This is a genomic window from Kocuria sp. NBRC 114282, from assembly GCF_030268385.1.
Classification (GTDB): domain Bacteria; phylum Actinomycetota; class Actinomycetes; order Actinomycetales; family Micrococcaceae; genus Kocuria; species Kocuria palustris.
In genome coordinates, this window is sequence record NZ_BSQO01000003.1 from 230687 (window position 1) to 286709 (window position 56023).

The following is a 56023-nucleotide window of genomic DNA, read 5'->3' on the forward strand; positions in this document are numbered from 1 at the left end:
CGGCTCGGCGAGCTCGCCGTAGCCGTGCAGCACGACGACCTCCGAGGCACCGGCGTCGCCGCCGGCGCGGACCTGGGCGTCCAGGCGCGTGGAGTCGTTCACGGAGTGCGCCACGTGCATGATGATGCGGCACGGGTGCTCGTGGGAGGCCTCGATCGCGGCATCCAGGGCCTTCTCGGAGTGCCCGGCTTCGGCCACGATCACGAGCGTGAGGACGCGGCCCAGGGTGACCACGCCGCTCTCCTCGCGCAGGCGCTGCAGGGTCTTGTCGACGTCTGCGGTGGTGGTGTTCTCGAGGGTGATGATCACGGTCGCCTCCAGGTCCTTCCTTCTCGCTGCATCAGCCGGTCCGCCGATGCGGGTCCCCAGGAGCCGGGGGCGTAGGTCTCGGGGCGCACGTCATGGGCGGCCCAGTACTGCTCGAACGGGTCGAGGATCTTCCAGGACAGCTCGACCTCCTCGTGATCCGGGAACAGCGGCGGCTCGCCGAGCAGCACGTCCAGGATCAGGCGCTCGTAGGCCTCGGGGGAGGACTCGGTGAACGCATGGCCATAGCCGAAGTCCATGGTGACGTCGCGGATCTCCGACTGCGTGCCGGGGACCTTCGAGCCGAAGCGGATCGTCACGCCCTCGTCGGGCTGGATGCGGATCACGACCGCGTTCTGACCGAACTCCTCGGTGTCGTGCGGGGTGAACAGGCGGTTGGGGGTGCGCTTGAAGATCACGGCGATCTCGGTGACGCGCCGGCCCAGGCGCTTTCCGGCCCGCAGGAAGAACGGCACGCCCTGCCAGCGGCGGTTGTCGACCTCGAGGCGCAGCGCCGCGAAGGTCTCCGTGCGCGAGTCCGAGGGGATGTCCTGCTCCTCGAGGAAGCCCTTGACCTCCTCGCCGCCCTGAAGGCCCTCGCCGTACTGGCCGATGGCCGAGGACTCGCCGAGGTCGTCGCCGAGCACGACGGCCGAGAGGACCTTGGCCTTCTCGTAGCGCAGCGCACGGGCGGTGAAGCTGCCGGGCTCCTCCATGGCGGTCAGCGCCAGCAGCTGCAGCAGGTGGTTCTGGATGACGTCGCGGGCCGCGCCCACGCCGTCGTAGTACCCGGCGCGGGTCCCGATCCCGATCGACTCCGCCATGGTGATCTGCACGTGATCGATGTGGTCGGCATTCCACAGGGGCTCGTACATGGCGTTGGCGAAGCGCATGGCCAGGATGTTCTGGACCGTCTCCTTGCCCAGGTAGTGGTCGATCCGGAAGATCGCGTCGTGGGAGAACACGCTCTCCACGATCGAGTTGAGCTCCTTGGCGGATTCGAGATCGTGGCCGAAGGGCTTCTCGATGACCACGCGGCGCCAACCCTCGGCCTCGGGGTTCTCCGCCAGGCCGTGCTCGGCCAGCTGCTGGCACACGAGCTCGAAGGCCTTGGGCGGGATCGAGAGGTAGAAGGCGTGGTTGCCCCGGGTGCCGCGGTCCTCATCGAGCTCGGCGAGGACCTCGGTCAGGCGGTCGTAGGCGGCGGAGTCGTCGAACTCGCCCTGCACGAAGCGCAGGCCGGCGGCGAACTGCTGCCACACGGTCTCCTGGAACTCGGTGCGGGCGTTGGCCATCACCGACTTGCGGGCGTAGGCGGCGAAGTCCTCGTGGCTCCACTCGCGGCGTCCGAAGCCGACCAGCGAGAACGACGGCGGCAGCAGGCCCCGGTTCACGAGGTCGTACATGGCGGGCAGCAGCTTCTTGCGGGCGAGATCGCCCGTCACGCCGAAGAGCACGAGGGCCGACGGTGCGGCAACGCGGGCGAGGCGGCGATCGCGGGGATCGCGCAGCGGATTGGTCGAAGGAGGTGCGGAATGCGGCACGGGGCTCCTCTGGAGAGCAGGGCTGGGGTGCGGGCACGACGTCGGGTGCGCGGAGCATCCGAGGACGTCGGGCGGGGACGAGACTACTCCTGCCCGACGACGGCCGAGCGGCGACGGCGGGGGAGCAGCGCGAGAACGCGGCGAGAGCCGGGTCCGGCGTGCGCGGCGCCGCCGCCCTGACAGCGGGCGACGGCGCGGCGCAGGCTGAGGCCGGATGGGGTCCGGTTCTGCCAGGACCGGGTCAGCGGCCCAGGATCGCGTGCAGGACGTCGAGCACCTGGCTGACGCCGGTCTCGCGATCGGTGAGGCGCAGCTGTAGCACGGGGCGGTCGTGCTCGCGCAGCACCTGGGCGTCGCCGTCGGCCTGGGCGGAGATCAGCTCGCCGAAGGTGAAGTCGCCGCCCGGGATGTCCAGGTCGGTGTCCGAGGCTGCAGTGATCTGCAGGAACGAGCCCACGGGGGTGCCGCCCTTGTGGAACTGACCGGTCGAGTGGAGGAAGCGCGGGCCCCAGCCGAACGTGGTGGGACGTCCGGTGATGCTGGCCAGCAGCGGACGGGCATCCTCGAGCTCGGTCCAGGTCAGACGGTCGAAGTACGCCTGGACAGCCAGGTAGCCGTTGTCCGGCAGCGTCTTCAGCAGAGCCTGGATGGCCCCGCGCAGGTCATCGGCTCCGTCCAGCAGCGAGGCGTCGCCGCGGATCTCCACGGAGCCGTCGACGAGGTCCGCCGGAGTCGGCTCGGGCTTGTCCGCGAGCACGGCGCGAGTGGCGATCTTGGCGGACTCGACATCCGGCTGATCGAACGGGTTGATCTTCAGCAGGGCGCCGGCCACGGAGGTGGCCACCTCCCACAGCAGCATCTGCGCGCCGAGCGAGCCGGCGACCGCCACGGCGTCGACGTCTCCAGTCAGGACGCTCTCGTCGTCCGAGGCCACCAGCAGCGCCGGCAGGACGTCGGCGGCCACGGGGGCCTGCAGCTCGGGAGCGTCCTGGCCCACGACGACGGGGAGGATGCCGGTGCCCAGCTTGCCGGTCGACTCTGCGATCAGCTGCTCGGCCCAGTCGGCGAATCCGACGATGCCGGAACCGCGGTCCTGCAGCACGATCTTGTCGCGCAGCGGCGAGGTGCCGCCAAGGGCCGCACCGAGGCGCAGAGCCAGGTTGTCCTCGGCGTCCTCGCGCAGCATCTCGGCGGCGGCCTCGGCGTCATCCAGCAGGGCGGTGATGTCTGCGCCTGCCAGCCCCGAGGGGACCAGGCCGAAGGCCGTCAGGGCGGAGAAGCGCCCGCCCACCGAGGCATCGGCGTTGAAGACGGCGCGATACCCGGCCTCGCGGGCGGTCTGGTCGAACGGGGAGCCCGGATCGGTCACGACCACCAGACGGCGCGCCGGATCGATCCCGGCATCCGTGAAGGCCTTCTCGAAGGCGCGACGGGCCGAGTCGGTCTCGACGGTCGAGCCGGACTTGGAGGAGATGATCGCCGCGGTGCGGCCGATGCGATCCGACAGCGCCGCCTGGACCATCACCGGGTCCGTGGAGTCGAGCACGAACAGCTCCACGCCTGCGGTGCGGGTGATGACCTCGGGGGCCAGCGAGGAGCCGCCCATGCCCGCGAGCACGAAGCGGTCGACGCCCTCGGCCTCGAACGCCGAGCGAAGCTCGAGGATCTCCTCGATCAGGGGGCGGGAGACGTCGTGCGCCTCGACCCAGCCCAGGCGCTTCGAGGCCTCGTCCTCGGCGTCGGCGCCCCACAGGGTGTGGTCCTTGGCGAACAGCCGCGAGGCGAAGCGGTCCTCGACGAGCTGCGGCACGTGGCGATCGATGGCTTCGCGGGCGGCGCCCGCGGCGGTGACGGAAAGGGTGCTCATGATGTCCTCTCGATGAGCGGGGCTCCGGTTCGGCCGTCGGCGGCCGATCTGCCTCGCGATCCGATGCTTGAAGTCCTGCGATGCTGCGGTCCTGCGGTGCGTCGGCCCGTCCGCTGCGGCGACGGCCGGAGCGGACGGGCCGACGGGGGCCACCGGACAGCGAGCAGACGCGAGATCCGGTGGCCTGAGGGACTCAGCGCGAGGAGTCCAGCGCCGACTGCACGGTCTCGAGCAGCTCGGCCCAGGAGGCCTCGAACTTCTCGACGCCCTCCTTCTCGAGCAGGTTCACGACCTCGTCGTAGTCGATGCCCAGCTCGGCCAGGCGGTCCAGGTGCGCGTTGGATTCGTCATAGGTGCCAGTGATCGTGTCGCCGGTGATCTCCGAGTGATCGGCCACGGCGTCCAGGGTCTTCTCCGGCATGGTGTTCACGACGTCGGCGGCCACCAGTCCGTCCACGTAGAGCGTGTCCGGCAGCGACGGGTCCTTGGTGCCGGTCGAGGCCCACAGGGGGCGCTGGGCGTTGGCGCCGGCCGAGGCCAGGCGCTTCCAGCGCTCCGTGGAGAACGCCTCCTGGTAGACCTGGTAGGCCAAGCGGGCATTGGCCAGGCCTGCCTTGGACTTCAGCGCGGTCGCCTCATCGGTGCCGATGGCATCCAGGCGCTTGTCGACCTCGGAGTCCACGCGGGAGACGAAGAACGAGGCGACCGAGTGGATCTTCGAGAGGTCCTTGCCGTTCTCCAGCGCCTGCTCCAGACCGGTCTGGAAGGCGTTGATGACGGCACGGTAGCGCTCGAGCGAGAAGATCAGGGTCACGTTGACCGAGATGCCCTCGGCCAGCGTGGCCGTGATCGAGGGGAGGCCGGCCTCGGTGGCCGGGATCTTGATCAGCACGTTGTCGCGATCGATGGTCTGCGCCAGGCGCTGGGCCATCTCCGAGGTGGCCTGGGCGTCATTCGCCATCCGGGGATCGACCTCGATCGAGACGCGGCCGTCCTTGCCCTGGGTCGCCTGGGCGATCGGGGCGAAGACGTCGCATGCGTCGCGGACGTCGTCGGTCGTGATCCGGAGGACGGCCTCGTCGACGTCGACGCCCTCGGCGGCCAGCTCCTTGACCTGAGCCGCGTAGGACTCCCCGTTGGACAGCGCGCCAGCGAAGATCGTGGGGTTCGTGGTCACGCCCACGACGTCCTTGGTGTCGATGAGCTCCTGCAGGTTGCCGGTGCTCAGACGCTCGCGGGAGAGGTCGTCGAGCCAGATGGAGACTCCGGCCTGGGAGAGCTTGGCAGTGGTGTCGGTCATGATGATGCTCCTGTGATGTCGAAGGATCGTCAGTGCGTCTGCGGTGCAGGCGACGCTGCGTGGTCGTGCTGGGGCCGGTGACTGCGGCCGACGGATCGGTCGCAGTCACCGGGTGCGTCACTTCGCGGCGGCGATGGACTCCTGGGCCTTCTCGACGACGGCCTCGGCGGTGATGCCGAACTCGCTGTAGAGGCGCTCGTAGGCGGCGGAGGCGCCGAAGTGCTCGAGCGAGACAGCGCGGCCGTTCGAGCCGAGCAGGTCGTTCCAGGACATGGCGATGCCGGCCTCGACGCTCACGCGGGCGGTGAGCTCGCGGGGGATCACGGACTCGCGGTAGTCCTGGTCCTGGGCGTCGAACCACTCGCGGCACGGCATGGACACGACGCGCGCGCCGATGCCCTTCTCCTTGAGCTGCTCGCGGGCCTCCACGGCCAGCTGCACCTCGGATCCGGTGCCGATGAGGACGACGTCCAGGGACGTGCCCTCAGGGGCGTCGGCCAGGACGTAGCCGCCCTTGGCAGTGCCCTCGGCCGAGGCGAAGGCCTCGCCCTCGCCGTCCGGGTGGATGTCCTCGCGGCGGAACGTGGGGACGTTCTGGCGGGTCAGCGCCAGGCCGGAGGGGCTCTCCGTGGTCTCCATGATGGTCCGCCAGGCCACCGAGGTCTCGTTGGCGTCGGCCGGGCGCACGACGTTCAGGCCCGGGATGCCGCGCAGCGAGCTGAGCTGCTCGACCGGCTGGTGCGTGGGGCCGTCCTCGCCCAGGCCGATCGAGTCGTGGGTCCAGATGTAGATCGACGGGACCCGCATGACCGCGCCGAGGCGCACTGCCGGGCGCTGGTAGTCCGAGAAGATCAGGAACGTGCCCGAGAAGGCGCGCGTCTGCGACGACATGGTGATGCCGTTGACGATGGCGGCAGCGGCGTGCTCGCGGATGCCGAAGTGCAGGACGCGTCCGTACGGGTCCGCCGAGAACTTCTTGGTGGTGCGGCTGGACGGGTTGAACGAGTTGGCCGACTCGATCGTGGTGTTGTTCGATCCCGCGAGGTCGGCGGAGCCGCCCCACAGCTCGGGGAAGGTGTCGGCGATCGCGTTGATGACCTTGCCGGAGGCCGCGCGGGTGGCCACGGTCTCACCGGCAGGGAACTGCGGGAAGGCCTCGGCGTAGCCCTCGGGGAGGGTGCCGTCGCGCAGGCGGTCGTAGAGCTCGGCCCGGTCCGGGTGGGCCTGGCGCCACTCGGCGAAGCCCTTCTCCCACTCCTCGCGATCGGCCTTGCCGCGCTCGACGAGCTCGCGGGTGTGCGACAGGACCTCGTCCTCGATCACGAAGCTCTGCTCGGCGTCGAAGCCGAGGACCTTCTTGGTGGCCGCGAGCTCCTCGGCACCGAGCTTGGAGCCGTGGATGCCGCCGGTGTTCTGCTTGCTGGGCGCCGGGTAGCCGATGATCGTCTTGAGGCAGATCAGCGACGGGGCGGAGGTCTCCGCCTCCGCAGCCCGAATGGCGTCGTGCAGGGCCTGGACGTCCTCGACGTACTCGTTGCCGTTGGGGCCGCCTGCGGTCCAGTCCACGGTCTGGACGTGCCAGCCGTAGGCCTTGTAGCGCTCGGCGACGTTCTCGGTGAACGCGACGTCGGTGTCGTCCTCGATCGAGATCTGGTTCTGGTCGTAGATCGCGATGAGGTTGCCGAGCTCCTGGTGCCCGGCCAGCGACGACGCTTCAGAGGTCACGCCCTCCTGGAGGTCGCCGTCGGAGACGATCGTGTAGACGCGGTGGTCGAACGGGGACTGGCCCGGAGCGGACTCGGGGTCGAAGAGCCCGCGGGTGTAGCGCTGGGCGTAGGCGAAGCCCACGGCCGAGGAGAGGCCCTGGCCCAGCGGGCCGGTGGTGATCTCCACGCCGGCCGTATGGCGGTACTCCGGGTGGCCCGGGGTCTTGGAGCCCCAGGTGCGCAGCTCCTCCAGGTCCTTCATCTCCAGGCCGAACCCGCCCAGGAAGAGCTGGATGTACAGCGTCAGCGAGGTGTGGCCCGGGGAGAGGATGAAGCGGTCGCGGCCGGTCCAGCGATCATCGCTGGGGTCATGGCGCATGACCTTCTGGAAGAGCAGGTAGGCGGCCGGGGCCAGGCTCATGGCCGTCCCGGGATGTCCCGAGCCCACCTTCTCCACGGCGTCCGCGGCGAGCACGCGGACGGTGTCCACGGCGCGGCGATCGACATCGGTCCAGGTGAGTGTCTGATCAGACTGAGACACAGGTGCACTGTCCTTTCTCGGGGCGCATGGCACCGCTCGCACGTGCGGCGATGCCGGAGTTGTGGATCCAGCCTAGATCACACGTCGGTCAGCGGAAGGGGTGATTCCGTGGTTTGCCTGAGGGCGTAGTCGATGCCTCCTCCGGTCGCATCGCCGGTGATGCGTCGCGGGCCACGGCGCGAGCGGCCATGAGGGTCTAGACTGACCAGATCATCCCCGTCGCACGCCATCCGCCAGGCGCCGCGCACACTCCTTCCGGGCCCGGGTCGGCCTGGACGACGGGGAGTCCGTTTCCGAGTCGTCGACCCCGTTACCGTTCCAGGGAGTCAGTTCACGTGAGTTCAGCGCAGGTCTCCAGGCATGCAGCACCGACCGGTCCCCAGGATCCGTCGGATGCGCGTCGGGAGAGCGGGCGGACCACACCTGGTCAGCGCGTGCGGGCGTACCTGCAGCTGATGAAGCTGCGCATCGTCGAGCTGCTGCTCGTGGCCACGGTGCCGACCATGATCTTCGCCCACCACTACCACGGCAACGGCGGCTTCCCGAGCATCTGGCTGATCCTGGTCACCCTTGTGGGCGGCACGCTCTCCGCAGGTGCCGCGGGCGCCTTCAACTCCTACATCGACCGCGAGTCCGACCGGCTGATGAAGCGCACCTCCAAGCGCCCGCTGGTCACCCGCGTGGTCAACGACTGGGAGGCCCTGGTCCTGGGCTGGGTCCTCTCGGTGGCCTCGGTGCTGCTGTTCGCCCTGGCGGTCAACGTCCTGTCGGGCGTGCTGACGGCCGCGGCGATCTTCCTCTACGCGGTGTTCTACTCGATCATCCTCAAGCGGCGGACCAGCCAGAACATCGTCTGGGGCGGGATCGCCGGCTGCATGCCGGTGCTGATCGCCTGGGCCGCGGTGACGGGGACCGTCGAGTGGCCGGCCGTCGTGCTGTTCGCGGTGATCTTCCTGTGGACCCCGCCCCACTACTGGCCGCTGTCGATGAAGTACTCGGACGACTACGCCCGCGCCGGGATCCCCATGCTCGGGGCGATCGCCTCGGATGGGCGCGTGGCCAGCCAGGTCGTGCTCTACGCCTGGGCCACCGTCATCTGCTCGCTGCTGCTCGTCCCGGTCGGCGGCGCTGGCTGGGTCTACGCCGTGGTCACGCTGGCCGCCGGAGCCTGGTTCCTGCTGCAGTGCCACCGGCTGCTGGGGCTGGCCGGCCAGGCTGAGCCCACCTCCACACAGGCCATGAAGGTCTTCCACGGCTCGATCACCTATCTGAGCCTCGTGTTCGTGGCCGTGGCGCTGGATCCGTTCCTCGGCGGACCGATCCTCTGAACGTCGCGCACCTGACGCACGGCGACCCTCGCGCCCGCCGACCAGCCGGTTCGCGCTGAGTCCCCGTTCCCCGGACCCGCACGGGTCGCGGCCCCATCACTTCCTCCAGAATCGAGAGCACGCTCAGGATGGACTTCTCCGGGCTGATCGCCTATCCGGTCACACCGTTCACGACCGCCGGCGCCGTGGACCTGCCTGAGCTCGCCCGCCAGGTCGAGGTCCTGGTCGGCTCGGGCGTGGACTCGATCTGCGTGCTCGGCACGGCCGGCTCCTTCGCCTATCTGAGCTCCGAGGAGCGCGCCACCGTGGTGCGCACGGCCGTCCAGGCTGCCGCGGGCTCCGGGATCCCCGTGGGAGCCGGAGTCTCCGCCATGACGACCCAGGACGTCCTGGAGCTGGCGTGGGACGCGGAGAGTGCCGGAGCGGACGGCCTGGTGCTGAACCCGCTGTCCTATGTGGCCCTGCGCTCGCCCGAGATCGCGGATCAGGTCGAGACCGTGGCCTCGTCGGTCGCGCTGCCGCTGTGCCTGGACAACAACCCCTCGACCACCGGCTTCGTCTACCCCGTGGACCTGGCCGCCGAGCTGAGCGATCTGGGCAACGTCGTGGCGTTCAAGGACACGGTCGACTCCGAGCGCGCCCTGCAGAACCGTCGCCACCTCTTCCTGGAGCTGGCCGAGCCCGGGACGAGCTTCGGGATCGCCGGGACCTCGCTGATCCTGAACTCGGCCGATGCCTCGATCGCCTGGCACACCGGCTTCGCCGCCGCACTGCCCCGGGAGTGGGTCGCGTTCCGCGCCGCCGCTGCGGCCAGGGACGTCGAGCTCGTGGATCGCTGGCGCCGGGCGTTCTCCCCGCTGATCGAGGTGCTGCGCTGGGAGCGGCCGCTGAGCTCGCTCTACGCCCTCAATGACATCTGCGGCATGCGCACCGCCCCGCCGAGGCGGCCCCTGCACCCGGTGGGCACGCCCAGCCGCGAGCGCATCCGCTCGGCCGTCCGCGATCTGCGCGCGGAGATGCAGCAGTGACGGCCGCGCTCGAGATCGAGGACCTGGTGATGGCGTTCCCGCAGCGCCGTGCGCCCAGCCGGCGACGCCGGGGGAGCCGCGACCCCGACACGGGCGTGGACACGCCTGGGCCGCGCCCGAGGCTCCGGGCCGTGGACGGCCTGAGCCTCACGGCCCGTAACGGCGAGGTCACCGCGCTGCTGGGGCCCAACGGGGCGGGCAAGACGACCACGCTCGAGTGCGCCCAGGGCCTTCGGCGGCCCACCTCCGGGACCGTCCGGTTGCTGGGCGAGCAGCCCTGGGGCGCCCGACCGGAGCTGCGCGCCCGCGCCGGCGTGATGCTGCAGGACGGCGGCCTGCCGCAGTCGGTCAGGGCGGGGGAGTACCTGCGCCACATCAGCGCGATGTACCAGGACCCGGTCCCGCAGCACGAGCTCCAGGCGCGCCTGGGCATCGGCTCCTTCGCCGGAACCCCCATCCGGCGGCTCTCCGGCGGCCAGCGCCAGCGCGTGTCGCTGGCCGCCGCGCTGGCCGGAAGGCCGGAGATCGTCTTCCTCGACGAGCCCTCGGCCGGCCTCGATCCCCAGTCGCGCGCGGTGGTCTTCGACCTGATCGACGAGCTGCGCGGCGACGGCACCGCCGTCATCCTCACCACGCACCTGCTCGACGATGCCCAGCGCCTGGCCGACCAGGTGGTCATCGTGGATGAGGGCCAGGTCCGCGCCTGCGGCTCCGTGCAGGAGCTGATCGACGGCGACGGCCGCTCCGGAGCCCTGCGCGTGGAGCTCACCGCCGCCCAGCAGCAGCGCTGGGCGCAGCATCCCCCTGAGCTCGTGCAGCGCCCGGACCTGCAGGTCAGCGCGGAGGGAGCCCGGATCGTGATCAGCGGTGCGACGCGCCCGCAGGAGCTGGCCGAGCTGAGCCAGTGGCTCGCGGCCACCGGCGAGCTGCCCCTGTCCCTGAGCCTCCAGCCCCGCTCGCTGGAGGACGTCTTCCTGGAGCTGTCGGGGAGGCAGATCCGATGACCGAGAGGACCATCCTGTCTCGTACTGCTTCCGAGGACCCGGCCCCGTCGCGGCCGGCCCCTGCTGGCCGGCGCGTCGCCGCCCAGGCCGCTTACGAGACGCGCACCATGCTGCGCAACGGCGAGCAGCTGCTGCTGCTGATCATCCTCCCGGTCATGGCCCTGTTCGCCCTGACCTGGATGGATCTGCTCGACGGGGCGCTGCCGGCCGGTGCCGAGAGGATCGACCTGGCCGTGCCCGGGGTCCTGGCGCTGTCGGTGATCTCGAACGCGTTCTCCGGCCAGGGCATCCAGACCGGCTTCGACCGCCGCTACGGCGTGCTCCGGCAGCTGTCCACCACGCCCCTGGGCCGGTTCGGGCTCATCGCCGGCAAGCTCGGCGCCATCCTGGCGGTGCTGGCCGTGCAGACGGTGCTGATCTGCGGGATCGGTCTGGCCCTGGGCTGGCGGCCCGAGCCGCTGTCCGTGCTGGCCATGCTGCTGATCCTCGGGGTGGGCGCCGCGGTGTTCACCGGGCTGGGCCTGCTCGTGGCCGGCACGCTGCGCGCTGAAGCCACGCTGGCCGTCGTCAATCTGCTGTGGGTCCTGCTGGCGGCAGCCGGCGGAACCCTGGGCCCGGCCGCAGCCCTTCCGGGTGTGCTCGGCTGGGCGGCTTCGCTGCTGCCATCGGCTGCGCTGGGGGAGTCGCTGCGCATCGTGCTGGTCGGCACCGGCCACGGCCCCCTGGTGCTGCATCTGGCGGTCCTGGCCGTATGGGGCCTGCTCAGCTGGGCGGCGACCGTCCGTCTGTTCCGCTGGAGCTGAGATTGCGCACGGGCCTCCGGCTCCGGTCCGCGTGCACAGGGTGCGGGACTAGACTTGTCGGGCGCCCGGCGCTCCGGTCGCGCAAGCACTGACCCCCTTTCAGATCCTGGACGTGAGCACGTGAGCACCCCTTCCTCGGCCCCGACCGCCTCGGACTTCGGCGACGACCCGCGGGAGGCTCTGGGGCCCGGACCCGAGCCGCGCAGCGATCGAGCTCCGATCGGCTTCTTCCTGCGCGGCGAGGTCGACGGATGGGTCCGCTTCACGGCCTGGGCCTCCCTGGCGGCCAACATGCTGCTGATCCTCACCGGCGGCCTGGTCCGGCTCACCGGCTCCGGCCTCGGCTGCCCCACCTGGCCCCGGTGCACGGACGAGTCCTGGACCAACACCTCGGAGATGGGCATCCACGGGTTCATCGAGTTCGGCAACCGCACTCTGACGGGCGTGCTCATGATCGTCGCCGTGCTGGCCTTCCTGGCCGTCGTGCGCATGGCCCGCCGTCACGCGTCGCTGTTCGTGCTGACCCTGCTGCTCGGTCTCGGCATCCCCGTTCAGGCTGTGGTCGGCGGCGTCACGGTGCTGACCGGTCTGAATCCGTGGATCGTGGGCATCCACTTCATGATCTCCTCCGCCATGATCGCCATGGCCGCGATGCTCGTGAATCGGACCCGTCGGCTGAGCCTGGAGCACGTGGCGCAGGCGGAGCTGGCCGGACAGTCGCCGCAGCAGCGCGGCCCGATCCGTGGGCTGCTCATCGCACTGGCCGTGTTCGCGGCGCTGAGCATCTACCTGGGCACGCTGGTCACCGGCACGGGTCCCCACGGCGGCGACGCCGGCGACGTCGTGCGGCACACCTTCGACGCCCTGGTGATCGCCCGGCTGCACGCTCTGCCCGCCTACGCCGTCGTCGCGCTGGTGCTGATCGGACTGCTCGTCGGCCGCCGAACCTGGCCCATGGCGGTGCGCCGGTCGCTGCAGCTCGTGGGACTCGTCGTGATCATGCAGGCGCTGATCGGCTTCTACCAGTTCTTCAACGGCCTGCCGATCCTGGTGGTCGCGCTGCACCTCATCGGCTCGGCCCTGTTCGTGGCCGTCGTGTCCATGGCGGTGGAGAAGGGCTTCCACGTCACCTCCGAGGCTCCCGTGCTGACGGAGGCCGAGCGCCGCGACGGGCCCGTCACCGTCTGAGGGCGCATCGAAGCCCGCACCGGTTCGGGAGGGGCCGCTGGAATCCGTCGCAGCGGAATCCAGCGGCCCCTGTGCGTTCTGCGCCTGATCGAGTCGAAGGATGAGGTTCTCATCACATCCCGGCCTTTCTGAGGGTGACCTTGCTAGGAACGCGGAATGAATTTGGACATACTCGAGTTGTGTATTGGACAGGGTCCGCATCACGGACCCCCGAGACGGCGAGAGGCGGTACGAGCATGGTCCAGACGGAAGTCAGGAGCGCGCGCAGCACCGAGGACGCCGCCGAGTCCACCACCCGATCCCGGATCCTCAACGCCGTCCTGGAATCCGGACCCGTCTCCGCCAGCGAGATCGCAGCGCGGATGGGCCTCACGGCCGCCGCAGTGCGCCGTCACCTGGACGCCCTGGAGCGGGATCGGTTCATCGAGGTCACCCTGGTGCGCCGCCCCGGAGCAGGTGCGGGTCGCCCCGCCCGTCGCTACGTGGTGGCCCCGGAGGGCCACGAGCGTCTGGGCAACGACTACCTCGAGGTCGCCCACGACGCCCTGCGCACCCTGCGCGAGCTCGGGGGAGAAGAGGCCCTGCGAGGCTTCGTGCAGCGTCACCAGCAGCGCATCGAGAGCCGGTACCGCCCGGCCGTCGAGGCTGCAGGGGAGGACGTCGCCGATCGTCTGGACGCCCTCGTGCGCCAGATGGCCGCTGACGGCTACGCCGCCAGCTCCACCGTGGTGCAGGTCGGCTCCCAGCGCCGCGGAATGGCCTCCCTGCAGCTGTGCCAGGGGCACTGCCCCCTGCTCGAGCTGGCAGAGGACCACCCCGAGTTCTGCGAGGCGGAGACGAGGATGATCGGCTCCCTGCTGGGCGTCGACGTCCGTCGGCTGTCCACGCTGGCCTCCGGGGCGCACGTGTGCAACACGCATGTGCCCCTCGAGCGCCGGGACGAGGATCCACCACGCAGCGCCGAGTGCACCTGAGACTTTCCCTCACCATCCGAACCAACGCGGTCGACCGGGAAGAGCCCGGATCGGCAGCAGACCACCAGAGGAGGCCGTCGTGACAGATGTGACACACGCCAACGACACCACCATCTCCGACATCCTGGAGAAGAACCCCGAGCTCGAGGGCATCGGGACGTACGAGTACGGCTGGGCCGACAAGGACGTCGCGGGAGCCTCCGCTCGCCGCGGCATCGACGAGGACGTCGTGCGCGACATCTCGGCGCGCAAGAACGAGCCCGAGTGGATGCTGAACCTGCGCCTGAAGGCCCTGAAGTTCTTCCAGCGCAAGCCCATGCCCACCTGGGGCGCGGACCTGTCGGGCATCGACTTCGACAACATCAAATACTTCGTGCGCGCCTCCGAGCAGCAGGCCGGCTCCTGGGAGGAGCTGCCCGAGGAGATCCGCGACACCTACGAGAAGCTGGGCATCCCCGAGGCCGAGCGCTCCCGCCTGGTGGCCGGCGTGGCCGCGCAGTACGAGTCCGAGGTCGTCTACCACCAGATCCGCGAGGACCTGGAGGCCCAGGGCGTCATCTTCATGGACACCGACACCGCGCTGCGCGAGCACCCGGAGTTCTTCGAGGAGTACTTCGGCACGGTCATCCCGGTGGGCGACAACAAGTTCGCCGCGCTGAACACGGCCGTGTGGTCCGGCGGATCGTTCGTCTACGTGCCCAAGGGCGTCCACGTGGACATCCCGCTGCAGGCCTACTTCCGCATCAACACGGAGAACATGGGCCAGTTCGAGCGGACGCTGATCATCGCGGATGAGGACTCCTACGTCCATTACATCGAGGGCTGCACCGCGCCGATCTACAAGACGGACTCGTTGCACTCGGCCAACGTCGAGATCATCGTCAAGAAGAACGCCCGCGTGCGCTACACGACCATCCAGAACTGGTCGAACAACGTGTACAACCTGGTGACCAAGCGCGCCATCGCCCACGAGGGCGCCACCATGGAGTGGGTCGACGGCAACATCGGCTCCAAGGTCACCCAGAAGTACCCGGCGGTCTACATGACCGGCGAGCACGCCCGCGGCGAGACCCTCTCGATCGCCTTCGCCGGCGAGGGCCAGCACCAGGACACCGGCTCCAAGATGGTGCACGTCGCCCCGCACACGTCGTCGTCGATCGTGTCCAAGTCGGTGGCCCGCAACGGCGGTCGCTCCGCCTACCGCGGCCTGGTCCAGGTCCGCGAGGGCGCCCACCACGCCAAGTCGAACGTGGTCTGCGACGCCCTGCTCGTGGACACCGTCTCGCGCTCGGACACGTACCCCTACGTCGACATCCGCGAGGACGACGTCTCCATGGGCCACGAGGCCACAGTCTCGCGCGTGTCCGAGGAGCAGCTGTTCTACCTCATGCAGCGCGGCCTGCCGGAGGACGAGGCCATGGCCATGATCGTGCGCGGCTTCGTGGAGCCGATCGCCCGCGAGCTGCCCATGGAGTACGCGCTCGAGCTCAACCGCCTGATCGAACTGCAGATGGAGGGATCCGTTGGCTGATAAGCCCAGCACCGCCGCAGCACCCGGCACCACCACCCCCGAGGAGGATGTGGTCGACGGCGTGCGCACCGATGAGGCGCGCATCGCCATCCCCGGGATGACCCAGGAGGGCGAGAAGCTCGCCACCGCCATGGTCGAGTCCGAGGAGGAGGCCATGGGGGTCTCCGCCTCGCAGGAGGACGGCAAGGTCAAGGGCACCAAGATCGCCGGCACCTCGCGCGCCGATCGGCAGGCGTCCTACGACCTCGCGGACTTCCCGGAGCTGACCGGGCGCGAGGAGGACTTCCGGTTCACCCCGCTCAAGCGCCTCAGGGGACTGCACACGGATGAGCTGACGGGGCCCGCCCCGGCGGTGACCGTGTCCGGCTCCGATCGCGTGCGCGTCGAGACCGTGGGCCGCGACGACGCCCGCGTGGGCTCGGCCGGCATCCCCGAGGACCGCCTCTCGGCCAGCGCCTGGGCCGCCTTCCAGGAGGCCACCGTGGTGACCGTGCCGGCCGAGGCCGAGATCGACGGCACCGTGATGATCGAGATCGAGGGCACGAGCCCGGATCCGGCCGCCTCCCACCTGGTCGTGGTCGCCGAGCAGTTCTCGAAGGCGCGCATCGTGCTGCGCCACCACGGCTCGGCCGTGGTCTCGCAGAACGTCGAGTTCTCGATCGCCGATTCGGCGAACATCACCGTGGTCTCCCTGCAGGAGTGGGAGGACGAGGGCACCGTGCACGCCTCGGCGCAGCACGTCTCGCTCGGCCGCGACTCGCGCTTCAAGCACGTGGTCGTCTCCCTGGGCGGCGACACCGTGCGCGTGACCCCGTCGGTGCGCTTCCGCGCACCGGGTGCCGACGTCGAGATGTACGGCCTGACCTTCGTGGACGACGGCCAGCACCTCGAGTCGCGGCTGTTCGTGGATCACTCGCAGCCCAACTGCCGCTCGCGCGTGACCTACAAGTCCGCGCTGCAGGGCGAAGGCGCCCACGGCGTGTGGGTCGGCGACGTCCTGATCCGCCCGGCCGCCGAGGCCACCGACACCTACGAGCTCAACCGGAACCTGATCCTCAACGACGGGCCCCGGATGGACTCGATCCCCAACCTGGAGATCGAGACCGGAGTCATCGCCGGCGCGGGCCACGCCTCCACCACGGGGCAGCTGGATGCCGAGCACCTCTACTACCTCATGTCGCGAGGCATCCCGGAGCGCGACGCCCGCGCCCTGGTGGTGCGCGGCTTCCTCTTCGAGATCCTGCAGCAGATCGAGGACGAGAGCATCGAGGAGCGCCTGCGCGAGATCGTCGAGGCCGAGCTGGCCAACGTCGAGCGCGGCGCCTGAGGTCCCGCCACCGAAGCACCTGCCGATCACGGCACCCACACCTTCACCATTTCAGGAGAGACTTTTGAGCACTCTGGAGATCAAGGACCTTCACGCATCGGTCCTGCTCGACGACGAGAACAGCAAGCAGATCCTCAAGGGCGTGAACCTCACCATCAACTCGGATGAGGTCCACGCGATCATGGGGCCCAACGGCTCCGGCAAGTCCACGCTGGCCTCGACCATCGCGGGCCACCCCAAGTTCCGCGTGGACTCGGGCGACATCCTGCTGGACGGCGAGTCCGTCCTGGAGATGTCCGTGGACGAGCGGGCGCGGGCCGGGCTCTTCCTGGCCATGCAGTACCCGGTCGAGATCCCGGGCGTGACCACCTCCAACTTCCTGCGCTCGGCCAAGACCGCCGTCGACGGCGAGGCCCCCGCTCTGCGGACCTGGACCAAGGACGTCAAGGAGGCCGTCGCTCAGCTGAAGATGGATCCGCAGATGATCCAGCGCAACGTGAACGAGGGCTTCTCCGGCGGCGAGAAGAAGCGCATGGAGATCATGCAGCTCGAGCTGCTCAAGCCCAAGATGGCGTTGCTGGACGAGACCGACTCCGGCCTGGACATCGATGCCCTCAAGGTCGTGTCCGAGGGCGTGAACCGCGCCAAGGCCGCCAACGGCATGGGCGTCATGCTCATCACCCACTACACCCGCATCCTGCGCTACATCGCTCCCGATCACGTGCACGTCTTCGCCGACGGCCGCGTGGTGGAGCAGGGAGGCCCGGAGCTGGCCGAGCAGCTCGAGGCCGAGGGCTACGACAAGTACGTCGCTGCCGCCAAGTGACCGGCTGAACCCGGACGAGGAGGACACCATGACCGAAACGACCGCCGACGCGGGCCAGGTCCCCGCGGGCGCGCCGCAGATCTCCGAGGTCGAGGACGCGCTGAAGAACGTCATCGATCCCGAGCTCGGCGTGAACATCGTCGATCTGGGCCTGCTCTACGGCGCCTCCTACATGGAGGACGGGGCCCTCAAGCTCGACATGACGCTGACCACGGCGGCCTGCCCGCTGCAGGACGTCATCGAGGAGCAGGTCGAGCAGAACCTCGGCCCGCTCGTCGACGAGTGGCACGTCAACTGGGTCTGGATGCCGCCGTGGGGCATGGAGCGCATCACCGAGGACGGCCGCGACCAGATGCGGGCCCTGGGCTTCAACATCTGACCCGCCTGCGGCGCACGACAGCGCCCGGTCGCGCAGCTGATCAGCTTCGCGACCGGGCGCTGTCGTCGTGTGTGCGGGCCCCATCGGGGCTGCGCGGGCCCGACGGCCCCGCGTCAGCGCTCGATCAGCGGATCGAGTTCGGGTGCTGGCACAGGGGAGTGGTCTCGATCGTCATGTACGGGTACATGGGGAAGCCCGAGAGGATCTCGTGCAGTCGCTGGTTGGACTCGACCTCGAAGATCGACACGTTGGCGTACTGCCCGACCACGCGGTAGATGGCCTCCAACTCACCGGCCTCCTGCAGCCCCTGGGAGTACTCCTTCTCCTGGGCCTGCTTCTGGGCCACCTCCTCGGCGGACATGGACTCGGGGAACTGGATCTGCATGCGGCAGAGGAACTTCACGATCGACTCTCCTGATCTCGGGTGCTGGTTCACGGCCACTCTAACGACCGTGGGACGGGTCACGGCCGAGGCGAGTCCAGTCCGCGGGCAGCCAGTGCCTCGCCGGTGCGCTGCCCGTGGGCCACGGCGGAGATCACCAGGGGAGCGGCGAGCCCGACGGGGCCGAGCCGGGTACCGCGCGCGGCGGCGGCATCGCGGAGGTCGTCGAGCACGCCGGTCAGGAACGGGATCGAGCGCAGCATGATCTGGATCGCCAGCCCGATCCGTTCCGGATCCGCCCCCATCAGCCACAGCGGGGACAGCAGCCGCACGAGCCCGTCGAGCAGCTCGGGCAGGGGCGTGGTCTCCAGCAGGACCCGGGTGGCCAGCAGCGCGGTCACGACCGTGAGCAGCACCTCGGCGGCCATGGCGGGATCGCGGCGCAGCAGCAGGTGATAGGCCGCCAGCAGACCCAGGATCCACGAGGCGGGACGGAGACTGTGCCACCAGGCGCGCGGACCTATGCGTGCGGCGGCTGCCGCGAGCAGGACCAGCAGCAGGCACCCGGCGGGCACCGCCCAGGAGGTCTCGGGCGCCTCGATGCCGAGCCGTCGCAGCAGCCATGGGAAGGGCAGCATCAGCAGCACCGAGATCACCGCCACGCCGGAGGCCTTGAGCGCCAGCGGGGCGCGGTGGACCGGGGTGTCGGCCGGGCGGTGGAAGCCGAAGAGCTCGCGGCGCGAACGGCTCACGGAGCGGTCCCGGGGCCCGGCGGAGCGGTGGGGAAGCCCTCGCGGCAGCAGCGCCGGTAGCGGTCGATGACCTCCTCGGCGGGGCCGTCTTCCAGCAGGAGGCCGTCGTGGATGAGCAGCGCCCGCTGGGCCGTGGCCGCCAGCTCCAAGTCGTGCGTGGAGATGATCTGCTGCTGGGGCAGGGCGTCGAGGCGCTCGAGCAGGGCATCGCGATGGCGCAGGTCCAGCAGCGTGGTGGGCTCATCGAGGGCCAGCACAGCGGGCTGCACGGCCAGCACGGCCGTCAGGGCCACGAGCTGGCGCTCACCGCCGGAGAGATCGTGGATCGACTGGTGGCGCTGCCGGGACAGTCCCGCCTCCTCGAGCAGGCGCCCCGCGATCTCGGCCCGCCGCCCGGGGGGCTCGCCCGCGACCCGCAGGGAGAGCTCGACGTCCTCCTGCGCGGTGGGCATCAGCAGCTGGGCGGAAGGGTCCGAGAACAGGAACCCGACGGCGCGACGGGCCGCGCGGACGTCGTGCACCGCGTCCGTCCCGTGGACGCGGGCCGAACCCGAGGAGACTTCGGCCAGGCCGTTGAGCACGCGCAGCAGCGTGGACTTGCCGGAGCCGTTGAGCCCGATCACCGCGATCCGGTGCTCGTGCAGCTCGACGCTCAGCGGCCCGAGCAGGCGAACGGGCTCGCTGCTGCTCGGAGGGCCGGGGACCTCGACGACGATCTCGCGCAGCTCGATTCCGCGGTGCTGCCCGCCGCTCACGACCGTGCGGCCAGCCGGGGGAAGGCGCGGTGCACCGCAGCGGCGATCAGCGCCGCCAGCACGAGCTTGAGCAGATCGCCGGGCCAGTAAATCAGATCTGCCAGGAAGGCATCGCGCAGGGTGAGTCCGCCGTTGAGCATCATCCCGGGGATGCCGAAGACGCGGGTGATCAGGAACCCGCCGAGCAGCGCAGCGCTGATCAGCCCGAGGAGCACACGGCCTCGTGAGACGCCGCGGCGCAGGACGGCGTAGGCCAAGAACCCTACGCAGGCGGCGGCGATCGGGAACGCGATGATGTAGCCGGCGGAGGGGCCGGCGAGGACCGCCGGTCCGCCGCGGAAGCCGGAGAAGATCGGCAGACCGACGAGGCCCACCACCACATAGAGCGCGACGGCCAGGAAGCCGCGGCGCCCGCCCAGGACCAGTCCGGTGAGGTACACGGCCAGCGTCTGCAGGGTGATCGGCACGGCCAGGGGTCCCACGGGAATGGCCGGCAGGACGGCGCACACGGCCACGAAGGCCGCGAAGACAGCGATCAGGCCGAGATCCGTGCCCGCGCTGCGGCCGGAGGCGGAATGCTTCCGTGCGGCGGCAGGAGCGGTCTGTGCGGAGTCGGCGGAATCCTGAGGACGGGAGGATGCTGACGGTGATGAAGGCATGGCAGAAGGATAGGGGAGAATTCGGATATCAATCGGCAGCAGGATGCCGGTCGTGGAGTGAGTTTGCGGTCTCGCCCTCGTCGGGCCCGCTGCTCGACCGGCCGACCGGGCCTGCGGTCTCGTCCCACGGCGCGGGACGACCGAGATCGCCGATCTGCTCGGAGCGCGGCTCGGCCCGGGGTGTGCCGCCGTCGGGCTGGTGCACAGGCCACTCGGCCACGGGATCCCGCAGCGGCTGGGTCGGCGGATGCGCGGCCGGCAGCAGCTGACCGGTGGCGGCATCGGTCGCGGTCGCGCCACGGGAGGCATGGCGGGCAGGCTGCAGCCGCATGGCCTGATAGCGCCAGCGCTCGGCCAGCGAGGCCCGACGCGCCGCCGACGTCGCCGGGTCCACCGGGTCCGCCCCCAGCACGGGGTCATCTCCCGACTGGTAGCGATCCGACCAGATCTGGATCACCGACCAGGCCACCGCGGTCAGGGGCGTGGCCAGGATGGTGCCCACGATCCCGCCGACCAGCCCGCCGATCGTCAGCGCCGTGAGCACGATCAGCGGGTGCAGGCTCAGGGACTTGCCCACGATCAGGGGCTGGAGGAGGTTGCCGTCGACGTTGTTGACGATGATGGTCAGCGCCGCGACCGCCAGCGCCGAGGGGAGCCCCAGCGTCACCAGCGCCACGATGGCCGCGAAGAAGCCCGAGAAGAACGGGCCCACGATTGGGATGAAGGCGGACAGGAAGCACAGCACCGCCAGCGGCAGCGCCAGCGGGACGCCGATCGCCCACAGTCCGAGACCGATCAGAGTGGCGTCGACGGTGGCCACGATGACGATGCCCCGGACGTATCCGCCCAGGACCTCGGCCGTGCGATCACCTGTCTCGGCCATGCGGGCGCGGACCCCGCCGTGGAACCAGCGCAGCAGGAAGTTCCACATCCGGGGGCCGTCCTTCAGGAAGAAGAACAGCATGACCAGCGAGAGGATCGTGCCCGTGAGGACGCTGCCGGCGGTTCCGAAGCTCGAGAACAGAGTCGAGACGACCGCCTGCGACGAGAGCATGGACCCGGCGGAGGACGTCAGGTCGGAGAGCATCTGGGAGTCGATCGGCACGGAGGGGTCCGTGAGCACGCCCTCGATGTCATCGACCCCCTGGGCGAACTGCTGGGACAGCGTGTCCCATTCGGCCGTGACCGTGGCGGCGACCGCGGCGACGATGCCCGAGACCACCACGATCAGCGCCACGAACACGATCGCGGAACCGGCCCAGCGCGGCAGGCCGCGGCGCACCAGGGCGTTGACCAGCGGCCCAACCGTGGTCGCCAGGATCAGGGCGACGAGCGCCGCGATGACCGCCAGCTGGACGACGATCATCACCCAGACGAGGGCTGCCGCCAGGACGCCGAGGATCAGGATCTGCGCGGCGCGTCCTGCGGCACGGCCCATCGCATCGCGCCAGACGCCGCCGCCGGCATCCAGCTTCTCCGGCGGCTGTGCGGGCCCCGGGGCATCCGAGTGCTGGTGCAGCACGGGCTCCGCCGCGGCGATGTGCGAGCCGCCGGACGACGCCCCTCCGCGCCGGGGCGAGCGATCGGGGTCGCCCGTGGACGCGGTGCCGGCCGGGGTCGGGTCACTGGTCATCGGGTTCGCCTTCGATCGGGATCTCATCTGTCGCCTCCATGGCGGGGGAACAGCCTCCGGTCGAGTCTAGGCCTGCGGGGAGGCGCCCCGACCGGGCGCGGGGGCGCGTCGCCGGTCCGGTCGATCCGGGCAGCGGTGTCCCAGCTGACAGCGCCGGGGAAGGCTCCCGGCTAGACTGCATCGGTTCCGCCGTCCGCCGACGGCGCCCGCCCCCGTCGAAAGGCCGTGCCTGAAGTGATCACCGTGTCGAACCTCGAACTGCGAGCCGGAGCCCGGCTGCTGATGGACGACGTGGACTTCCGGGTGCAGAAGGGCGACAAGGTCGGCCTGGTCGGGCGCAACGGCGCCGGCAAGACGACCATGACCCGCGTGCTGGCCGGCGAGGGCATCCCGGCCGGAGGCACCGTGACCCGCAGCGGCACGATCGGCTACCTCCCGCAGGATCCCAAGGTCGAGGACATGGAGCAGCTGGCCCGCGACCGGATCTTCTCTGCGCGCGGCCTTGCTGAGGTCATCGCCCGCATGCGCACGGCCGAGGAGGAGATGGCCTCCGAGGACGAGACCGTGCGGGACCGGGCCATGAAGCGCTACCCCCGCCTGGAGACCGAGTTCCAGGCCGGCGGCGGCTACGCGGCCGAGTCCGAGGCCGCCACGATCACCGCGAACCTGGACCTTCCGGACCGTGTGCTCAACCAGCCGCTGCGCACGCTCTCGGGCGGTCAGCGCCGACGCGTGGAGCTGGCCCGCATCCTGTTCTCGGATGCCGACACGATGCTGCTCGACGAGCCCACCAACCACCTCGACGCCGATTCGGTGGCCTGGCTGCGCGAGTTCCTGCGCAGCTACTCCGGCGGCGTCCTGGTGATCTCCCACGACGTCGAGCTCATGGAGATGGTGGTCAACAAGGTCCTCTACCTCGACGCCAACCGGGCGGTCGTGGATGTCTACAACATGGACTGGAAGCGCTACAAGGCCCAGCGCGAGCAGGACGAGCACCGCCGCAAGCGGGAGTACGCCAACGCGGAGAAGAAGGCCACGGCACTGAAGGCCCAGGGCGAGAAGATGCGCGCCAAGGCGACCAAGGCCGTGGCGGCGCAGCAGATGCTCAAGCGCGCCGAGCGGCTGATGGCCTCCGTGGAGGGCGAGCGCGTCCAGGACAAGGTCGCCGCGATCCGCTTCCCGGCACCGGCGCCCTGCGGCAAGACCCCTCTGCGGGCCTCCGGGCTGTCCAAGTCCTACGGCTCGCTCGAGATCTTCAACGACGTCGACCTGGCCATCGACCGCGGCTCGCGCGTGGTGATCCTGGGCCTCAACGGCGCGGGCAAGACCACGCTGCTGCGCATGCTGGCCGGCGTGGCCGAGCCGGACTTCGGGCAGGTCGAGCCCGGCCACGGCCTGAAGCTCGGCTATTTCGCCCAGGAGCACGACACCCTGGATCAGGACCGCACGGTCCTGCAGAACATGAAGACGGCGGCCCCGGAGCTCACCGACACCCAGGCCCGCACCGTGCTCGGCTCGTTCCTGTTCCAGGGCGATGACGTCGACAAGCCCGCCGGCGTGCTGTCGGGCGGTGAGAAGACCCGGCTGGCCCTGGCCACTCTGGTGGCCTCCTCGGCCAACGTGCTGCTGCTCGATGAGCCCACCAACAACCTGGATCCGGCCTCTCGCGAGGAGATCCTGGCCGCGCTGCGCCGCTACGAGGGTGCCGTGGTCCTCGTCTCCCACGACGAGGGAGCTGTGGAGGCGCTGAACCCTGAGCGTGTGGTCATGCTGCCCGACGGCATCGAGGACCACTGGTCGCAGGAGTACCAGGACCTCATTTCGCTGGCCTGAGCCTCGCGGTCCCGGCTCCAGGGCACTGCGGGAGCCGGGCAGCCGCTGCGAGCGAGCCTCAGCGAACGTCCAGGGCGGCATCCTCCTCGGCGGCGTCCTGCACCCCGAAGCGCTTGCGGCGCTTGGGCCGGGTCAGATCGCGCAGATGCGCCGGCATGTCGTCGACCATCTCGAGCTGGCGCATGAGGTCCTCCTCGGTGCGTCCGTCGCCGATGCCGATGAAGCGGCCCTCGGCGTCGTAGTACTGGGCCAGCTCGGTCTCGATCCGGGCGGCGTAGTCGCGGTCCCAGGCGTCGTTGCGCACCTTCTGGCGCGCCGAGTAGCCGTACGCCACGAAGGCCAGCACCGCGAAGGCCGACCACTGCATCGAGTACGACAGCTGCGGCCCGTAGTCCAGGTCCGGCTCGGCGAATCCGGCCGGCCGCGTCTGCGCGGCAGGGTCCTCCGCCATCATCTGCCCGTAGGCCTGGTCCACGAGATCCGCGCCGGAGACCTCCTCCACGTCCGGCAGGTGGATCGAGGCGACCTGGCCCTCGGGAGCGGTGCGCTCGGGCGTGCCCTCCGAGGGCTGCACGCGGGCGGTGACCTCGACCTGGCCGGCGGGTGCCTCTGGGACCTCGGAGGGGCTGCCGTCGCCGGTCTCGGACGTGGGGATCCAGCCGCGGCTGATCAGCACGACGGCACCCTGCTGCGTGCGCAGCGGCACCAGGACCTCGTAGCCGATCTGCCCCTCGGAGGTCCGGTTGCGAGCCAGGACGGTGTCCTCCGTGAGGTACTCCCCGCGCAGCTGCACCGGGTGCCACTGCTGGGAGCCGTCGTAGTCCTCGAAGGCGGACAGGGCCTCCTGGCCGGTGAGGGGATCGGCGTCGTAGTTGTCGATGATCAGCTGGTTGCTGTGATCGATCTGCTCGGCGCGGTCGTACTGCCAGTTGCCCAGGTACAGGCACAGGGCCGCGCCCAGGCAGCAGACGATGAACCAGCCGATCCAGCGCCCGGAGAGCAGGAACGAGTAGGTCTGCAGGAACCGCCTCATGCCTGCGCCTCTGACAGCGGTCGGATCTCGAGCAGGAAGCCGCGGGCCTCCAGGAACTCGCCGAGGTGCTGCCGGTGCTCCTGGCAGGCCACCCAGCGCTTGCGCCGCTGAGGGGCGTGGACGCGCGGATTGTTCCACTCGAGCACCCACACGGCGGCCTGACGGCAGCCGCGGCGCGAGCACTGAGGGGCCGCGCCGTCCTGATCCGCCGAAGCGGCCTCCCGGGGCTCCCGGGGGCCGTCGGACAGCGAGCCGAGCAGATCGAAGGACATGGGGGAGAGGACTCCTGAGTTCTCTGGTGATGATGTTCGGTGCAGCGCAGACGGTCTCAGCCGCCCCTGCCTCCGGGGCCATTGTCCTGCATCCCGTCACCGGAACGGCCCCGGCCGGATTCGAGCATGCGACCGGTGTCGAGGCTCCACTCGCCGTCGATCGTCTCCTCCTGGGACTCGGACACGGGCTCTGCGGTGAGCTGGACGGGCGAGGGCTCCGGCTCCGGGGCCATGTAGGAGGACGAGCGCTCGGTGCGGTCCGCGCCCACATTGGCCAGCAGCACGGCCGACCAGGGAAGCACGATGATGCCCAGCCCGCACACGATGCGCAGGATCCAGTGGTCCACGAGCACGAAGGCGATCAGGCAGACCACGCGCAGCAGCATCTGGATGCCGTAGACGACCATGCGCCGGCCCATGTCCGCCGAGTGCGCCTCCGGTGTGGAGGTGATCGAGTAGGAGTCCGCGTCCTTCCCCCGACGCTTCCCGCCCGATCCTGAGGACGAGGAGGCTCGGGGCTCGACAGCGCGGGAGCGGGCGCGCGCTCGCTCGGCCGTGGCCTGCATGGCGGCGAGGTCGGAGGGGTTGAGGTATCGGGGCGTCATGTCCTCAGCTCCTTCCGCCGCGTTCAGACGGCGCAGCAGGAACCCGGTGCGCCGCGGCCGTCGGATCAGCCGCCCGACGGCATCCCACCATTGTGCACCCGCGCGCTGACAGCCTCGGGCCGGGCGGCTGACTGCTGATCGGCACAAGCCGGAACGGGGAATCTCTGAGATGCTCCACCACGGAACGGCGGACGTCGGCCGGTAATGTGTCGCTGGACTTCTTCCGCTTCGAAAGGCTCGACACCACATGACAGCTCAGACGCAGGACGCGCAGACTCCGCGAGTGGTCCTGGTGACCGGCGGCAACCGAGGCATCGGCCGCAGCATCGCGGAGGCCTTCCGTGCCCAGGGCGATCAGGTCGTCGTGACCTACCGCTCGGGCGAGGCTCCGGAGGGCGTCGACGCCGTGCGCTGCGACGTCTCCGACACCGAGTCCGTGGACGCGGCCTTCACCGAGATCGAGAAGACCTGGGGCCCCGTGGACGTCGTGGTCGCCAACGCGGGGATCACCCAGGACACCCTGCTCATGCGCATGAGCGAGGACGACTTCACCTCCGTGGTGAACACCAATCTCACCGGGGCCTTCCGGGTCTCCAAGCGCGCGACCCGCGGCTTCCTCAAGAAGAAGGCCGGGCGCATCGTGTTCATCTCCTCGATCGTCGGCTACACGGGCGGTCCGGGGCAGGTCAACTACGCGTCCTCCAAGGCCGGGCTCCAGGGCATGGCCCGCTCCATCACCCGCGAGCTCGGCGGCCGCGGCATCACCGCCAACGTCGTGGCCCCGGGCTACATCCGCACCGACATGACGGCGGAGCTTCCCGAGGACGTCTCGGCCGGCTACGCCGAGCGCATCCCTGCCAACCGCTTCGGCGAGCCCGAGGAGGTCGCGGAGGTCGTGCGCTGGCTGGCCACCTCCTCCGGGGCCGCCTACATCAACGGAGCCGTGATCCCGGTCGACGGCGGCTTCGGCATGGGCGTCTGAGGCCTCCGCCTTCCCGGACGCACCCGACACAGCATCTGAGGCCCTCGAGCGGTCGCAGACATCCAGCAGCAGCGAGCACAGGAGAGCACCATGGACTCAGTGGCAGGCAAGACTGTCGTCATCACCGGATCCTCGCGCGGCGTCGGCGCCGACACCGCCAAGATCCTCGCCGGGCAGGGCGCGAACGTCGTCGTGAACTACCGGCAGAAGGCTCCGCGCGCCAATAAGGTCGTACAGCAGATCGAGGAGGCCGGCGGCAAGGCCGTGGCCGTGGGCGCCGATCTCACCGATGATCAGGGCATCAGCCCGCTGCTGCAGGCCGCGCAGGACAGCTTCGGGTCCGTCGACGTCGTGATCCTCAACGCCTCGGGCGGCATGGAGTCGGACCTCGGCGAGGACTACGCCATGCGCCTGAACCGCGACGCCCAGGTCCGCGCTCTGGAGACCGCGGCCGAGGCGCTGCCCCAGGGCGGCCGCGTGGTGTTCGTGACCAGCCACCAGGCGCACTTCATCCGCGAGGTCGAGACCATGCCCGAGTACGAGCAGGTGGCGCTGTCCAAGCGCGCCGGCGAGGATGCGCTCACCGAGCGGATCCCCATGCTCTCCGAGAAGGGCATCGACTTCGTCGTGGTCTCCGCGGACATGATCGAGGGCACCGTCACCGCCACGCTGCTCAACCGCGCTCGCCCCGGCGCGCTGGATCAGCGCCGCGAGTCGGCAGGCCGCCTCTACACGGTCCAGGAGTTCGCGCAGGAGATCGCCGCCATGGTCACCGCCGACGTCCCCACCGGACACGTGGAGCTCGTGGGCGGAGCCGAGGACTTCCTGGCCCAGTCGCAGGGCTGATCCAGCACCTTCGACATACGACGACGGCGGCGCCGAGCTCAGTGAGCTCGGCGCCGCCGTTGTCGTGCAGGGGGACCTCAGAGATCGGCGAAGAAGCGCACCGCATCCAGGTTGGGGATGTTGATCTGGGCGTCGGCGACCTCGCGCAGCACGGGCTTGGCGTTGAACGCGATGCCCACCGCGGCGGCCTCCAGCAGCTGGATGTCGTTCGCGCCGTCGCCCACGGCGATGGTCTGATCGGCAGCGACTCCGTCCGACTCGGCCCAGGCGCGCAGCATCGAGGCCTTCACCGAGGCGTCCACGATGGGGCCCAGGATGCGTCCGGTCAGACGACCGTCCACGACCTCCAGCTCATTGGCCAGGTAGTGGTCGATCTCGTGCTTGGCCATCAGCGGCTCGAGCACCTGGCGGAAGCCGCCGGAGACGACGCCCACGGTCCACTCGGCGCAGTGGAAGGTCTCGACCAGCACGGCAGCGCCCACCGTGGGACGCAGCTCCTGGGCGACCTCGCCGATCACGGAGTCCGGCAGGCCCTCCAGCAGAGCGACGCGCTCGCGCAGCGACGCGGCGAAGTCGAGCTCCCCGCGCATGGTGCGCTCGGTGATATCAGCGACGTGGTCCTGGACTCCGGCCTTGGCTGCCAGCAGGTCGATGACCTCCTGCTGGATGAAGGTGGAGTCCATGTCCATGACGAGCAGCTTGCGGCGCTCGGGATCCAGGATCGAGGTGGGGACGACGCTGACGTCGACGTCGTCCCACAGGGACGAGAGGGGATCAGGCCGCACGATCCGGCGAGCCTCGTCCAGGGCCAGGCCCGTGAACTTCGCGTAGGCGGCGTTGTAGCCGTTGAGGTCTCCATCCGCCGAGCCGCCGCCGGAGGCGCTGGGCGTGACGCGGACGCGGCCGTGGGACTCGATGTCGCCCCCGGCCTCCTCGATGGTCTCCATGATCTGCCCGACGGTCTCCGGATGCGGTGTCCGTGCCAGGGCGATCAGGGCGAGTTGCTCGGTCATGGCGGCGAGTCTAGCGGCAGTGGGCTTGTCATCCGGCATCGTCCGGCTCTGCAGGTCGTCACGGACGGGAGCCCGTCGGAGGATAGAGTGGCCGTCATGAGCGCAGCCCTGTCGATGACCGATGTCGATCTCGTCCGCAGCGGGAAGAACCTGCTGGATCAGGTGAGCTGGTCCGTGCAGGACAGCGAGCGCTGGGTGGTCCTGGGGCCCAACGGCGCCGGCAAGTCCACTCTGCTCTCCCTGGCCTCGGCACGTCAGCACCCCACCCGCGGCACCGTCGAGATCCTCGACGAGACCCTGGGCCGGGTGGACGTGTTCGAGCTGCGTCCGCGGATTGGCCTGACCTCTTCGCACCTGGCGGATCAGATCCCGGGCGGGGAGACCGTCGCCGACGTCGTCCTCACGGCCGCCTACGGCGTGGCCGGGCGGTGGCGCGAGCGCTACGACGAGGCCGACACGCAGCGCGCCGCGCAGCTGCTGTCGGACTGGAACCTGCAGGGGCTGGCCGATCGGAAGTTCGGCTCGCTGTCCTCCGGGGAGAAGAAGCGGGTGCTGATCGCCCGCGCCCTGATGACCGATCCCGAGATCCTGCTGCTCGACGAGCCCGCCTCCGGGCTGGACGTGGCCGGGCGCGAGGACCTGGTGACCCGCCTGGACGAGCTGGCCGCTTCCGAGCTGGCCCCTGCCGTGGTGATGGTGACCCATCACCTCGAGGAGGTGCCCCCGAACTTCACGCACGCCCTGCTGCTCAGCGAGGGCCGCGTGGTCGCCGCTGGACCGGTGGGCGAGGTCATGACGCAGTCCAACCTCTCGGAGACCTTCGGCATGCCGCTGAAGCTCGTGCGCGTGGGCGATCGCTTCGCCGCGTTCCGCCGCGACTGATCCGGTCCTCTTGATGGAGTGGATGTCCGGGCTGCTCGAGTCGTTCGAGTTCACCTGGTGGCAGGCGGGGCTGATCCTCGTGGCCGGGGTGTGGGCCGGTCTGATCAACACGATCGTGGGCTCCGGCACTCTGGTGACCTTCCCCGTGCTGGTCACCATGGGCGTGCCGCCGGTGACAGCGACCATGTCGAATGCCATGGGGCTGATCGCCGGGAACCTCACCGGTGCGTGGAACTACCGCGCCGAGCTGCGCGGCCTGCGCGGGACCCTGCTGAAGCTGCTGCCGTGCTCCATCGTCGGCGGCGCGATAGGCGCCGGGCTGCTCATGGTGCTGCCCGAGGAGGTCTTCTCCTATGTGGCGCCGGCGCTGATCGTCGTCGCTCTGTTCTTCGTGGTCTTCCAGCCCCGACTGCAGGGGATCGTGCGGCAGCGGAAGGAGGCTCAGGCTCAGGAGATCGCTGACGCCGCCCGGGCCCACGGCGACGAGCCGGCACAGCTGGATCCGAACTCCCTGCCGCAGCCGTCGATCCTCTACGTGCTGGTCTTCATCGCGGGCATCTACGGCGGCTACTTCGTGGCCGCGCAGGGCGTGCTGCTGCTGGGGATCCTGGGCGTGTTCCTGCTGGCGTCCATGCAGTCGGCCAACGCCGTGAAGATCTTCCTGGTGGCCGCGGTGAACATCGTGGCCGCCGTGTCCTACATCCTCTTCTCCTTCGAGCGCATCGACTGGTGGGTCGTGGTGCTGATCGCGATCTCGTCGTCGGTCGGCTCGTGGCTGGGCGCCAAGGTGGGCCGCCGGCTCTCTCCGGTGGCTCTGCGCACGGTGATCGTCATCCTGGGGCTGGCCGCCCTGGCCAACATGGTGAGGCAGGTGCTGTGAGCCAGCAGATCCCCCCGTCCTTCGACGAGCTCGGCGCGCGGTTCCCGCAGCTGACGGTCCTGAGAGATCCGGCCGATCCGCGGGTGGCCGACTACACCTCGCTGACGGATGTTTCGCTGCGGCGCAAGCTCGAGCCCGAGCGCGGGATGTACCTGGCGGAGTCCTCCAAGGTGCTGCGCCGGGCGCTTGCGGCGGGGCATCAGCCGCGGTCGTTCTTCATGTCCCGCAAGTGGGTGCTCGATCTGGCCGATGTGCTCGACGCCCACCCCGAGGTCCCTCTTTATGTGGGGGAGGACGAGGTGCTCGAGGGCGTCACCGGGTTCCACCTGCACCGCGGGGCGCTGGCGGCCATGCAGCGCCCGGAGCCGCTGCCGCTGGCCTCGGTGCTGGCCTCGTCGCAGCGCGTGGCGATCGTGGAGGACGTGGTCGATCACACCAACCTGGGGGCGATCTTCCGCTCGGCGGCAGCCCTGCAGGTCGATGCCGTGCTGGTGACCCCGCGCTGCGCCGATCCGCTCTACCGCCGGGCGATCCGGGTGTCCATGGGCACCGTCTTCCAGGTGCCGTGGGTGCGCTTGGAGCACTGGACGGCGGATCTGCAGCAGGTCAAGGACGCAGGCTTCCTCACCGCCGCCATGGCGCTGGAGGACGACTCCCTGGCTCTCGACGACCTCGGCACGCGCGTGCGGGAGTCAGGGGAGAAGCTGGCACTGCTGCTGGGCACGGAGGGCCACGGGCTCACCGCGCCGGCCATCCACCACGCCGATCTCACGGTGCGGATCCCCATGTCCCACGGGGTGGACTCGCTGAACGTTGCGGCGGCCTCGGCGGTGGCCTTCTGGGAGACGCGGCCGGCCTGAGCCGCCTCCGGTCGGCACTGCGGCATCCTGACCGGCCGCCGTCTCCGCGGACCGGCGACGCTTCAGCCTTGGCGCAGCTCCGTTCCCGTGTGCTCGGCGAGTGCTGCGATCAGCTCGTCCTGGAAGGCCTCGTCGTGCACTGCCGGGTGGGTCTGCTCGACGCGTCCGTGATGCCAGTACTCGCCGGAGCTCAGCGCCTCGGGGTCCCGGCTCGTGACCAGCCAGGCCTGGGTGACATGTGCCAGATCGAGGTCCTCGGCGGCGTCGGGGCCGCCCATGCGAGTGGGCACCCAGCCGGGATCGACGGCATTTGCGTGCACGTCCGGGCGCAGCCGCGCCACCGCGGCCATCAGCGCGGTGAGCAGGTAGGGCGCCACCACGTTGACCGGCAGCAGGGCGGGCCCGGCGATCACCCCGGCGTTGTGGATCACCGCGTCCAGCGGGCCGATCCGCTGGGGTGGCGCGGCCCACGCCGGTGGTCGATCCGGTGATCAGGATGCGGGTCATGACTGCTGCTGGGCGACCGGGCTCGACGCCCTTCAGCGCGAAGCCGATCGGCAGGGGACTCGAGTGCTCGCCGCTGGCCTCGAACAGGGAGGCCGTGTCGGTCTCGCCGTCGGCCAGCGGCATGCATCACGATGCTGACCTCATCGCACAGCCCGTCGCGGGCCATGGACCAGTTCAGGGTCCCGCCGCCGCCCAGGATCAGCTCGTCCACGCCGAAGACCTCTCCGATCCGGCGCACCGCGATCTCCATGTCCAGCGTCTCCTCGCCGGCGATGAGATAGGAGGCCCCGACGGAGCGCAGGTGCGCCTTGAAGGCGTCGCTGGCGCTGTTCGGGATCAGCTCCACGATGTGGGCGTCGAAGTAGCTGAACGAGCCGCGGTCCCCCGTGTAGAACCGGTCCTTGCGCCAGATCGATGGAAGGTCCTGGGAAGACCCCCTTCATCCCGTGCTGAGACTCATCCGGTCGAGTCCGCGACACTGCGCCCCAGGCGGTCGGACAGACGCCTCATGGCCTGGTGAACCTCCTCATCGCCCAGCACGGTGAAGTCCTGCCGCAGCGTGCTCAGCCACCTCGCCGCGTCGTCGGGATCCTCGGCGCCGGTGCGGAACTCGGTCTCGGACTCCCCGACGGGCTGCAGGTGCCCTGCCAGGCGGGGCATGGTCTCCGCGACCTCGTCGAGCGATGCGTGGATCAGCACGACGACCTGATGCCGCCAGGCGGTGGGCGGCGTGGGCTCGTCGAGACGCGCCAGCACTTCATTCAGGCCGGGACGCGGCGTGCAGTGCCGCAGGAGGATCTCCGGCTCGCTCAGCCGGTCGAAGCGGAAGGTGCGCCAGTCCTCCCGTGCGGGGTCGTAGGCCACCAGCATCCATCTCCCTCGCACCGGCACCAGTCGGTGCGGCTCCACGCGCCTGTCCGTGCGCCGACCATGGCGGTCCGTGTAGGCGAAGCCGAGCATGAGCCGCTGCTGGATGGCATCCATGCAGTGCAGCAGTGACTTCGGGTCGACGGCAGCGGCATCGACGGTGCGGTGGGGGATCCCTGCCTCGGAGGCTTCGCTGAGCCCCCGCAGTCGGCGCCTCACCCGAGGAGGCACGATCTCCTGGAGAAGGTGCAGCGCCTGCAGAGCTGCATCCGCATGTGCTCCTCCGGCTGCGGCGGCGTCGGTCAGGGCGAGCGCGACGGCCACGGCCTGGTCCAGGTCGAGCGCCAGCGGAGGCAGCAGGCCGCCTTGACCCAGGTGGTATCCGCCGTAGAGGCCGCCGCCGGAGTTCACGGTGTAGCCCAGCTCGCGCAGCCGGGCGATGTCGCGGCGCACCGTCCGGGGAGTCACCCCGAGCTCGGCGGCGAGCTCGTCCACCTGCCAGGAGCGGCGCACCTGCAGAAGCCTGAGCAGGGAGAGGGCTCGGGAGGTGGGATCGGTCACCTGCTCATCATCGCTCATCCCGAGGACAGGATCTGTCCTCGGTGTGAGCAACAGTGTGCTCAGCGCCCGGATCCGCCGGGCCATGAGCTCTCTTGGAGGACACCACCATGGGATTCCTGACCCCGAACGCCGTCGGCGAGCACGACGTCCTGCGCACCTACGCGCTGCAGCAGCTCGCCCAGATGCGCACCACCGTCCATGGCCTGAGCGATGAGCAGGCCCATGCCGCACCCACCGCCTCGGTCCTGAACCTCACCGGCCTGCTGCTGCACACCTCGGCCGTGGGGGTGTACTGGTCCGCGCTCGCGGCTGCGGCGCCCGGGGCGCCCGTCCTTCCGGAGGATCTGTCGGAGGACCCGTCCTTGGACTCGCTCATCGCAGACGCCCGGCCCTTGAGCGAGGTCCTGGAGCAGTTCGACCGTCACGTAGCCCTCACCGCGCAGAACCTCGACGAGGCCGCCGACCTGGATGCGCTCGTGCCCGTCCCGCCCTCGCCCTGGATCCCCGAGGACGTCACGCACTGGGAGGTGCGGTGGTGCCTGGCTCACATCGCGGCCGAGGTCGCCCGTCATGCGGGGCACGCGGACCTTCTCCGGGAGACGCTGGACGGGAGGGGCTCCTTCGAGCTCAATGATGCGGCCGACGGGGAGGCCTGAGGCGCGAGCACCCCATCCTCGCCATGGGAACTGGTGTTCCCATGAGCGTCATATTCGTCTTGTGCTGTCGTACACCTCTTCTAGTTTCGAAGCATCGATCGGACGACGATCGGGACAGGCGGGACGCGGGAGAGCGGAGGACATCATGGGGCTGCTGACGCAGGGCGTGGAGGTCGAGTGCGGGAGGTCGGGGGCCCCTGTGCGGGTGCTCTGGGAGGGGCGGGTGCACAGCGTCGCGGAGGAGCCGGTGCGCTGGCATCGGCGTCGCTCGTGGTGGGTGGATGGGCATCGCGCCCCGCGGGACACCGAGGTGGTCGATCAGGAGATGTGGCGCGTGCAGGTGCGGCTGAGCCCGCGCGCGGCACTGATCACCCTGGAGCTCGTGCACACCATGGAGACCGGGCGCTGGCGCCTGCTGCGGGCCACCACGGAGACCGGAGGCGGGGTGATCGATCTGCCTCTGCGGCGCCGCGAGGCCCTCGCCCAGTGCTCGGCGGCCGCAGAGCCCTCCGGGCTCGACCGCAGGATCGGCGAGCTGCGGGCCCTCGACTCCGCCTCGTGAGCCCGACGCCCTCGAGCCACCTGCGGTGAGTTGACTCTGATTCGAACATAGTTTCGAATACGGGGGTGACCTTCACCCATCTGCATGTGCGCACGGCCTTCAGCGCGCACTACGGCGTCGCCCGCCCGGAGGCTCTCGTGGCCGCCGCCGCGGCCGACGGAGCCGACGCCCTGGGGTGCACGGATCGCGACGGCCTCTACGGGGCGGTCAAGCATCTGGGTGCCTGCCGGGCTGCGGGCATCGACCCCATCCTGGGCGTCGATCTGCGGGTGGGCGATCCGGACGGCGAGCGCTTCCACCGCGTGGTGGTGCTCGCTGCCGGAGCCGGGGCCGGAGCAGCGCCGGGGGAGGGCTACGCCGCGCTGTGCCGGCTGATCTCGGACGCGCACCGGGTGGAGGGGGCGGAGCAGACCTGCGGGGCCGCGGCTGGTGAGCGCGGTGACGGTGCAGCCGGTGACCGTGCGGCTGGGGCGAGCGCACGGGGATGCTCCGGCGGAGGCGCCCGGACAGGCGCTGCGCGGCTGCGCTCGCGGCTCGGGTCGGGGCCGAGCGCCTCGTTCCTGCCCGGGATCACCCGGCAGCAGCTGCGTCGGCGGGCGGTCCCGGGGGCCTTGGGGGACCCCGTGACCGGCTCCTCAGGTGGCGGCCTCTCGTCCACGAAGCACAGCGCAGAGTCAGGAGCAGCAGGCACGGCCGCTGAGGCGAGGGCAGGAGCCCCCGTCCGGCTGGTCGTGCTGCTGGGCCCGGATTCGGATGTGGGCAGGCTGCTGGCGGCCCGTCGCTATCGCAGCGCTCGGCAGGCCCTGGCTCGCTGGAAGCAGCTGCTGCCCCCACAAGCGCTGGCCCTGGAGGTCGTGCACCACCTGGCGGAGCCCGGCGCCTCGGGGAGCGCGGGCCACGCCGCCCGGACCCTGCGGATGGGCGTCGAGTCCGGAGTGCGCTGCGTGCTCTCCAATGCCGTGCGCTATCTCGATCCGCAGGACGCGGCCACCGCCGACGTCCTGGACGCCGCCCGCACCCTGACCCCGCTGGCCCAGCTGGCAACGGGGGAGACCGACAGCGAATCCCTGCAGCCCAACGGCCAGGCCTGGCTCAAGCCCGCCGCGCAGATGGAGGACCTGGCCCGCGACACAGCCCGCAGCGCCGATCTGGGCGCAGCAGGGGTGAAGGCGCTGCTGGGCGGCACCGCCGAGGTCGCCGACCTCACCCGCCTGGACGCCGCCGACGACTGCGGCTGGGGCAGACCGGTCGTGCCGGAGGCCTCGGTGCTGGGCCTGAGCTCCCCGGCACCCCGGGAGCTGCGCCAGCGCTGCCAGGCGGCCGTGGCCCGCTGCTACCCGCAGGCCGCCCCCGGCTCACCAGCCTGGCAGAGGGTGCAGGAGCGCCTGGAGCACGAGCTGGCGATCATCGAGCACCTGGGCTTCGCGACCTACTTCCTCACCGTCGCCGAGGTCTCGGACATGATCGGGCAGATGGGGGTGCGTCGGGCCGCCCGCGGCTCGGGCGTCTCCTCGCTGGTCAACCACCTGCTGGGCGTCTCCCAGCCGGATCCGCTGGAGCACGGGCTGATCTTCGAGCGCTTCCTCTCCCGGGACCGCTCGACCCTTCCGGACATCGACATCGACGTCGAGTCCGCCCGGCGCCACGAGGTCTACGACCGCATCTTCGACCGCTTCGGGCCTGAGCGGGTCTCGCTGATGAGCATGCAGAACGCCTACCGCGCTCGCGGTGCGGTCCGCGACGCCGGCCTGGCCCTGGGCATGGAGCCGGGGCAGGTGGACGCGATCGCCAAGCAGCTGTGGCGCTTCTCGGCCTCGTCGTTCCGGGAGGCCCTCGAGGAGAAGCCCGAGCTCGCCGAGTTTGCCCAGCAGGTCGCCCAGGACCGGCAGCTCGATCTGCTGGTCGATGTCGCCGAGCGGCTGGACCGGCTGCCCCGGCACATCTCCATGCACCCGTGCGGGGTGATCCTCTCCGATCAGTCCCTGCTGGGTCGCACCCCCGTGCAGGCCTCCGGGCTGGGGCTGCCCATGAGCCAGTTCGACAAGCACGACATGGACCCCATGGGCATGCTCAAGCTCGACGTCCTGGGGGTGCGCATGCAGTCCACGCTGACCTACGCGCTCAACGAGATCCAGCGCCTCGAGCTGATCCGCGCCCGTCGTCGCGATGAGGAGGATGAGGCCGCCGTCGTCCCGCCGCGCATCGATCTGGAGGCGGTGCCGCGGGACGACCCGGCGACCTTCGAGCTGATCCGCTCCACGCACACCCTGGGCTGCTTCCAGATCGAGTCGCCGGGCCAGCGGGAGCTGATCGGCAAGATGGCCCCGGAGAGCTTCGACGACCTGATCGTGGACATCTCCCTGTTCCGCCCCGGGCCCATGCAGTCGAACATGGTGCGGCCGTACCTGGATCAGCGCCACGGCTTCGCCACGGTGCCCTCGATCGACCCGCGCCTGGACCCGATCCTGGCCGAGACCCACGGCGTGACCGTCTTCCATGAGCAGATCCTGCGCATCCTCGACACCGTGACTGGCTGCGGTCTGGCCCGGGCCGACGAGCTGCGCCGCAAGCTCGGCGGCCCCGAGGAGCCGGCCGTGGAGCGCTTCGTGCGCGAGTCCGCCCGCGCGCAGGGGGACTGGAAGCCCGCGGTGCTCGATCAGGTCTGGGAGATCCTCTCGGCCTTCGGCTCGTTCGGCTTCTGCAAGGCCCACGGCGCGGCCTTTGCCGTGCCCACCTACGAATCCGCGTGGCTGAAGGCCCACCACCCGGAGGCCTTCCTGGCCGGGGTGTGGGAGCACGACCCCGGCATGTACCCCAAGCGCCTGCTCGTGGGGGAGGCCCGACGCATGGGCATCCCCGTGCTGCCCGTGGACGTGAACCGCTCCGATGACCACCACCGCGTGGAGGAGCTGGCCCCGGAGGAGGGCCTGGACGCTCAGGGACGCCGCCGGCTGGGCATCCGGCTGTCCCTGCGCGAGCTCAGCGGCGTCTCGGAGGCCGAGATCGCGCGCCTGGTCGCCGGGCAGCCCTATGCCTCGCTCGGGGACCTGCGCGCCAGGGCCCGGCCGACCCGGCGCTCGCTCGAGCGCCTGGCCTCGGTGGGCGCGCTGGACGGGCTGCTCGAGAGCTCCGGCAGCACGGCCAACCGCGCGGACCTGGTCCAGGCCATGCGCCACCGAGCCGACGCCCGCCCGCCCGCCGTCCGCCGCGAGGTCTCCGGGCAGCTCGAGCTGCCCCTGGGCGATCCGGAGCTGCGGGGCCTGGTGCCGGGCCTGCCGAGCCCCAGCACCGAGCAGACCGTGCGCGCCGAGCTCGACCACATGGCTCTGGACGTCTCCGCCCACCTGGTCGACAGCTACGCCCCGCTGCTGCGCCGACTGGGCGCCACCGCCGCGGGCGATCTGCTGGAGCTGCGCTCGCAGACCGAGGTGCTCGTGGCCGGGGTGCGGGTCTCCACCATGACCCCGCCCATGCGCGGCGGGAACCGCGTGGTGTTCATCAGCCTGGACGACGGCAGCGGGACGGCCGACTGCGCGTTCTTCGATGAGGCGCAGCGATTGTCCGGGCCGGTGCTCTTCGGCACGCGGCTGCTGCTGGTGCGCGGGACCACCCGACGCACCGGCCCGCGGGGGATCAGCATCACCGCGCTGCAGGCCTGGGCCCTGACCCGACCGGACCTGGAGCAGCAGGTGGCTGCCGCTCGGGAGCGCAGCGAGAAGGGAGGCGGCTCGGAGCCGGGCCGTCCGCGTCGCCGCGTCGGCTGACGACGCTCCGAGCTCTGCACCGCACCAGCGGCCGCCGCAGACGTCGCCCGGAGGCGGATCCGCTCAGCCGCGGGGCATCTCGTCGCGGATCGACTGCAGGGCGGGAAGGGCCTCGTCGATCATCTGCTCGACGCTCTGGCCGATGTCCAGGACGTAGCCGGTCTCGTCCTCCGTGAGCGCCTCGAGGGTCTCCATCTGCGAGCTCAGCAGCGCCGGGGGCATGAAGTGCCCGCTGCGCCCCTCGATGCGGGCGGTGAGCACCTCCAGCGAGCCGTGCAGGTGCAGGAAGATCGTGCTGGGGGCTGTGGCGCGGATGCGGTCGCGGTAGACGCGGCGCAGTGCCGAGCACGCCATGACCACGCCCTCACCGGACTCCTCGGCCTCCTGCAGGCGTCGGCCGACGATGTCGAGCCAGGGCCAGCGGTCCTCGTCATCCAGGGGAGTGCCCGCGGCCATCTTCTTGACGTTGTCGATCGGATGCAGATCATCGGCGTCCACGAACGGCACGGTCTTGGCATCGGCCACCAGGGCGCCGATGGTCGTCTTGCCGGATCCGGAGACCCCCATCACGACGACCACAGAGGTGGGCCTGGCAGCTTGCTCGTTGGCGACCATCACAGAAGTTCCTCTCCTCGGTGCTCGGCGGGGGCATCGTCGCCTCCCGCGGCAGACCGCCCGCCAGGCTACGGCCCGGCGGGCGGTTCTCAGCGGACTTTCCCCCGTTTGCACGGGGGCGGCGCCGCAGGCGGCTCAGCGCGAGCCGGAGCCCTGACCGTCCGGGGCGCTCGGCGGGATCCCGTCGTGCTCCGCATGGTCGGCTCCGTCGGCGGACGACGGGGCAGCGGCGGGCGAGGCGCCTGCGACACCGCGAGCGGCCTCCATCTCCTGGCGAGCTGCCGTCGGCAGGATGCCGGTGTCCTTGCGGGTGCGCAGGTCGAGCAGGATCTCCGCGGGGCGCTGATCGGTCAGCGGGTAGGACTGCACCAGGATCGCGGCCAGCAGGAAGAACGCGGCGGGGGCCGCGCCTGCGGCCAGGTTGATGCCCGTGATCGCGGAGTGAGGATGTTGACCAGGGAGTAGAAGACCGACCCCAGCAGGAAGCAGGTGACGACGGCCCAGATCAGCGCGCCGTTCGTGCCGCGCAGGCCGGCCGGCGAGAACGCGAGGACGGCCGAGAGCACCAGCGGCACGCAGAAGACCATGATGTGGGGTCGGAACTTGCTCATGCGGGTGTTCGTGCGGTCGATGACGGACCCGATGAGGATGTCCGTGAAGGCGTCGACGAAGCAGATGGCCGGAAGATCAGCCCGACGGTGAGCTCGACGTCTCCGCCTTGTGCCCCCATGCTCTGAAATCGCGGAGGTGGTCCACCTGCACGTTGCAGGGTGCTGCCCGCAGGGCAGCGAGCGTCGCCTCATGTCAGAGGTGACACAGATCTGGCCGCAGTCGCCCGGAGGCGGCTGCGGCCAGTTCCCGTGCTGTGCTCGGCTGCCCCGAGAGGGGCTCGGCCGCGCAGAGGCTCAGTCGCGCAGGGCCTGCGCCAGATCCGTGATCTGCTCGATCACCTCGGGCTGCTCGGCCAGCTGCGCGTCCAGGAGCCCGACGAGCGAGCGGATCCGATCCTCGCTGCGAGAGGCCTCGAGGACCTGCTCGGCCCGGGAGTCGCTGAGCTCGTCGCGCCCGTCCACGTACACGGTCCAGGCGGCGATCATGCGCGCTGCGATCTCGCCGCTGCGCCCGGCCTTGAGCACGGGCACAGCGCGCATCTGCAGCTTGGTCAAGCCGTCGCCTGCGATCTGGGCCAGGTTGTGCCGGATGCGCGGGTTCTCGAAGCGCTCGAGCAGCGCCTCCCGGTAGGCCGGCACGTCCAGGCCCGGGGTAGTGAGGTGATGCGCCGCCTCGTCCCAGAACTCGAGGACCTGCTGGCGGGAGACCTCATCGGTGATGGCCTGCTCGACGGTCTCGTGCCCGCGCAGCTGCCCGGCGTAGGCCAGCAGCGAATGCGCCCCGTTGAGCAGCCACAGCTTGCGGCGCTCGAACGGCTCGAGGTCCTCGACGAACACCGCACCGGCGCGCTCCCACTCGGGGCGCCCGGCGGGGAACTCGCCCTGCGGCACCCAGCTGCTGAACGGCTCGGTGACGACCGGGGCCTGATCGGCGAACCCGGTGGCCTGGGCGACGTCGTCGAGCAGGAAGTCCTCGGTGGCAGGGGTGATGCGGTCGATCGAGGTGCCCACGAAGGACACGCTGCGCTCGATCCACTGGCCGAGCTGCGGGTCGAGCTCGGCGGCAAGGCCCTGGATCGCGTGGTGCGCCGCCCGGTCGTTGGCCGAGAGGTTGTCGCAGGACACGACGGCGATCGGCCCGGCCTCGGCGGCGCGGCGCGCGGCCAGGCCCACCACGAGCTTGGCCGCCGGCGAGGCCGGCACGCCCACGGCATCGGTGTCGAAGGAGCCGGCCGCGAAGGCCGCGCGCAGAGTCTCCAGATCGGCGGCCACGGTCTCCTCGGCGGCGTCGAAGGACAGCTCCGGGCCGAGGTTGCAGGCGGCCTCGGTGATCGTCAGCGTCACCACGGCGGTGGACGGCGCGGCCAGCAGCTCCCATAGGCGCCGCACATCATCGGCGGCGCGCGGATCGCTCAGGGCGCCGATGATCTCCGGCTCGTCGGACTCGGGTCCGCGGACCATGAGGGTGAACAGCCCGTCCTGGGCGGACAGCAGATCCGACATGCGCGGCGAGCGGCCAGTGAAGGACGCGAAGCCCCACTGCGGATCGGAAGGATCCGCCTCCGAGTGCTGCGTGTACCAGAGCTGGTGCGCCCGGTGGAATGCGCCAAGTCCCAGGTGCACGATGCGCACCGGGGCAGCCGGGGCCTGCGGGTGGGTGGTGCGGTTCAGCGGTTGCGCCCTCACAGCTTGAAGGCCCTCCTGAGTGCGGCGTCGACGATGATCTCCTGGGCGCGATCCTCCGTGATCCGGTGCTCGGCCAGCAGCTTGGCCAGGAACGAGGCCTCGGTGCGCCGGGAGGCCTCGTGGCGGACCGGGATCGAGGTGAACGCGCGGGTGTCGTCGATGAGCCCGGAGGAACGGGTGAAGCCGGCGGTGCCGGTGATCGCGCTGCGCCACCGGTGCATGGCATCGGGCTCGTCGATGAACCACCACGGGGCGCCCACGTAGACCGACGGGTAGAACCCGGCCAGCGGGGCGATCTCGCGGGAGAACACGGTCCCGTCGATCGTGAACAGGACCAGGTTGAAGCCCTTCGCGTTGCCGAAGTCCGCCAGCAGCGGCTGCAGGGAGCGCGTGCACTCCATCCGGAACGGGATGTCGTGGCCGGTGTCGGCGCCGAACTTCTCAAAGGTCTCGATGGAGCGGGTGGCCGGATCCGCCGGGAGCAGGCGGTCCGGATGAGATGCGATCGACTCTGATGACATGCTCCCCAGCCACCGCGGCCGGGTGATGGCCCGACAACGGGTGGCCGTGACTTGCTGATCCTCGGACGCATCCGGAGCGAGCCGCGGCAGCAGGATGCCAGAATGAGCAGATGGCTTATCGAACCCAGGTTCTCGGACTGCTCGCAGACCCCGGCGTGCCCCAGAAGGTCATCGACGCGCTCGCCGGCAGGATCGCCGAGCAGCTCACCCGCAGGACGGGCACGCCCTGGGAGACCGAGGTCAGCGATGTCACCTTCCCCCTGAACGACGACGGCACCGTGCCCTTCAGCGATCGCGCCCCGGACATCCTGGACCGCCACGGCTGGCGCTACCTGGTCTACGCGACTGATCTCCCGCGCGCCCTGGACCGCGTTCCGGTCGTCGCCGAGGTCGACAAGGCAGGCCGCTCGGCCATGGTCTCCCTCCCGTCGCTGGGTGCGGTGGGGCTGAAGTCCTCGGCCCTCGAGCTGATCGTGGATCTGGTGGCCACGAGCGCCCGCGACGCGCACAGCCCGGTCGAGGGCGATGAGCTCATCGAGGCGCTGCGGCTCTCCCGACTGGTCTCCCGAGCCGGGCTGGAGGAGGGCGTGCACTACCTGGTGCGCCCGGGTCCGACGGCTCGGCTGCGCCAGGTCTCGGGCATGGTGCGCGCCAACCGCCCGGGACGTCTGATCACGGCGCTGGGCGGCGGCATCGCCGCAGGTATGGCCTCGGGCGGGTTCGGCGTGTTCTTCGGCAGCATCTGGAGCCTCTCCGTGGCACTGAGCCCGGTGCGGCATGTGCTGATAGCGGCCATCATGATCGTGACCTTCACCCTGTGGCTGATCACGCGCAACAAGCTGTGGTTCCGCGACCGTGCGGCCACCGGCTCGGGTCGAGCGCTCGTGGAGAACATCGCCACGTTCGTGACGGTGCTGCTGAGCATCATCGCGTTCTTCGCCGTGCTGTTCGCCGCCCTGGGGCTGCTCTCGCTGATCGTGATCGACGCCGACTTCCTGGCCGGGCAGCTGGGGTACGCACCCGGGCCGTGGGACTACATCGCCATCACGTCCCTGTCCGTGTCCATGGGCATGCTCGCCGGCGCCCTGGGCTCCAACTTCGACGACGCCGAAGCCGTGCGCATCGCGACCTACTCCAAGCGCGGCCAAGAGCAGCGCGAGAAGCTCGACGAGTACCGCGACGAGGAGGATGAGCAGCAGGACCAGGAGGATCAGGACGAGCAGGCCGACCGGGAGGACAAGCATTCCGAGAACCGCTCGGACCCCGAGGCGCAGCGCACCAGCGAGGGCCGCAGGCGGGCGCAGGAGGACCGGGACCGGCGGCACTGATCCGCGCTGGAGCTCGATGCTCCCGCAGCATGCAGCAGGGCCCGTCGCCATCACGGCGACGGGCCCTGCTGCCTTCCGGGGGAGGGAGGCCGGGACGACGGCCTGGGTGCGGATCAGGTGGTCCCATGCCGAGAGCCCGGCGGTGGCGCCGGCGCCCTGGGCGACCACGATCTGCTTGAAGGGGATCGCGGTGCAATCCCCGGCCGCCAAGACGCCCGGGATGGACTGCAGGCGGAGTCCATGCGACACGGGGGCTATGTGGCGCACCTCACCTGCAGCTCCGGATTCCCTGGCAATCCAGTCAGCCTCCTTACTTATCAGGCTGCGGACGGATAGACAGGAGGCGGGCCGGCGGCCGACAGCCCCGGCCGGCACAGCGACGATGTCAGGAGGATCCGCCATGTCAGATCACCGCCCCGAGCTTCCTCAGGTGCCAGGGGTCCCTGGCTCCGAACCGGCATCCGCGCAGGAGCCCGTCCAGCCGCGCAGCCCGCTGCCTCCCAAGCCCGATCAGTCCGCCCCGCAGACTCGCACGGCCACCGGAGAGCAGACCGGCGCTCCCGAGGGCGCCCGAGCCCAGCAGGGCGAGTTCCTCACCACCGCGCACGGGACCCGCCTGAGCACCTCCGAGGACTCCCTGAGGGCGGGGCGCCGCGGACCCGCGCTCCTGCAGGACCATCACTTCCGCGAGAAGGTCTCGCACTTCGATCACGAGCGCATCCCCGAGCGGGTGGTCCATGCTCGCGGTGCCGGTGCCCACGGCGTCTTCGAGTCCTACGGGACGGCCTCCCGCCTGTCCAGCGCCGGGGTGTTCGCCGAGGGGAAGCAGACTCCCGTCTTCGTGCGGTTCTCCACCGTGCTCGGCTCACGCGGCTCGGGGGATCTGGCCCGCGACACCCGCGGATTCGCCACGAAGTTCTACACCGACGAGGGCACCTGGGACCTGGTGGGAAACAACATCCCGGTGTTCTTCATCCAGGATCCGATCAAGTTCCCCGATGTCATCCACGCGGCCAAGCCCCATCCGGATCGGGAGATCCCGCAGGCGCAGTCCGCCCACGACACCTTCTGGGACTTCGTCTCCCTCCATACGGAGGCGCAGCATCACACGATCTGGAACATGGCCGACCGCGGCATCCCGCGCTCCCTGCGGATGATGGAGGGCTTCGGGGTCCACACGTTCCGCCTCGTGGCCGCCGACGGCTCCACCTCGCTCGTGAAGTTCCACTGGAAGCCCAGGCTGGGCGTGCACTCCGTGTTGTGGGAGGAGGCGCAGCTGATCAACGGCGCCGATCCCGACATGCACCGACGCGACCTGGCCGATGCGATCGAGGCCGGAGCACATCCGCAGTGGGAGCTGGGCGTCCAGGTCTTCCCGGACACCGAGGACGAGACCTTCCAGGGGATCGACCTGCTGGACCCCACCAAGCTCGTGCCGGAGGAGCTTGCCCCCGTCGAGGCGGTCGGGCTGATGACGCTCACAGCCAATCCCTCGAACTACTTCGCCGAGACGGAGCAGGTCGCCTTCAACCCGAACAACCTGGTCCCAGGCATCGATGTGACGAACGACCCGCTCCTGCAGGGGCGGCTGTTCTCCTATCTGGACACGCAGATCACACGGCTGGGCGGGCCGAACTGGACCCAGCTGCCGATCAACCGCCCGCATGCCCCGGTCAACGACATGCTGCGCGACGGCATGCACCAGTCCGCCGTGCACTCCGGGGTCGCGCCCTACCGCCCGAATTCGCTGGACGGGGGCAATCCGTTCGAGACGCCCGACTCGCAGCGGCCGTTCATCGACGTGGCGCAGCCGATCGCGGAATCGGTCAAGGAGCGTCGCCGCCCGCAGTCCTTCGAGGATCACTTCAGTCAGGCCCGGATGTTCTGGCTCTCGCTCAGCGAGATCGAGCGCGAGCACACCGCGCAGGGATACATGTTCGAGCTCGGCAAGTGCTGGGATGAGAACGTGCGCATCCGCCAGCTGCAGCATCTGTCGGCGATCGATGCGGAGCTGGGCCGCACAGTGGCCGAGGGCCTCGGCCTGCCCGAGCAGGAGCCCACGACGGCGCCCGCCCAGGACGTCCAGCCATCCCCGGCGCTGTCGCAGCTGGGGAGGACCTGGCCGGTCGACGGGCGCCAGATCGGCATCCTGGTCGGGAGCCGCGTGGACGGCGACTCCCTGGCGCAGGTGATCCGCGAGATCGACGGCGCCGGCATGGTTCCGCTGGTGATCGCCCCCACCGGAGGCACCGCAGCCGGGGATGTGGTCGCCCAGCGCACGCTGCTCACAGCCCGCTCGGTCGAATTCGATGCGGTTCTGGTGGCTTCGGACCCCCTGCCCGGACCCGATGCCGCCCAGGGCCTGGACGCCAAGGCCGCTGCGCCCAGCCCCCAGGAGGTGGATCCGCGTGCGAGTCTGCTCCTGCAGGAGGTCTGGCGCCAGGCCAAGCCCATGGGCGCGTGGGGCACCGGCATCGACACCCTGGGGGCCCTGGGCATGGCCGACGGCGCCGGTGTGACCGTGGCGCAGACGCCCCAGGGCGTGCTCACCGGCGTGAAGGAGGCACTGACGCGCCATCGCGTATGGGACCGCTTCCCGACCACCGGCAGGCTGGCCTGAGTCCTCCGGACACCGGGACGTGCGAGCCATGAGCGGCCGCACTCGCATCTCGCACGCGCCCCCGTCGACGGCGGCCCCGGTCCCCTCACGGCGATCGGGGCCGCCGGTCCGTCAGGGCCGCAGCGGGTGGGCGTCGATCGCGGCCGAGAGCTCTCCGGGCAGCTCGTCGAGGTAGCGGCTCGTGGTGGACACGGAGCTGTGCCCGAGCAGCCGGGCGACGACCTTGACGTCCCAGCCGTCGGCGAGCATCAGCGTGGCCGCGGTGTGGCGCAGCCCGTGGGGGACCACGCCGCGGGCCAGGCGCGGCTCGGCGGCTCGGGTGCGCTGCACGGCGCGCTCGAGCAGGCGCTCGATATCGCGCACGGCCAGGCGGCGCCCGGTGGCCGAGAGCAGCAGCGGCGCAGGCGCCTCCGGACCCAGGCGGGCTCGATACGACGAGATCAGCTCGTCGATCCAGGCCGCGATCGGGACCACCCGCGTGCTGCGGCCCTTCCCGTAGACCGTCACCCGAGCCGGACCCGCCGGACCGGCAGGCGAGTGGTGATCCGCATCCAGCCGCACGATCTCCCCGGCGCGCAGCCCGACGACCATCATGAGCCCCAGCGCGATGGCGTCCCGGTCCCAGTGCCGGTTCGACTCCCGAGTGCCCGGGCCGTGGCGCAGCAGGGCCTGGGCCTCCTCGATGTCCAGGGAGGTCCGCTCGACGCGCAGGGGGTCCTCGCCCTGGGGGATCAGCTCGGAGGCGGCCATGGGGGAGACGGTGGCCCAGGACTGCTCCGTGCAGTACGCGAAGAACCGCGACAGGGAGCGTCGCATCCGCAGGGTCGACCCGGCCGACTTGGCCTCCCGCGCGGTGGCGGCCATCCGGCGGCGGACGTCCCCGCTCTGCTCGCCGAGCCCCGGCTTGCGCCGGTGATCCGCGGTGCCGGCGAACAGCAGCAGGGCCTCGTCCACGTCCTGGCCGGTGACGGATTCCGCGGTGTGCTCGCTCGCGCGGGGGAGCAGCTCCAGGAAGCGCTCGAGATCCACGCGATAGTTCTTGGCCGTGGCCGCCGACAGCGACTGCACACGCGCCCGTCGATCCACCGAGGCCAGGAAGCGCGCGACGGCCTCCTGCAGCGGGATCTCGACGGGCGGGGGAGGCAGAGCCATGGCGGCGGAGTCCTTCGGGTCGGCGACGACGGGCGGGTCACCGAGACCGGGGGAGTCGATCAGCGGATCGATCACTCGGTCGGCGACTCGAACATACTATCGAAAAGCGCGACGGAAGAATGGGCCTGCGGGGGAGCGTCGGGCATCTCCCCGGAATCCTCGGGAATCGAGGCCGGGGGAGTCGCCGATACTGGTCTATTGAATGCTGACGAGCACCAGGATTGCCTCCGCCATCTCGTGTCGTTCTATTTGTCTACTACGACACGGAATTGACGTGGGCGAGATCATGCGACGGCAGATGCGGCACCGCATGACTGTCAGGCCAAGGGCGATAAGGATATCCCGACCGTCAGAAGAATAGCTCAGAAGAGCTCCGGGTGGCATCTTCCAGGAGCCCTCACGGGCCGGCCAATGCGCCGCGGCAGCGGAATATCCGATTTCCCGCGCGCAGAGCGCGCACCATGCGGAGGATATTTCCGAGCGGGTTATGCGAAGCCGTCATGGCCTTTGCGGTGCGGCAGCCCGCACGGAATGCCGTCTGCCGCCTAGGACGACACAGCTGGCGGTGAGCACGCGCGGCGAGTCGGGAGCATGGAGCGACACAGGCGCCAGCGCAGACAGATCATCGAGGCAAGACTGCAGGGCGGAGCCGAGACCGCCCGGCGGCGTCGAGCATCGCGCGGAGAGATCCGGCGTGAGGCGGCCCGCGGCGAGGTCGTCGCCCCGCGCCGCCGCGTGCCGGCGCACCGCGCACAAGCCGAGCACTCCGAGGCACGCCTCGAGTGAATGCCCACCGCCTGCGAGGGAGGGGCCATCCGGTCGGCGTCGAGCCCTCCGCTCAGCCTAACTTTACATAATGTAGATTATCGGCGAACGAGGTGCAGGATCGAGCGACCCTCTGGATCCCCGGCACCGCACCCGCAGGACGCCTCCGTCTTCGGGCGAACCATGCTCCGGGACGGGAGTTTCTGCGGCGTTCGGACTACGGTGGTCACGGTCCGATCGGCGCTTACGCCTCGGATCCAGCCGCAGATCTTCCGGAGAGGCCGCACACCGACCATGAGCAAGGAAATCGAGTTCCTGAAGGGCGTGGACAAGCTGCACGCCTTCTACACGGAGAACGTCCGCATGCTCGCGCATGCCTACGACCTCGAGGACGAGGAAGCAGCCCAGCTCCTCGGGCGCTACGACTACCGCAACGTCTCCCGCAGCATCCTGCGCCCGCCGCGCGTCGATCCTCTCGGGCAGATCATCGGCGATCAGCCGCAGCAGTCGGACTCCGACGAGGACTCGCAGGGTTCCTGAGCGCCCGGCCTCAGCCGAGAGCTTCGGCCGACGAGGCCCCGGTGCGCGCCTGCACGGATCGTGCCTGTGCAGGCACCGAGTCGCCGAGAACGAACTCCCGCTGGTGATCCGCCGGGACGGATTCCGCCAGCGCTCGCACCTGCGCCCGTCGGCGCGCCGAGCAGCGGGCGTCCGTGCGCAGGTCCACCAGGATCGCCGGGGTGTCGTGCTCGGCTTCCAGTGCCCGACGCCACTGCTGGGCCTCGTCCGCAGCCGTGCCGCGGGTGCGGTGATCCGTCTCCCCCGTGCACAGCAGCACCCGACGGCCCGCCAGATCCGGCACCGGTTTCATCAGATGCGCCATGAGTGCAGGCATGTTGGACTGCACCGCCGACAGCGTGATCAGACCCGCCGCCATGCCGGTCACGCCGGCACCCACAGCCGAAGCTGCGATCGAGGCGATGGGTCTCATGGTCGCTCCTGTGCGGACGTCGAACGGAATCCCCAGATGATAAGCGGATGAACGCCAGATGAACAGAGGGTGACGCCACTCCCCTGCTGGACGACGCGATCTCGGGGAATCGACGACACACGCATGGACCTGCCTGTTCTCGAATGCGAATTCTGGCAGGATGGAGACCCGGATCACCGACGACGGAAGGCCGCCCGATGCTCGAGATGCTCGCCGACAGCGGATGGATCGTGTGGCTGATCCTCGCGGCTGTGCTGATCGTGATCGAGATCCTGAGCCTCGACCTGACCTTCCTGATGCTGGGAGTCGGCGCCCTGGCCTCCGCCGGTGCCTCTGCCCTGGGCGGAGGCGTGGTCGTCCAGGTGCTCGTCTTCGTCGCCGTGTCCCTGCTGCTGCTCTTCCTCGTGCGCCCGCGCATCCTCGCCCGGCTGCACCGAGGCCCGGGCCGCGACGGTCTCTCCAACGCCGACCGTCTGCCCGGCTCCGAGTGCACCGTCCTGGAGCCCGTCACCTCGGCCACCGGCCTGGTCCGCCTCCACGGAGATGTCTGGACCGCCCGGACCTCGGGTCCGGAGATCCCGGTGGGCGAGACCGCCTACGTGCATCGCGTCGACGGCGCGACCGTTTGGGTCGAACGCAGCGCCCCCGCCATCGATCCCGCGGTGCACCGGGCCTGAGCCGCCGCGGCCGGCCCGTCGATCGCCCCTGATCCGAACGCCCCCCCGAACACCGACGTCACGAGGAGAGCTCCATGATCGCCACGATCATCCTGCTGGTCATCCTTGTCGTGGTCGCTGTGGTGATCCTGCTGAAGGCGGTGCGGATCATTCCGCAGGCCCGCGCAGGCATCGTCGAGCGACTGGGCAAGTACCAGTCCACCCTGTCCCCCGGCCTGCACATCCTGGTCCCGTTCATCGACCGGCTGCTGCCCATGATCGATCTGCGCGAGCAGGTCGTGTCCTTCCCGGCGCAGTCGGTGATCACCGAGGACAACCTCGTGGTCGGCATCGACACCGTCGTCTACTTCCAGGTGACGGACCCCCGCTCGGCCACCTACGAGATCACCAACTACATCCATGCGGTCGACGAGCTCACCTCCGCGACGCTGCGCAACGTGGTCGGCGGTCTGAACCTCGAGGAGACGCTGACCTCCCGCGACAAGATCAATGCGGAGCTGCGCGGCGTGCTCGACTCCACGACCGGCCGCTGGGGCCTGCGGGTCTCGCGCGTGGACATCAAGGAGATCACTCCCCCGGCCTCCATCCAGGACTCGATGGAGAAGCAGATGCGCGCTGAGCGCGACCGTCGCGCGGCCATCCTCACTGCCGAGGGCGAGAAGCAGTCCCAGATCCTCACGGCCGAAGGTCAGCGCCAGGCCTCCGTGCTCTCCGCAGAGGGCGATGCCAAGGCCGCGATCCTGCGCGCCGACGGCGAGGCCCAGGCGATCCAGAAGGTCTTCGACTCGATCCACCGTGCCAAGCCCACGCAGAAGCTGCTGGCGTATCAGTACATCCAGACCCTGCCCAAGGTCGCCGAGGGCTCCGCGAACAAGGTGTGGATGATCCCCGCTGAGCTCGGCGATGCCCTGCGCGGCGTGGGCGAGTTCCTGGGCCGTCCCGACGCCGGACCGGACTGGGGCGAGGTCATGGAGGAGGAGGACGAGCAGGAGGCCGAGGCTCGTCGCCGCGCCAAGGAGGACGAGGGCCTGGTCAAGGTCACCGACGAGGACCTCAACCCCTCCAAGCGCTTCACCGACCCCGATGACTACGAGGTCCCCGGCCCCGAGACCATCGACCCGAACGCCCCGGTCGACCTCAACGCCAAGCTGCCCGGCGAAGACACCCGCGCCGGCGCCCAGCGCCCTCACCAGGCGACCGCCCCTCAGGGCCGGGACCAGCCGTTCGATCAGCAGGGCCAGCAGCCCCACCCGCAGGCTCAGCAGGGCTACCAGGGCCAGCAGCGCCCTCAGCAGCACGGCCGCGATCCCTACCGCCCGAGCGGGCACGACGGATACGGTCAGCCCCCGCAGCGCTGACCCCAGCGGCCGCAGACCACGGAAGAGGACGCGCCGAGAGCGCGTGGGAGGCATCAGCACCGCGACGTCTCGGGAATAGACTCGAACGTCGCGGTGCTGTGTCTTCCAGCAGAGGTCTTCCCACCGACACCCCCACCGACAGGAGAAACATCCGATGAGCGATCGCAGCCTTCGCGGCATGCGCCTCGGTTCGCAGTCCATGGAGTCGGAGGCCGGCGTCGAGCCCGCCTCGCGTCAGCGCGTGGAGTACCGCACCACGTCCGGCGAGTCGGTCTTCGTGACCTTCGCCATGGAGGCGGAGGTCCCGCAGGTCTGGTACACCAAGACCGGCCAGGAGGCCATCATCGTCGACGGCGAGAAGCCGGAGAACCCCAACGAGAAGCACCAGCGGACCCACTGGGACATGCTCATGGAGCGGCGCACCACGGAGGAGCTCGAGGAGATCCTCCAGCAGCGCCTCGAGCACTACCGGGAGCTGCACGCTCTCTGAGCCGCAGCCTCTGACAGGTCCGCTGTGGACCGATCAGTGCGCCCATGACGAAGGCCGCCCCCGATTCGGGGGCGGCCTTCGTCATGGGCGCGGGGGCTACTGAGCCTCCCGCGCGGGGGCTTCAGCGTCCGAGCAGGCCCTGGGCCTTGTCCCGCAGCACCTTGGCGCGAGCGGTGACGCCCCACTTGGCCACGTTGACGATGGCCTCGCGAGTGATGTCGGCGCTCATCTTGGAATCACCCTCGGCGCGCTCCACGAAGGTGATGGGGACCTCGACGACCTGCAGGCCGGCGAGCTCGGTGCGCCAGCCCAGGTCGATCTGGAAGCAGTAGCCGCGCGAGGTCACCGAGGTGAAGTCGATGGCTCGCAGGGTCTCGGCGCGGAAGGCGCGGAAGCCGGCCGTGATGTCCCGGATGTTCGAGCCCAGGAAGAAGCGGGCGTAGATCCCGCCGCCGCGGGAGATGAACTTGCGGATCCACGGCCAGTTCACCGTCGAGCCGCCCGGCACGTAGCGCGAGCCGATCGCCAGGTCGGCGCCGTTCTCGACGGCCTGCAGCAGCTTGGGCAGCTCCTCTGGCTGGTGGGAGCAGTCCGCGTCCATCTCCACGAGGATCTCGTAGCCCTGCTCCAGCCCCCAGCGGAACCCGGCGATGTACGCCTGGCCCAGGCCGTTCTTCTCGGTGCGGTGCAGGACGTGGATCTGCGCATCGGCCTCGGCCATGCGATTTGCCATCTCGCCCGTTCCGTCGGGGCTGTTGTCGTCCACGACGAGGACATCGCCCTGCGGGACGGCGCGACGCAGTCGGTCCATGACGGTCGGCAGCGACTCGCGCTCGTTGTAGGTGGGGATGATGATGAGGGAACGCACGCTGCGCGCATCCTTTCGCCGAAGTGCACCGAGCAGGACATCGAGGGCCGATCCTGCGGAAGGCCCCGCACCGACCGGGAATGGTGCGCCTCCTCGAGCCCTGCTGGGTGCAGTGCCGGGCCGGGAGGCGACGAGCCGGTGCAAGACGGTCAGTCTAGTCGCGGACGCGCCAGGACCCTCGAATGCGACGACAGGTCCCGACGCAGCCGTTGATCAGTCCGCTGTGCTCCGACTCTGCCACGACCAGGCGCAGGGCCCCGGCATCGACAGGCCCGGCACAGGATCACCGAGCGTCTTCCCAGGGTAGGTGACGGGGCGTCGGAATGCCTCAGCTCAGCGGGAGGATGCGTCCGTCCACGACGGTCTGCGTGCAGCGCGGGCTCGCCTCGTCCTCGAGCGCCGGCAGCAGCGGGGTGCGGGCCCGGGGGTCGGTGCTCCAGGAGGCGCCGGTGCCCTCGGCTTGCTGGACCATCAGCGCCTCGACCTCCCACACGGCGTAGGTGGCCGGTGTTCCGGAGGCCAGCTGCCCGGCCATTGGATGTCCTCCGCCCAGAGCCCGCCAGGCGCCGCGGGTCGCGGCCACGAAGGCGGCCCTCGCGGAGATGCGCTGCTGCGGATCGGGGTGGTGCAGCAGGGCTCGCACGGCCTCCCAGCCGTCGAGCAGAGCGGCGCCCGTGCCCCAGACCACCGGGATGCCCTGCCGGTAGAGCTCGGCCACCGGCGCCTCGACCGAGGGATCCAGGCACAGCGTGACGGAAGCGGCGGCGAGGCGCTCGAGGTCGCGCTGGGTCAGCTCCACCGCACCCACGAGGTCCACGCGCACGCCCATGGCGTGGGCGGTGCGCTCCCCCGCGCTGCTCGCCACGAGCTCGAGGCCCTCCAGCGCGATCGCCAGCTCGTCGGCGCGGCTGACGGCCAGCGCCGGGGCCAGAGACTCCTGCGACACGGCCGTGCAGAACGACGCCACGGCCTGGGCGTCAGCGTCCGCCACCGGCAGCCGGAGGCCGACCAGCGCAGCGCTGAAGCGCTCACGGATCTGCTCGACGACCGAGGCGACGTCATCCTGCGGATCGAGGCTCGGCCACAGCAGGACGCGCGCGGCACGGCCCTGCTGCGCCGCCTCGACCCAGCTCCGCAGCGCCTCGGCATCCTGCAGACCGCCGGTGTGCACCACGGCTCCGAGCCCGAGCGCCGCCGCTGCGCTCGGGTGCGCGCTGCGGCTCAGATCCGCGGAGCTGTCGACGAAGGCCGGGGTGATCAGCCGGCCGTCCAGCTCGACGACCTGCATCCGCTCGTCCTGCAGCGAGTCAGCTGCCTGCTCCGATCCGACCCAGACCACCTGATCCCCCTCGGCGATCAGCGCCGAGGCTCCCGGATCCACCGTCGTGTAGACGGAGCCTCGGCGGTAGAGGACAGGACCCTCGAGGGGGCTTCGCGCGGTGGACTGCTGGGACATGGTGCTCCTTCGAGAGGTTCGGGAAGTCGAAAGGGGACTCGGCACGCCCGGCGGACGGCTCAGTGCTCCGTGCCCCGTCACTGCTGCGAGCCGGTCAGCGCTCCTGCAGATCGGTGCGGGGGCCTGTCGGTGCTCGGTGCGGCTCAGGGCTCAGGGTCCTCGAGGACGGATTGGACGACCACGCCGCGTCTGATCAGGTCGACGGCGCGCTGGCAGCCGGTGCGTGTCTGGGCGTCGAGGCCGCGGATCGAGGCCACCTGATCGAGAAGGTCGATCACCTGCTTGGTCCAGCGCACGAAGTCGCCGGCCGCCAGCTCGGTGTCCTCGAGCGTGGCGCGCAGGGAGCCGCCGCGGGCCCAGCGGTGCATGGGTCCGACCATGCCGAGCTCGGGCTCGGCCGTCTGATCGACGCGGTGCTGCTCCTCCAGATCGGTCAGCCGGGTCCAGTGCGTCACGGCGGTGGCGACGGCCTGCTCGATCTTGGCGGAGGGCAGTCGCGGCCGCGCACCGGCGTCCTGGCGCTTGGCCTGATACGTGAAGACCGTGGCCACAGCGGCGATGGACGCCGGGTCCAGCCCGTCCAGGATGCCGTCGCGCAGGCCCATGGCCAGCAGGAGATCGCGATCGCCGTAGATCCGCCGCAGGCTCTGCCCGGCCGGGGTCAGCCGCAGCTCGTCGTCACGGCGCTCGAGGTAGTCGAGCTCGTGCAGCACCGAGGTGATGCGGTCGAAGCGGGCGGCCACCGCGTTCGTGCGTCCGTCGAGCTGGCGCATGAGGCGGTCGGTCTCGCGGCGCAGCCGCTCCCAGCGCTCGGCCCAGCGGGCGTGCTGCTCGCGGTCGCTGCAGCCGTGGCAGGGGTGCTCGCGCAGGCGCCGGCGCAGCTCCGTGATGCGCGCCTCCGAGCCCGAGCCGCCGCGGGCGAAGCGCGGCTGATCGCTGCGGCCTCCCGTCCGCGGAGGCACGCCCTCCTGCAGCGCGGAGCGCATGGCCCCGGAGATGACCTTGCGCTCCTTCAGCGAGGAGACCGCGATCCGCTTGGGCAGACGGATGCGCGAGATCGGCTCGAGCGGACCCTCGAGATCCTGAGCGCCCAGGCGTCGCAGGTGGGCGTCGTGGGTGACGATCGACGGCCGCGGCTGCGGCGAGTGCGGATCCGGGGAGACCACCACGGCGAAGCCCCGGTTGCGGCCAGTGGGGATGTCCACCACATCGCCGGGCAGCAGGTCCTGCAGCGATGCCGCGGCCTCCGTGCGCCGGGTGTGCGAGCGGGCCTTCTCGGCCGACTTCTCGGTGTCCTTGAGCTCCCTGCGCAGCGCCGCGTACTCCGTGAAGTCGCCCAGGTGGCAGGTCATGGACTCCTCGTAGCCGGCCAGCGCCTCCTGATTGCGGCGCACTTCCCGGGCGATGCCCACGACCGAGCGATCGGCCTGGAACTGGGCGAACGACGACTCCAGGATCCCGCGGGTGCGCTGGGCGCCGAACTGTGCGATCAGGTTGACCGACATGTTGTAGGTCGGCCGGAAGCTCGAGTTCAGCGGGTACGTGCGCTTGGAGGCCAGCCCGGCCACGGCCTGGGGGTCCGTGCCGGGCCGCCACAGCACGACCGCGTGGCCCTCCACGTCGATCCCTCGGCGCCCCGCGCGTCCGGTGAGCTGGGTGTACTCCCCCGGCGTGATGTCCACGCGGGCCTCGCCGTTGAACTTGTCCAGGCGCTCGAGCACCACGGAGCGCGCCGGCATGTTGATGCCCAGCGCCAGGGTCTCGGTGGCGAACACGGCTTTGATCAGCCCCTGGGTGAACAGCTCCTCCACGACCTCCTTGAACAGCGGCAGCAGCCCCGCGTGGTGGGCCGCCACGCCGTGCAGCAGGCCGTCCCGCCACTGTCGGAAGCCGAGGACGTCCAGATCGGCGTCGTTGAGCGAGGCGGCCGCCTCCGCGGTCACAGCGCGGATGGTGCGCCGCTCGGCCTCGGTAGTCAGCTGCAGGTCGGCGGCCAGGCACTGGGTCACGGCGTCGTCGCAGCCGGCTCGGGAGAAGATGAACGTGATCGCCGGCAGCAGGCCCTCGCTCTGCAGCTGTCGGAGAAGGTGGGGGCGGCTGATGCGCGGGATGGAGCCGCCGCGGTCGTCGCGCCCGGAGCCGCGTCCGCGGTCGTCCCGTCCGTGCCCGCCGCGCCCTCGGCCGTTCTTCTGGCGCATGCGCTCTCGGGACCGCCCACCCGGACCACGCCGTCCGGAGGCCTGGGAGCGGGCCAGATGTAGCAGCTCGGGGTTCACCGCCGGTGGCTCGATCCGGGCCTCGAGCCCGGCCTCTCGCGCTCGCTCGAGCCGTTCGGCCTTCTCGGCGGCCTGCTCGACCGTGTCCGTGACGAACAGGTCCATCAGCTCGGTGCCGACCTGCATGTGCTGCCACAGCGGCACCGGACGGTGCTCGGAGACCACCACGTCCGTCTCCCCGCGCACGGCGCCCAGCCAATCGCCGAACTCCTCCGCGTTGGAGACCGTGGCGGACAGGCAGGCCATCTGCACGTGCGGCGGCAGGTGGATGATGACCTCCTCCCACACGGCGCCGCGGAAGCGATCGGCCAGGTAGTGGACCTCGTCCATGACCACGAAGCCGAGGTTGCTCAGGGTGGGCGAGTCCGCGTAGAGCATGTTGCGCAGGACCTCGGTGGTCATCACCACCACGTCCGCCTCGGAGTTGATCGAGGTGTCGCCGGTGAGCAGCCCCACGCGCTCGGCACCGAAGCGGCGCACGAAGTCCGAGTGCTTCTGGTTGCTCAGCGCCTTGATGGGCGTGGTGTAGAACGCCTTCTGCCCGCGATGCAGCGCCAGGTCGACGGCGAACTCCCCCACGACGGTCTTGCCGGCGCCGGTGGGTGCTGCGACCAGGACGCCGCGGCCCTCCTCGAGCGCACGGCAGCCCTCGA

The 56023-nt window shown here is 70.5% G+C and carries 51 protein-coding genes and 1 pseudogene (2 of these 52 cut by a window edge); 25 read left to right on the top strand and 27 right to left on the bottom strand.

Translation table 11 applies throughout. The annotated features are described in order from the left end of the window. From QSJ40_RS07185 to tkt, 5 genes are all read right to left on the bottom strand, one after another. A protein-coding gene (locus QSJ40_RS07185; protein WP_206390179.1) for a glucose-6-phosphate dehydrogenase assembly protein OpcA crosses the window boundary here: on the bottom strand, positions 1 to 309 show its 5' end (the start). Its footprint begins 744 nt before the window's first position; 309 of the gene's 1053 nt are visible here — the first part of the coding sequence; it begins with the start codon at positions 307 to 309; its stop codon lies off the left edge, out of view. After that, complete coding sequence (gene zwf / locus QSJ40_RS07190; RefSeq protein ID WP_006213182.1) at positions 306 to 1850, bottom strand: glucose-6-phosphate dehydrogenase; 1545 nt, start codon at positions 1848 to 1850, stop codon at positions 306 to 308. Before zwf ends, QSJ40_RS07185 begins: the two co-directional genes overlap by 4 nt. A gap of 241 nt (positions 1851 to 2091) precedes the next feature. Beyond that, on the bottom strand, positions 2092 to 3717 hold the full coding sequence (locus QSJ40_RS07195; RefSeq protein WP_006213180.1) for a glucose-6-phosphate isomerase: 1626 nt from the start codon (positions 3715 to 3717) through the stop codon (positions 2092 to 2094). 193 nt (positions 3718 to 3910) lie between these two features. Beyond that, positions 3911 to 5017, bottom strand: coding sequence for a transaldolase (gene tal, locus QSJ40_RS07200; RefSeq protein ID WP_006213179.1), 1107 nt, complete (start codon positions 5015 to 5017; stop codon positions 3911 to 3913). Between the two features lie 117 nt (positions 5018 to 5134). After that, complete coding sequence (gene tkt, locus QSJ40_RS07205) at positions 5135 to 7264, bottom strand: transketolase (RefSeq protein WP_285729825.1); 2130 nt, start codon at positions 7262 to 7264, stop codon at positions 5135 to 5137. 335 nt (positions 7265 to 7599) lie between these two features. On the opposite strand from tkt, the gene QSJ40_RS07210 reads away from it, so the two are divergent. From QSJ40_RS07210 to QSJ40_RS07255, 10 genes are all read left to right on the top strand, one after another. After that, on the top strand, positions 7600 to 8592 hold the full coding sequence (locus tag QSJ40_RS07210) for a heme o synthase (RefSeq protein WP_006213177.1): 993 nt from the start codon (positions 7600 to 7602) through the stop codon (positions 8590 to 8592). A gap of 128 nt (positions 8593 to 8720) precedes the next feature. Continuing rightward, positions 8721 to 9620 carry a dihydrodipicolinate synthase family protein gene (locus QSJ40_RS07215; RefSeq protein ID WP_006213176.1) on the top strand — a complete coding sequence of 300 codons (900 nt, stop codon included), beginning with the start codon at positions 8721 to 8723 and terminating at the stop codon, positions 9618 to 9620. After that, the gene (locus QSJ40_RS07220) at positions 9617 to 10624 is read left to right on the top strand and encodes an ABC transporter ATP-binding protein (protein ID WP_285729826.1); all 1008 of its coding nucleotides are present in this window, start codon (positions 9617 to 9619) and stop codon (positions 10622 to 10624) included. Before QSJ40_RS07215 ends, QSJ40_RS07220 begins: the two co-directional genes overlap by 4 nt. After that, positions 10621 to 11427, top strand: coding sequence for an ABC transporter permease (locus QSJ40_RS07225; protein WP_280613526.1), 807 nt, complete (start codon positions 10621 to 10623; stop codon positions 11425 to 11427). Before QSJ40_RS07220 ends, QSJ40_RS07225 begins: the two co-directional genes overlap by 4 nt. A gap of 120 nt (positions 11428 to 11547) precedes the next feature. Continuing rightward, entirely contained in the window at positions 11548 to 12615 is a 1068-nt protein-coding gene (locus QSJ40_RS07230) for a COX15/CtaA family protein (protein ID WP_285729827.1), read from the top strand. A 236-nt stretch (positions 12616 to 12851) separates the two neighbouring features. Continuing rightward, positions 12852 to 13589, top strand: coding sequence for a helix-turn-helix transcriptional regulator (locus QSJ40_RS07235; RefSeq protein ID WP_285729828.1), 738 nt, complete (start codon positions 12852 to 12854; stop codon positions 13587 to 13589). Between the two features lie 79 nt (positions 13590 to 13668). After that, positions 13669 to 15120 (top strand): Fe-S cluster assembly protein SufB, encoded by a 1452-nt coding sequence (gene sufB, locus QSJ40_RS07240; RefSeq protein WP_053447386.1) that lies wholly within the window; start codon positions 13669 to 13671, stop codon positions 15118 to 15120. Between the two features lie 97 nt (positions 15121 to 15217). After that, positions 15218 to 16447, top strand: a complete 1230-nt coding sequence (gene sufD / locus QSJ40_RS07245) for a Fe-S cluster assembly protein SufD (RefSeq protein ID WP_053448252.1) — start codon at positions 15218 to 15220, stop codon at positions 16445 to 16447. Positions 16448 to 16511: 64 nt separating this feature from the next. Further along, positions 16512 to 17273, top strand: coding sequence for a Fe-S cluster assembly ATPase SufC (sufC, locus tag QSJ40_RS07250; protein WP_006213169.1), 762 nt, complete (start codon positions 16512 to 16514; stop codon positions 17271 to 17273). Positions 17274 to 17301: 28 nt separating this feature from the next. Further along, entirely contained in the window at positions 17302 to 17652 is a 351-nt protein-coding gene (locus QSJ40_RS07255) for a metal-sulfur cluster assembly factor (protein WP_006213168.1), read from the top strand. A 124-nt stretch (positions 17653 to 17776) separates the two neighbouring features. On the opposite strand, the gene QSJ40_RS07260 is transcribed toward QSJ40_RS07255, so the two are convergent. Genes QSJ40_RS07260 through QSJ40_RS07280 form a run of 5 tightly spaced genes read right to left on the bottom strand, consistent with a single transcriptional unit; the run spans position 17777 to position 21833 of the window. Then, positions 17777 to 18118 carry a muconolactone Delta-isomerase gene (locus QSJ40_RS07260; protein ID WP_006213167.1) on the bottom strand — a complete coding sequence of 114 codons (342 nt, stop codon included), beginning with the start codon at positions 18116 to 18118 and terminating at the stop codon, positions 17777 to 17779. Continuing rightward, positions 18115 to 18786 (bottom strand): CbiQ family ECF transporter T component, encoded by a 672-nt coding sequence (locus QSJ40_RS07265; protein ID WP_285729830.1) that lies wholly within the window; start codon positions 18784 to 18786, stop codon positions 18115 to 18117. The genes QSJ40_RS07260 and QSJ40_RS07265 overlap by 4 nt, the downstream gene beginning before the upstream one ends. Beyond that, on the bottom strand, positions 18783 to 19541 hold the full coding sequence (locus QSJ40_RS07270) for an energy-coupling factor ABC transporter ATP-binding protein (RefSeq protein WP_285729832.1): 759 nt from the start codon (positions 19539 to 19541) through the stop codon (positions 18783 to 18785). Before QSJ40_RS07270 ends, QSJ40_RS07265 begins: the two co-directional genes overlap by 4 nt. Continuing rightward, positions 19538 to 20200 carry a biotin transporter BioY gene (locus QSJ40_RS07275; RefSeq protein WP_285729834.1) on the bottom strand — a complete coding sequence of 221 codons (663 nt, stop codon included), beginning with the start codon at positions 20198 to 20200 and terminating at the stop codon, positions 19538 to 19540. Before QSJ40_RS07275 ends, QSJ40_RS07270 begins: the two co-directional genes overlap by 4 nt. Before the next feature lie 28 nt (positions 20201 to 20228). Further along, positions 20229 to 21833 carry an AI-2E family transporter gene (locus QSJ40_RS07280; protein ID WP_285729836.1) on the bottom strand — a complete coding sequence of 535 codons (1605 nt, stop codon included), beginning with the start codon at positions 21831 to 21833 and terminating at the stop codon, positions 20229 to 20231. A 234-nt stretch (positions 21834 to 22067) separates the two neighbouring features. Here QSJ40_RS07280 and QSJ40_RS07285 point away from each other — a divergent pair, with 234 nt between their 5' ends. Further along, on the top strand, positions 22068 to 23666 hold the full coding sequence (locus tag QSJ40_RS07285; RefSeq protein ID WP_024290436.1) for an ABC-F family ATP-binding cassette domain-containing protein: 1599 nt from the start codon (positions 22068 to 22070) through the stop codon (positions 23664 to 23666). A gap of 58 nt (positions 23667 to 23724) precedes the next feature. Here QSJ40_RS07285 and QSJ40_RS07290 read toward each other — a convergent pair whose 3' ends face one another. Genes QSJ40_RS07290 through QSJ40_RS07300 form a run of 3 tightly spaced genes read right to left on the bottom strand, consistent with a single transcriptional unit; the run spans position 23725 to position 25576 of the window. After that, the gene (locus tag QSJ40_RS07290) at positions 23725 to 24699 is read right to left on the bottom strand and encodes an SURF1 family cytochrome oxidase biogenesis protein (RefSeq protein WP_206390188.1); all 975 of its coding nucleotides are present in this window, start codon (positions 24697 to 24699) and stop codon (positions 23725 to 23727) included. Next, positions 24696 to 24971 (bottom strand): hypothetical protein, encoded by a 276-nt coding sequence (locus tag QSJ40_RS07295; RefSeq protein ID WP_024290434.1) that lies wholly within the window; start codon positions 24969 to 24971, stop codon positions 24696 to 24698. The genes QSJ40_RS07290 and QSJ40_RS07295 overlap by 4 nt, the downstream gene beginning before the upstream one ends. Positions 24972 to 25027: 56 nt before the next feature. Beyond that, positions 25028 to 25576, bottom strand: a complete 549-nt coding sequence (locus QSJ40_RS07300; RefSeq protein ID WP_285729841.1) for a DUF3099 domain-containing protein — start codon at positions 25574 to 25576, stop codon at positions 25028 to 25030. A 247-nt stretch (positions 25577 to 25823) separates the two neighbouring features. On the opposite strand from QSJ40_RS07300, the gene fabG reads away from it, so the two are divergent. Next, entirely contained in the window at positions 25824 to 26558 is a 735-nt protein-coding gene (gene fabG / locus QSJ40_RS07305; RefSeq protein ID WP_058870877.1) for a beta-ketoacyl-ACP reductase, read from the top strand. Between the two features lie 90 nt (positions 26559 to 26648). Next, on the top strand, positions 26649 to 27404 hold the full coding sequence (locus tag QSJ40_RS07310; RefSeq protein ID WP_006213156.1) for an SDR family oxidoreductase: 756 nt from the start codon (positions 26649 to 26651) through the stop codon (positions 27402 to 27404). A gap of 77 nt (positions 27405 to 27481) precedes the next feature. On the opposite strand, the gene serB is transcribed toward QSJ40_RS07310, so the two are convergent. Beyond that, positions 27482 to 28417, bottom strand: a complete 936-nt coding sequence (serB, locus tag QSJ40_RS07315) for a phosphoserine phosphatase SerB (protein WP_285729844.1) — start codon at positions 28415 to 28417, stop codon at positions 27482 to 27484. Positions 28418 to 28513: 96 nt separating this feature from the next. Here serB and QSJ40_RS07320 point away from each other — a divergent pair, with 96 nt between their 5' ends. From QSJ40_RS07320 to QSJ40_RS07330, 3 genes are read left to right on the top strand one after another with little or no spacing between them, the layout of a single operon-like run. Next, positions 28514 to 29299 carry an ABC transporter ATP-binding protein gene (locus tag QSJ40_RS07320; protein WP_024290429.1) on the top strand — a complete coding sequence of 262 codons (786 nt, stop codon included), beginning with the start codon at positions 28514 to 28516 and terminating at the stop codon, positions 29297 to 29299. 13 nt (positions 29300 to 29312) lie between these two features. Continuing rightward, positions 29313 to 30179 carry a sulfite exporter TauE/SafE family protein gene (locus QSJ40_RS07325; RefSeq protein WP_251714958.1) on the top strand — a complete coding sequence of 289 codons (867 nt, stop codon included), beginning with the start codon at positions 29313 to 29315 and terminating at the stop codon, positions 30177 to 30179. A gap of 50 nt (positions 30180 to 30229) precedes the next feature. Next, entirely contained in the window at positions 30230 to 31039 is an 810-nt protein-coding gene (locus QSJ40_RS07330; RefSeq protein WP_259870332.1) for a TrmH family RNA methyltransferase, read from the top strand. Between the two features lie 62 nt (positions 31040 to 31101). On the opposite strand, the gene QSJ40_RS07335 is transcribed toward QSJ40_RS07330, so the two are convergent. The 3 genes from QSJ40_RS07335 to QSJ40_RS07345 form a co-directional block, all read right to left on the bottom strand. Beyond that, on the bottom strand, positions 31102 to 31470 hold the full coding sequence (locus QSJ40_RS07335) for a Rossmann-fold NAD(P)-binding domain-containing protein (RefSeq protein WP_285729848.1): 369 nt from the start codon (positions 31468 to 31470) through the stop codon (positions 31102 to 31104). Then, complete coding sequence (locus QSJ40_RS07340) at positions 31467 to 31892, bottom strand: dihydrofolate reductase family protein (RefSeq protein ID WP_235444471.1); 426 nt, start codon at positions 31890 to 31892, stop codon at positions 31467 to 31469. The genes QSJ40_RS07335 and QSJ40_RS07340 overlap by 4 nt, the downstream gene beginning before the upstream one ends. A 110-nt stretch (positions 31893 to 32002) precedes the next feature. Beyond that, positions 32003 to 32974, bottom strand: a complete 972-nt coding sequence (locus QSJ40_RS07345) for a helix-turn-helix transcriptional regulator (protein WP_285729852.1) — start codon at positions 32972 to 32974, stop codon at positions 32003 to 32005. Between the two features lie 107 nt (positions 32975 to 33081). Here QSJ40_RS07345 and QSJ40_RS07350 point away from each other — a divergent pair, with 107 nt between their 5' ends. The 3 genes from QSJ40_RS07350 (at position 33082) to dnaE (ending at position 37956) form a co-directional block, all read left to right on the top strand. Continuing rightward, positions 33082 to 33630, top strand: coding sequence for a mycothiol transferase (locus tag QSJ40_RS07350; protein ID WP_053448256.1), 549 nt, complete (start codon positions 33082 to 33084; stop codon positions 33628 to 33630). A gap of 145 nt (positions 33631 to 33775) precedes the next feature. Continuing rightward, the gene (locus QSJ40_RS07355; protein WP_006215694.1) at positions 33776 to 34192 is read left to right on the top strand and encodes a hypothetical protein; all 417 of its coding nucleotides are present in this window, start codon (positions 33776 to 33778) and stop codon (positions 34190 to 34192) included. Positions 34193 to 34257: 65 nt separating this feature from the next. After that, on the top strand, positions 34258 to 37956 hold the full coding sequence (gene dnaE / locus QSJ40_RS07360; RefSeq protein ID WP_285729856.1) for a DNA polymerase III subunit alpha: 3699 nt from the start codon (positions 34258 to 34260) through the stop codon (positions 37954 to 37956). 63 nt (positions 37957 to 38019) lie between these two features. On the opposite strand, the gene QSJ40_RS07365 is transcribed toward dnaE, so the two are convergent. From QSJ40_RS07365 to QSJ40_RS07385, 5 genes and pseudogenes are all read right to left on the bottom strand, one after another. Then, positions 38020 to 38571: a gluconokinase gene (locus QSJ40_RS07365; protein WP_051990511.1), complete on the bottom strand. Its 552-nt coding sequence runs from the start codon at positions 38569 to 38571 to the stop codon at positions 38020 to 38022. Between the two features lie 135 nt (positions 38572 to 38706). Further along, complete coding sequence (locus QSJ40_RS07370; protein ID WP_206390196.1) at positions 38707 to 38940, bottom strand: hypothetical protein; 234 nt, start codon at positions 38938 to 38940, stop codon at positions 38707 to 38709. Continuing rightward, positions 38922 to 39374: an MFS transporter gene (locus tag QSJ40_RS07375; protein WP_251714953.1), complete on the bottom strand. Its 453-nt coding sequence runs from the start codon at positions 39372 to 39374 to the stop codon at positions 38922 to 38924. The genes QSJ40_RS07370 and QSJ40_RS07375 overlap by 19 nt, the downstream gene beginning before the upstream one ends. A gap of 102 nt (positions 39375 to 39476) precedes the next feature. Then, on the bottom strand, positions 39477 to 40868 hold the full coding sequence (locus QSJ40_RS07380) for a mannitol dehydrogenase family protein (RefSeq protein WP_285729859.1): 1392 nt from the start codon (positions 40866 to 40868) through the stop codon (positions 39477 to 39479). Beyond that, positions 40865 to 41317 (bottom strand): annotated as a pseudogene (locus tag QSJ40_RS07385) (glucuronate isomerase); the annotation flags it as partial. The pseudogene QSJ40_RS07385 and the gene QSJ40_RS07380, both read right to left, overlap by 4 nt. A gap of 182 nt (positions 41318 to 41499) precedes the next feature. On the opposite strand from QSJ40_RS07385, the gene QSJ40_RS07390 reads away from it, so the two are divergent. Together QSJ40_RS07390 and QSJ40_RS07395 are read left to right on the top strand one after the other, a co-directional pair. Beyond that, complete coding sequence (locus QSJ40_RS07390; RefSeq protein WP_053447405.1) at positions 41500 to 42717, top strand: MFS transporter; 1218 nt, start codon at positions 41500 to 41502, stop codon at positions 42715 to 42717. A gap of 400 nt (positions 42718 to 43117) precedes the next feature. Continuing rightward, positions 43118 to 45337, top strand: a complete 2220-nt coding sequence (locus tag QSJ40_RS07395) for a catalase (RefSeq protein ID WP_006215701.1) — start codon at positions 43118 to 43120, stop codon at positions 45335 to 45337. A 111-nt stretch (positions 45338 to 45448) separates the two neighbouring features. Here the strand turns inward: QSJ40_RS07395 and QSJ40_RS07400 are convergent, their stop codons facing one another. Beyond that, entirely contained in the window at positions 45449 to 46489 is a 1041-nt protein-coding gene (locus QSJ40_RS07400) for a tyrosine-type recombinase/integrase (RefSeq protein WP_144421634.1), read from the bottom strand. A gap of 1059 nt (positions 46490 to 47548) precedes the next feature. Here QSJ40_RS07400 and QSJ40_RS07405 point away from each other — a divergent pair. Further along, positions 47549 to 47794: a hypothetical protein gene (locus QSJ40_RS07405; RefSeq protein WP_006215703.1), complete on the top strand. Its 246-nt coding sequence runs from the start codon at positions 47549 to 47551 to the stop codon at positions 47792 to 47794. A gap of 10 nt (positions 47795 to 47804) precedes the next feature. Here QSJ40_RS07405 and QSJ40_RS07410 read toward each other — a convergent pair whose 3' ends face one another. Beyond that, positions 47805 to 48245, bottom strand: a complete 441-nt coding sequence (locus QSJ40_RS07410) for a hypothetical protein (protein ID WP_137802413.1) — start codon at positions 48243 to 48245, stop codon at positions 47805 to 47807. Positions 48246 to 48442: 197 nt separating this feature from the next. Here QSJ40_RS07410 and QSJ40_RS07415 point away from each other — a divergent pair, with 197 nt between their 5' ends. The 3 genes from QSJ40_RS07415 to QSJ40_RS07425 all read left to right on the top strand — a co-directional run bounded on the left by QSJ40_RS07415 (position 48443) and on the right by QSJ40_RS07425 (position 50770). Further along, the gene (locus QSJ40_RS07415) at positions 48443 to 48922 is read left to right on the top strand and encodes an NfeD family protein (protein ID WP_053447408.1); all 480 of its coding nucleotides are present in this window, start codon (positions 48443 to 48445) and stop codon (positions 48920 to 48922) included. 74 nt (positions 48923 to 48996) lie between these two features. Then, positions 48997 to 50280 (top strand): SPFH domain-containing protein, encoded by a 1284-nt coding sequence (locus QSJ40_RS07420; protein ID WP_053447409.1) that lies wholly within the window; start codon positions 48997 to 48999, stop codon positions 50278 to 50280. 154 nt (positions 50281 to 50434) lie between these two features. Continuing rightward, on the top strand, positions 50435 to 50770 hold the full coding sequence (locus tag QSJ40_RS07425) for an RNA polymerase-binding protein RbpA (protein ID WP_006215707.1): 336 nt from the start codon (positions 50435 to 50437) through the stop codon (positions 50768 to 50770). A 121-nt stretch (positions 50771 to 50891) separates the two neighbouring features. Here the strand turns inward: QSJ40_RS07425 and QSJ40_RS07430 are convergent, their stop codons facing one another. From QSJ40_RS07430 to QSJ40_RS07440, 3 genes are all read right to left on the bottom strand, one after another. Beyond that, entirely contained in the window at positions 50892 to 51638 is a 747-nt protein-coding gene (locus tag QSJ40_RS07430; RefSeq protein WP_053447410.1) for a polyprenol monophosphomannose synthase, read from the bottom strand. Positions 51639 to 51966: 328 nt separating this feature from the next. Continuing rightward, positions 51967 to 53094, bottom strand: a complete 1128-nt coding sequence (locus tag QSJ40_RS07435) for an amidohydrolase family protein (RefSeq protein WP_053447411.1) — start codon at positions 53092 to 53094, stop codon at positions 51967 to 51969. A 143-nt stretch (positions 53095 to 53237) separates the two neighbouring features. Next, on the bottom strand, positions 53238 to 56023 hold the 3' portion of the coding sequence (locus QSJ40_RS07440) for a DEAD/DEAH box helicase (RefSeq protein WP_053447412.1). 112 nt of this gene lie beyond the right edge of the window; 2786 of the gene's 2898 nt are visible here — the last part of the coding sequence; its start codon lies off the right edge, out of view — the gene reads right to left on this strand; it ends in the stop codon at positions 53238 to 53240.

Excerpts from the sequence above, each read along its gene's own strand:
- QSJ40_RS07195 (WP_006213180.1), bottom strand. The coding sequence starts at position 3,717 with ATGAGCACCCTTTCCGTCACCGCCGCGGGCGCCGCCCGCGAAGCCATC.
- tal (WP_006213179.1), bottom strand. The coding sequence starts at position 5,017 with ATGACCGACACCACTGCCAAGCTCTCCCAGGCCGGAGTCTCCATCTGG.
- QSJ40_RS07215 (WP_006213176.1), top strand. The coding sequence starts at position 8,721 with ATGGACTTCTCCGGGCTGATCGCCTATCCGGTCACACCGTTCACGACC.
- QSJ40_RS07225 (WP_280613526.1), top strand. The coding sequence starts at position 10,621 with ATGACCGAGAGGACCATCCTGTCTCGTACTGCTTCCGAGGACCCGGCC.
- QSJ40_RS07235 (WP_285729828.1), top strand. The coding sequence starts at position 12,852 with ATGGTCCAGACGGAAGTCAGGAGCGCGCGCAGCACCGAGGACGCCGCC.
- sufD (WP_053448252.1), top strand. The coding sequence starts at position 15,218 with ATGACCCAGGAGGGCGAGAAGCTCGCCACCGCCATGGTCGAGTCCGAG.
- QSJ40_RS07255 (WP_006213168.1), top strand. The coding sequence starts at position 17,302 with ATGACCGAAACGACCGCCGACGCGGGCCAGGTCCCCGCGGGCGCGCCG.
- QSJ40_RS07275 (WP_285729834.1), bottom strand. The coding sequence starts at position 20,200 with ATGCCTTCATCACCGTCAGCATCCTCCCGTCCTCAGGATTCCGCCGAC.
- QSJ40_RS07280 (WP_285729836.1), bottom strand. The coding sequence starts at position 21,833 with ATGACCAGTGACCCGACCCCGGCCGGCACCGCGTCCACGGGCGACCCC.
- QSJ40_RS07290 (WP_206390188.1), bottom strand. The coding sequence starts at position 24,699 with ATGAGGCGGTTCCTGCAGACCTACTCGTTCCTGCTCTCCGGGCGCTGG.
- QSJ40_RS07295 (WP_024290434.1), bottom strand. The coding sequence starts at position 24,971 with ATGTCCTTCGATCTGCTCGGCTCGCTGTCCGACGGCCCCCGGGAGCCC.
- QSJ40_RS07300 (WP_285729841.1), bottom strand. The coding sequence starts at position 25,576 with ATGACGCCCCGATACCTCAACCCCTCCGACCTCGCCGCCATGCAGGCC.
- fabG (WP_058870877.1), top strand. The coding sequence starts at position 25,824 with ATGACAGCTCAGACGCAGGACGCGCAGACTCCGCGAGTGGTCCTGGTG.
- QSJ40_RS07310 (WP_006213156.1), top strand. The coding sequence starts at position 26,649 with ATGGACTCAGTGGCAGGCAAGACTGTCGTCATCACCGGATCCTCGCGC.
- serB (WP_285729844.1), bottom strand. The coding sequence starts at position 28,417 with ATGACCGAGCAACTCGCCCTGATCGCCCTGGCACGGACACCGCATCCG.
- QSJ40_RS07320 (WP_024290429.1), top strand. The coding sequence starts at position 28,514 with ATGAGCGCAGCCCTGTCGATGACCGATGTCGATCTCGTCCGCAGCGGG.
- QSJ40_RS07325 (WP_251714958.1), top strand. The coding sequence starts at position 29,313 with ATGGAGTGGATGTCCGGGCTGCTCGAGTCGTTCGAGTTCACCTGGTGG.
- QSJ40_RS07350 (WP_053448256.1), top strand. The coding sequence starts at position 33,082 with ATGGGATTCCTGACCCCGAACGCCGTCGGCGAGCACGACGTCCTGCGC.
- QSJ40_RS07355 (WP_006215694.1), top strand. The coding sequence starts at position 33,776 with ATGGGGCTGCTGACGCAGGGCGTGGAGGTCGAGTGCGGGAGGTCGGGG.
- QSJ40_RS07365 (WP_051990511.1), bottom strand. The coding sequence starts at position 38,571 with ATGGTCGCCAACGAGCAAGCTGCCAGGCCCACCTCTGTGGTCGTCGTG.
- QSJ40_RS07375 (WP_251714953.1), bottom strand. The coding sequence starts at position 39,374 with ATGAGGCGACGCTCGCTGCCCTGCGGGCAGCACCCTGCAACGTGCAGG.
- QSJ40_RS07390 (WP_053447405.1), top strand. The coding sequence starts at position 41,500 with ATGGCTTATCGAACCCAGGTTCTCGGACTGCTCGCAGACCCCGGCGTG.
- QSJ40_RS07395 (WP_006215701.1), top strand. The coding sequence starts at position 43,118 with ATGTCAGATCACCGCCCCGAGCTTCCTCAGGTGCCAGGGGTCCCTGGC.
- QSJ40_RS07400 (WP_144421634.1), bottom strand. The coding sequence starts at position 46,489 with ATGGCTCTGCCTCCCCCGCCCGTCGAGATCCCGCTGCAGGAGGCCGTC.
- QSJ40_RS07405 (WP_006215703.1), top strand. The coding sequence starts at position 47,549 with ATGAGCAAGGAAATCGAGTTCCTGAAGGGCGTGGACAAGCTGCACGCC.
- QSJ40_RS07410 (WP_137802413.1), bottom strand. The coding sequence starts at position 48,245 with ATGAGACCCATCGCCTCGATCGCAGCTTCGGCTGTGGGTGCCGGCGTG.
- QSJ40_RS07415 (WP_053447408.1), top strand. The coding sequence starts at position 48,443 with ATGCTCGAGATGCTCGCCGACAGCGGATGGATCGTGTGGCTGATCCTC.
- QSJ40_RS07420 (WP_053447409.1), top strand. The coding sequence starts at position 48,997 with ATGATCGCCACGATCATCCTGCTGGTCATCCTTGTCGTGGTCGCTGTG.
- QSJ40_RS07425 (WP_006215707.1), top strand. The coding sequence starts at position 50,435 with ATGAGCGATCGCAGCCTTCGCGGCATGCGCCTCGGTTCGCAGTCCATG.
- QSJ40_RS07435 (WP_053447411.1), bottom strand. The coding sequence starts at position 53,094 with ATGTCCCAGCAGTCCACCGCGCGAAGCCCCCTCGAGGGTCCTGTCCTC.